This is a genomic window from Parendozoicomonas sp. 209JJ7-1 (assembly GCF_058147085.1).
In genome coordinates, this window is record NZ_JBYVJU010000011.1 from 57672 (window position 1) to 115342 (window position 57671).

At 52.9% G+C, this 57671-nt stretch carries 50 protein-coding genes (2 of these 50 cut by a window edge); 10 read left to right on the forward strand and 40 right to left on the reverse strand.

Annotated features, from left to right (window positions below; translation table 11 throughout):
• Window positions 1-139, forward strand: the end of a protein-coding gene (locus ACY2RQ_RS12225; RefSeq protein ID WP_490113259.1) for a class I adenylate-forming enzyme family protein. Its footprint begins 1409 nt before the window's first position; only the last 139 of its 1548 coding nucleotides appear in the window; its start codon lies off the left edge, out of view; its stop codon occupies window positions 137-139.
• A 212-nt stretch (window positions 140-351) separates the two neighbouring features.
• Window positions 352-1530, forward strand: coding sequence for a vWA domain-containing protein (locus ACY2RQ_RS12230; RefSeq protein WP_490113260.1), 1179 nt, complete (start codon window positions 352-354; stop codon window positions 1528-1530).
• A 55-nt stretch (window positions 1531-1585) separates the two neighbouring features.
• Here ACY2RQ_RS12230 and ACY2RQ_RS12235 read toward each other — a convergent pair whose 3' ends face one another.
• The 6 genes from ACY2RQ_RS12235 to ACY2RQ_RS12260 form a co-directional block, all read right to left on the reverse strand.
• Window positions 1586-2404: a hypothetical protein gene (locus tag ACY2RQ_RS12235; RefSeq protein ID WP_490113261.1), complete on the reverse strand. Its 819-nt coding sequence runs from the start codon at window positions 2402-2404 to the stop codon at window positions 1586-1588.
• A gap of 47 nt (window positions 2405-2451) precedes the next feature.
• Window positions 2452-3180 (reverse strand): Sir2 family NAD+-dependent deacetylase, encoded by a 729-nt coding sequence (cobB, locus tag ACY2RQ_RS12240; RefSeq protein ID WP_490113262.1) that lies wholly within the window; start codon window positions 3178-3180, stop codon window positions 2452-2454.
• A gap of 78 nt (window positions 3181-3258) precedes the next feature.
• Entirely contained in the window at window positions 3259-4338 is a 1080-nt protein-coding gene (locus ACY2RQ_RS12245; protein WP_490113263.1) for a hypothetical protein, read from the reverse strand.
• Window positions 4339-4340: 2 nt separating this feature from the next.
• Complete coding sequence (locus ACY2RQ_RS12250; RefSeq protein ID WP_490113264.1) at window positions 4341-4829, reverse strand: tetratricopeptide repeat protein; 489 nt, start codon at window positions 4827-4829, stop codon at window positions 4341-4343.
• A gap of 214 nt (window positions 4830-5043) precedes the next feature.
• Entirely contained in the window at window positions 5044-5598 is a 555-nt protein-coding gene (locus tag ACY2RQ_RS12255; protein WP_490113265.1) for a nitroreductase family protein, read from the reverse strand.
• A 213-nt stretch (window positions 5599-5811) separates the two neighbouring features.
• The gene (locus ACY2RQ_RS12260) at window positions 5812-6573 is read right to left on the reverse strand and encodes a hypothetical protein (RefSeq protein ID WP_490113266.1); all 762 of its coding nucleotides are present in this window, start codon (window positions 6571-6573) and stop codon (window positions 5812-5814) included.
• Window positions 6574-6795: 222 nt separating this feature from the next.
• Between ACY2RQ_RS12260 and ACY2RQ_RS12265 the strand changes: the two genes are divergently transcribed.
• Window positions 6796-8286, forward strand: coding sequence for an adenylate/guanylate cyclase domain-containing protein (locus ACY2RQ_RS12265; RefSeq protein ID WP_490113267.1), 1491 nt, complete (start codon window positions 6796-6798; stop codon window positions 8284-8286).
• Between the two features lie 6 nt (window positions 8287-8292).
• Here the strand turns inward: ACY2RQ_RS12265 and queF are convergent, their stop codons facing one another.
• The 3 genes from queF to ACY2RQ_RS12280 all read right to left on the reverse strand — a co-directional run bounded on the left by queF (window position 8293) and on the right by ACY2RQ_RS12280 (window position 10891).
• Window positions 8293-9120, reverse strand: a complete 828-nt coding sequence (queF, locus tag ACY2RQ_RS12270; protein WP_490113268.1) for an NADPH-dependent 7-cyano-7-deazaguanine reductase QueF — start codon at window positions 9118-9120, stop codon at window positions 8293-8295.
• A gap of 7 nt (window positions 9121-9127) precedes the next feature.
• On the reverse strand, window positions 9128-9904 hold the full coding sequence (locus ACY2RQ_RS12275) for an ABC transporter permease (protein WP_490113269.1): 777 nt from the start codon (window positions 9902-9904) through the stop codon (window positions 9128-9130).
• Window positions 9905-9973: 69 nt separating this feature from the next.
• Window positions 9974-10891: an ABC transporter ATP-binding protein gene (locus ACY2RQ_RS12280; protein ID WP_490113270.1), complete on the reverse strand. Its 918-nt coding sequence runs from the start codon at window positions 10889-10891 to the stop codon at window positions 9974-9976.
• A 198-nt stretch (window positions 10892-11089) separates the two neighbouring features.
• On the opposite strand from ACY2RQ_RS12280, the gene ACY2RQ_RS12285 reads away from it, so the two are divergent.
• Window positions 11090-11488, forward strand: coding sequence for a PA2817 family protein (locus ACY2RQ_RS12285; RefSeq protein ID WP_490113271.1), 399 nt, complete (start codon window positions 11090-11092; stop codon window positions 11486-11488).
• Between the two features lie 593 nt (window positions 11489-12081).
• Here the strand turns inward: ACY2RQ_RS12285 and tssH are convergent.
• The 10 genes from tssH to ACY2RQ_RS12335 form a co-directional block, all read right to left on the reverse strand.
• Window positions 12082-14706: a type VI secretion system ATPase TssH gene (tssH, locus tag ACY2RQ_RS12290; protein ID WP_490113272.1), complete on the reverse strand. Its 2625-nt coding sequence runs from the start codon at window positions 14704-14706 to the stop codon at window positions 12082-12084.
• A 354-nt stretch (window positions 14707-15060) separates the two neighbouring features.
• Window positions 15061-16050, reverse strand: a complete 990-nt coding sequence (locus ACY2RQ_RS12295) for a type VI secretion system baseplate subunit TssG (protein ID WP_490113273.1) — start codon at window positions 16048-16050, stop codon at window positions 15061-15063.
• Window positions 16014-17789: a type VI secretion system baseplate subunit TssF gene (gene tssF / locus ACY2RQ_RS12300; RefSeq protein ID WP_490113274.1), complete on the reverse strand. Its 1776-nt coding sequence runs from the start codon at window positions 17787-17789 to the stop codon at window positions 16014-16016. Before tssF ends, ACY2RQ_RS12295 begins: the two co-directional genes overlap by 37 nt.
• Window positions 17782-18207, reverse strand: a complete 426-nt coding sequence (locus tag ACY2RQ_RS12305; RefSeq protein WP_490113275.1) for a GPW/gp25 family protein — start codon at window positions 18205-18207, stop codon at window positions 17782-17784. Before ACY2RQ_RS12305 ends, tssF begins: the two co-directional genes overlap by 8 nt.
• Entirely contained in the window at window positions 18207-19523 is a 1317-nt protein-coding gene (locus ACY2RQ_RS12310) for a type VI secretion system contractile sheath domain-containing protein (RefSeq protein WP_490113276.1), read from the reverse strand. Before ACY2RQ_RS12310 ends, ACY2RQ_RS12305 begins: the two co-directional genes overlap by 1 nt.
• A 4-nt stretch (window positions 19524-19527) precedes the next feature.
• Window positions 19528-21012 carry a type VI secretion system contractile sheath large subunit gene (gene tssC / locus ACY2RQ_RS12315; protein ID WP_490113277.1) on the reverse strand — a complete coding sequence of 495 codons (1485 nt, stop codon included), beginning with the start codon at window positions 21010-21012 and terminating at the stop codon, window positions 19528-19530.
• Between the two features lie 2 nt (window positions 21013-21014).
• On the reverse strand, window positions 21015-21536 hold the full coding sequence (gene tssB, locus ACY2RQ_RS12320) for a type VI secretion system contractile sheath small subunit (protein WP_490113278.1): 522 nt from the start codon (window positions 21534-21536) through the stop codon (window positions 21015-21017).
• Window positions 21537-21565: 29 nt separating this feature from the next.
• Complete coding sequence (locus ACY2RQ_RS12325) at window positions 21566-22099, reverse strand: Hcp family type VI secretion system effector (protein ID WP_490113279.1); 534 nt, start codon at window positions 22097-22099, stop codon at window positions 21566-21568.
• A gap of 13 nt (window positions 22100-22112) precedes the next feature.
• A complete protein-coding gene (locus ACY2RQ_RS12330) occupies window positions 22113-23558 on the reverse strand; it encodes a type VI secretion system protein TssA (protein WP_490113280.1) in 1446 nt (481 codons plus the stop codon).
• 121 nt (window positions 23559-23679) lie between these two features.
• Complete coding sequence (locus tag ACY2RQ_RS12335) at window positions 23680-25212, reverse strand: tetratricopeptide repeat protein (protein WP_490113281.1); 1533 nt, start codon at window positions 25210-25212, stop codon at window positions 23680-23682.
• A gap of 51 nt (window positions 25213-25263) precedes the next feature.
• On the opposite strand from ACY2RQ_RS12335, the gene ACY2RQ_RS12340 reads away from it, so the two are divergent.
• On the forward strand, window positions 25264-27300 hold the full coding sequence (locus ACY2RQ_RS12340) for a type VI secretion system Vgr family protein (RefSeq protein WP_490113282.1): 2037 nt from the start codon (window positions 25264-25266) through the stop codon (window positions 27298-27300).
• Between the two features lies 1 nt (window position 27301).
• On the forward strand, window positions 27302-27901 hold the full coding sequence (locus tag ACY2RQ_RS12345; RefSeq protein WP_490113283.1) for a DUF6931 family protein: 600 nt from the start codon (window positions 27302-27304) through the stop codon (window positions 27899-27901).
• Here the strand turns inward: ACY2RQ_RS12345 and ACY2RQ_RS12350 are convergent.
• Genes ACY2RQ_RS12350 through ACY2RQ_RS12375 form a run of 6 tightly spaced genes read right to left on the reverse strand, consistent with a single transcriptional unit; the run spans window position 27876 to window position 35633 of the window.
• Complete coding sequence (locus ACY2RQ_RS12350; protein ID WP_490113284.1) at window positions 27876-28643, reverse strand: protein kinase domain-containing protein; 768 nt, start codon at window positions 28641-28643, stop codon at window positions 27876-27878. The two genes, ACY2RQ_RS12345 and ACY2RQ_RS12350, sit on opposite strands and share 26 nt — an antisense overlap.
• A complete protein-coding gene (locus ACY2RQ_RS12355; RefSeq protein ID WP_490113285.1) occupies window positions 28640-32128 on the reverse strand; it encodes a type VI secretion protein IcmF/TssM N-terminal domain-containing protein in 3489 nt (1162 codons plus the stop codon). Before ACY2RQ_RS12355 ends, ACY2RQ_RS12350 begins: the two co-directional genes overlap by 4 nt.
• Window positions 32125-32901: a type IVB secretion system protein IcmH/DotU gene (icmH, locus tag ACY2RQ_RS12360; RefSeq protein ID WP_490113286.1), complete on the reverse strand. Its 777-nt coding sequence runs from the start codon at window positions 32899-32901 to the stop codon at window positions 32125-32127. Before icmH ends, ACY2RQ_RS12355 begins: the two co-directional genes overlap by 4 nt.
• Complete coding sequence (tssK, locus tag ACY2RQ_RS12365; protein ID WP_490113287.1) at window positions 32901-34241, reverse strand: type VI secretion system baseplate subunit TssK; 1341 nt, start codon at window positions 34239-34241, stop codon at window positions 32901-32903. Before tssK ends, icmH begins: the two co-directional genes overlap by 1 nt.
• Entirely contained in the window at window positions 34241-34771 is a 531-nt protein-coding gene (tssJ, locus tag ACY2RQ_RS12370) for a type VI secretion system lipoprotein TssJ (RefSeq protein WP_490113288.1), read from the reverse strand. Before tssJ ends, tssK begins: the two co-directional genes overlap by 1 nt.
• A complete protein-coding gene (locus ACY2RQ_RS12375) occupies window positions 34758-35633 on the reverse strand; it encodes an FHA domain-containing protein (RefSeq protein WP_490113289.1) in 876 nt (291 codons plus the stop codon). Before ACY2RQ_RS12375 ends, tssJ begins: the two co-directional genes overlap by 14 nt.
• 189 nt (window positions 35634-35822) lie before the next feature.
• Here ACY2RQ_RS12375 and ACY2RQ_RS12380 point away from each other — a divergent pair, with 189 nt between their 5' ends.
• Window positions 35823-39323 (forward strand): PAS domain-containing protein, encoded by a 3501-nt coding sequence (locus ACY2RQ_RS12380; RefSeq protein WP_490113290.1) that lies wholly within the window; start codon window positions 35823-35825, stop codon window positions 39321-39323.
• Between the two features lie 45 nt (window positions 39324-39368).
• Here the strand turns inward: ACY2RQ_RS12380 and ACY2RQ_RS12385 are convergent, their stop codons facing one another.
• Complete coding sequence (locus ACY2RQ_RS12385) at window positions 39369-40175, reverse strand: SDR family oxidoreductase (RefSeq protein ID WP_490113291.1); 807 nt, start codon at window positions 40173-40175, stop codon at window positions 39369-39371.
• 130 nt (window positions 40176-40305) lie between these two features.
• Window positions 40306-41667 carry a class II 3-deoxy-7-phosphoheptulonate synthase gene (locus ACY2RQ_RS12390; protein ID WP_490113292.1) on the reverse strand — a complete coding sequence of 454 codons (1362 nt, stop codon included), beginning with the start codon at window positions 41665-41667 and terminating at the stop codon, window positions 40306-40308.
• Window positions 41668-42053: 386 nt separating this feature from the next.
• Between ACY2RQ_RS12390 and ACY2RQ_RS12395 the strand changes: the two genes are divergently transcribed.
• Window positions 42054-42314, forward strand: coding sequence for an ACT domain-containing protein (locus tag ACY2RQ_RS12395; RefSeq protein WP_490113293.1), 261 nt, complete (start codon window positions 42054-42056; stop codon window positions 42312-42314).
• A 122-nt stretch (window positions 42315-42436) separates the two neighbouring features.
• On the opposite strand, the gene ACY2RQ_RS12400 is transcribed toward ACY2RQ_RS12395, so the two are convergent.
• The 4 genes from ACY2RQ_RS12400 to ACY2RQ_RS12415 form a co-directional block, all read right to left on the reverse strand.
• Complete coding sequence (locus ACY2RQ_RS12400) at window positions 42437-42805, reverse strand: hypothetical protein (RefSeq protein ID WP_490113294.1); 369 nt, start codon at window positions 42803-42805, stop codon at window positions 42437-42439.
• Between the two features lie 131 nt (window positions 42806-42936).
• Window positions 42937-43422 carry a YbjN domain-containing protein gene (locus tag ACY2RQ_RS12405; RefSeq protein WP_490113295.1) on the reverse strand — a complete coding sequence of 162 codons (486 nt, stop codon included), beginning with the start codon at window positions 43420-43422 and terminating at the stop codon, window positions 42937-42939.
• Window positions 43423-43459: 37 nt separating this feature from the next.
• Window positions 43460-44302 carry a sulfurtransferase gene (locus ACY2RQ_RS12410; RefSeq protein ID WP_490113296.1) on the reverse strand — a complete coding sequence of 281 codons (843 nt, stop codon included), beginning with the start codon at window positions 44300-44302 and terminating at the stop codon, window positions 43460-43462.
• 46 nt (window positions 44303-44348) lie between these two features.
• A complete protein-coding gene (locus tag ACY2RQ_RS12415; RefSeq protein ID WP_490113297.1) occupies window positions 44349-44666 on the reverse strand; it encodes a hypothetical protein in 318 nt (105 codons plus the stop codon).
• A 135-nt stretch (window positions 44667-44801) separates the two neighbouring features.
• Between ACY2RQ_RS12415 and ACY2RQ_RS12420 the strand changes: the two genes are divergently transcribed.
• Entirely contained in the window at window positions 44802-45167 is a 366-nt protein-coding gene (locus tag ACY2RQ_RS12420) for a hypothetical protein (protein ID WP_490113298.1), read from the forward strand.
• A gap of 57 nt (window positions 45168-45224) precedes the next feature.
• Here the strand turns inward: ACY2RQ_RS12420 and ACY2RQ_RS12425 are convergent, their stop codons facing one another.
• Both ACY2RQ_RS12425 and purL read right to left on the reverse strand, forming a co-directional pair.
• Window positions 45225-45716 (reverse strand): outer membrane lipoprotein, encoded by a 492-nt coding sequence (locus tag ACY2RQ_RS12425; protein ID WP_490113299.1) that lies wholly within the window; start codon window positions 45714-45716, stop codon window positions 45225-45227.
• Window positions 45717-46138: 422 nt separating this feature from the next.
• A complete protein-coding gene (gene purL, locus ACY2RQ_RS12430; protein WP_490113300.1) occupies window positions 46139-50035 on the reverse strand; it encodes a phosphoribosylformylglycinamidine synthase in 3897 nt (1298 codons plus the stop codon).
• A gap of 175 nt (window positions 50036-50210) precedes the next feature.
• Between purL and ACY2RQ_RS12435 the strand changes: the two genes are divergently transcribed.
• A complete protein-coding gene (locus ACY2RQ_RS12435) occupies window positions 50211-51086 on the forward strand; it encodes a transglycosylase SLT domain-containing protein (RefSeq protein ID WP_490113301.1) in 876 nt (291 codons plus the stop codon).
• A 180-nt stretch (window positions 51087-51266) separates the two neighbouring features.
• On the opposite strand, the gene ACY2RQ_RS12440 is transcribed toward ACY2RQ_RS12435, so the two are convergent.
• From ACY2RQ_RS12440 to napA, 7 genes are all read right to left on the reverse strand, one after another.
• Window positions 51267-52067: a type IV pili methyl-accepting chemotaxis transducer N-terminal domain-containing protein gene (locus tag ACY2RQ_RS12440; protein ID WP_490113302.1), complete on the reverse strand. Its 801-nt coding sequence runs from the start codon at window positions 52065-52067 to the stop codon at window positions 51267-51269.
• Between the two features lie 120 nt (window positions 52068-52187).
• The gene (locus tag ACY2RQ_RS12445; RefSeq protein WP_490113303.1) at window positions 52188-52322 is read right to left on the reverse strand and encodes a TIGR02808 family protein; all 135 of its coding nucleotides are present in this window, start codon (window positions 52320-52322) and stop codon (window positions 52188-52190) included.
• Between the two features lie 21 nt (window positions 52323-52343).
• Window positions 52344-52934, reverse strand: coding sequence for a cytochrome c3 family protein (locus ACY2RQ_RS12450; protein WP_490113304.1), 591 nt, complete (start codon window positions 52932-52934; stop codon window positions 52344-52346).
• A gap of 12 nt (window positions 52935-52946) precedes the next feature.
• Window positions 52947-53420 (reverse strand): nitrate reductase cytochrome c-type subunit, encoded by a 474-nt coding sequence (locus ACY2RQ_RS12455; RefSeq protein ID WP_490113305.1) that lies wholly within the window; start codon window positions 53418-53420, stop codon window positions 52947-52949.
• A gap of 11 nt (window positions 53421-53431) precedes the next feature.
• Window positions 53432-54361 (reverse strand): quinol dehydrogenase ferredoxin subunit NapH, encoded by a 930-nt coding sequence (gene napH / locus ACY2RQ_RS12460; protein WP_490113306.1) that lies wholly within the window; start codon window positions 54359-54361, stop codon window positions 53432-53434.
• Window positions 54358-55119 (reverse strand): ferredoxin-type protein NapG, encoded by a 762-nt coding sequence (gene napG, locus ACY2RQ_RS12465; RefSeq protein ID WP_490113307.1) that lies wholly within the window; start codon window positions 55117-55119, stop codon window positions 54358-54360. The genes napH and napG overlap by 4 nt, the downstream gene beginning before the upstream one ends.
• Before the next feature lie 142 nt (window positions 55120-55261).
• Window positions 55262-57671, reverse strand: the 3' portion of a protein-coding gene (napA, locus tag ACY2RQ_RS12470; RefSeq protein WP_490113308.1) for a nitrate reductase catalytic subunit NapA. 131 nt of this gene lie beyond the right edge of the window; 2410 of the gene's 2541 nt are visible here — the last part of the coding sequence; its start codon lies off the right edge, out of view; the stop codon is at window positions 55262-55264.

Below are 57671 nucleotides of genomic sequence, written 5' to 3' on the forward strand. Positions count from 1 at the left end.
CTGCGAAAACCGCATTGCCCGGTTTAAAATCCCCAAATCTGTAGATATCTGGGATGAACTGCCCAAAGGAGCTACGGGTAAAATCCTGAAGCGAACCATTATTGACTATTACCGCAAAAAAGAAATAGCTGAGACCTGAATGTGAAGATTGCACATAAGTGAGTCGGTTCCGGGATTCCTGTTTCCAAAGGCCATGGATGGCCTGGGAGCGCCCCAGGGTATGGAAAACCCTGCGGCGCGGAAAACAGGAATCCCGGAGCCAGACGGCTTGTTATCCCCGGCCAGAGCATTGCATGCAGACTTTAACTTCCCTATTCTTCGTTCCATCGCTGCCATAAACGACAACAACAGATGCTGCTGAACTTCTTTGATACCCTGCGCCAGTACGGCGCTCCCGTCAGTATCCGGGAACATCTTGATCTTCTGGAAGCACTCCAGGGGCATCTGACGTTCGCCGACAGGGAAGAGTTTTATCACCTGGCCAAAGCCATCCTGATTAAGGACGAGCGCCACTTCGACAAATTCGACCGGGCCTTTGCCGCCTTTTTTGAAGGGGTAGATACTCTCGAAATGATGCCCGATGCCATGATCCCCGAAGAGTGGCTGCGCAAGGAATTTGAGCGTTACCTCACCGACGAGGAAAAAGCCAAGGTACTTGGCTTTGATAGCTTTGAAGAACTGATGAAACAGTTCAAGGAGCGCTTAAAGGAACAGCAGGAACGTCACCAGGGCGGTAACAAATGGATTGGCACCGGCGGCACGTCCCCCTTTGGCGCTTACGGCTTTAACCCTGAAGGTATTCGTATCGGTCAGGAAGGTGGCCGTAACCAGCGTGCGGTAAAAGTCTGGGACAAACGTGAATTCCGCAACCTGGACGACGATGTAGAGCTGGGTACCCGTAATATTAAAGTCGCCCTGCGTCGCCTGCGTAAATTTGCCCGGGAAGGGGCGGCGGAAGAATTGGATATTGACGACACCATCAATTCAACCGCCCGTTCCGGGGGCATGCTGGATATCAAGATGGTGCCCGAACGCCATAACAGCGTAAAAGTTCTGCTGTTTATAGATATTGGCGGCACTATGGATGCCCACGTAAAAGTCTGTGAAGAACTGTTCTCGGCGATTAAGACCGAGTTTAAACATCTTGAGTTCTTTTACATTCATAACTTTATTTATGAATCTGTCTGGAAAGATAACTACCGCCGCCATCAGGACCGTATCCAGACTATGGATATTCTCCACAAATATGGTGATGACTATAAAGTGATTTTTGTGGGAGACGCTTCCATGGCCCCCTACGAAGTGAGCCAGCCCGGCGGCAGCGTAGAGCACTGGAACGAAGAAGCCGGTTCCACCTGGATGCTGCGGTTTATGGAGAAGTACAAGCGACTGATCTGGCTGAACCCTTATCCGGAACAGCACTGGGAATACACGACATCAACCACCATGATCCAGGAACTGTTAGAAAACCGCATGTATCCCCTGAGCGTAAAAGGAATTGAAGACGGTATGCGTTACCTCAGCAAATAACTCTATAAAAAGTAGCTCTATAAAAAGTGGCGCTGTAAACAACCTGCCACCGGTTTCACGACTCAGCGGCAGGTTCTTCCTCTTTTATCTCCAGCACAGGCTGGTACTCCAGATGCACTCCTTCCCGTTCCACCAGTAAACCAATCAGATATTTCTGGCTGTTATACAGCACAGTTATTCTGGACTGATCGCCCATGCTCAGAGCAACTTTGTGCCCTTCCGGGTTCTCCTCAAGAGAAACTTTCCCAATCAAGGCCGGCTGATCCAGCAGCAGGAAAGGGCAACGGTAGCGTCTGTCGGAATTATCTGTCTCGCTTTGACTGCCTGTCTGACGATTAACATCATAAGCCAGCTGCAGAAGATCAATCATTCCACCATATTCGCTGACATTTACCAGGTCTTCCTGATTCCCTTCCTCTTGGCCATAGCGTTCGACATAAACCATATACAGTCCGCCATCATTCAGGTTCAGCTCTGAGGCCGGAAAATCATCGGGCACAGACTGCCCCTGGGGAAATGCACTTGAAACCTTTAACTCACTGCTATTGCTCGCAGCGGAATATTCCAGCGCCATGGTGCCCTGATACTCCTGCCCCCCTTTCTTTAAAACGAGTGAAAATTTTGAACTGTTCCCAGGAAGACCGGTTATATCGGATATATCTTTTCCTCCCCATTCATCGCCATACCCTGCCTGTCCCAGAAACCCCAGAATCACCCCGGCCAACACACCTGCGGCTGCCAATCTCATATTTGTTCTCCACTGTTTATCCAGAGGAGTCCATTCCCACACACCATGCCCTTGCCCGGATTCAGACAGGATAACTAACACAAGGTTCAGCAATACCAACAGACAGCCGGTCAGCCTGGCTGGCATTCCCGGTCAGTCTGGCTGACAGCGCAAAAGTGAAACAAAAGGTAACTTTAGAGAAGATTCTGAAAAAATTCAGGCACGATAGCCGTCGCAGGGCCCGTCCTGCAGTGGTCAAAGGCATCAGCATTGGCACTGGCCTCCAGGTTCAGTTCAACGGTTCTCGCCCCTGCGGCTCTGGCCTGCATAAAGAACCCTGCGGCGGGATAAACGTTGCCCGAAGTACCAATACTGATAAACAGATCACAGCGAGACAGGTGCCGGTCAATGACATCCATGGCCAAAGGCACTTCCCCAAACCAGACAATATGTGGCCTCAGCCCACCAGACTTCTGGCATTGACCACAGACCGAATCCTGGTTCATATCCCCGGTATGAACATCAACGGCATGACAGTGGAGACAGCGGGATTTACACAGCTCCCCGTGCATATGAATCAGGCTTCGGGATCCTGCCCGCTCATGGAGATCATCCACATTCTGGGTGACCAGAAGAAACTCACCGGAATAATTCTGCTCAAACTCCGCCAGAGTCTTATGGGCCAGATTAGGCTCCACACTCCCAAGCTGCTGGCGACGGGCATTGTAAAACCGGTGAACAAGGGCTGGATCACGGACAAAGCCCTCAGGGGTTGCAACATCTTCAATGGCATGGTCTTCCCAAAGGCCGTCGGATGCCCTGAAGGTACGGATACCAGATTCTGCCGACACACCCGCGCCGGTAAGCACGACAATGGATTGATAAGAAGAGCGTTGTTTTTTTGAAGAATGGAACATCGGCATATGTCTTATTGAGCCTGACGATGTCCCATCATATCCTATTAAGGAAAGTGAACGTTAAGGGAAGAAGAAGGGCAGGATTTATATCGGGTTCTGCATTTGGCTCTGCTGGTACTGCTGATCAGCACCACCGGAGAAAATCGCCTGCTTGGCGGCTTCAATATCCTCCTCAACCTTTCTCATCCCCTCTTTTTCTTCCTCCATCTGACGGGCCAGCTGCATAAGGAATTCGTTAAAATCACCGTCCGGATTATTGCGCATGGCCTTGGCCTGGGCCAGGTCATAGTCAGCAGAACTAATGGCATCATCAATATCATCCCCGCCCACATCCGTAATCTGCTGCTGAAGGGACTCAATACCATCAACAGACTCTGAACCAGCCACATGCCCCTGAATGGCATCACTCAGAATCTGTTTCTGCACCGCTTCCGGGGAAGCGTGCTCCCGTACCATTTCCGTCAGCTGCTCATGGAGCTCCGCAGAAATAATGCCACGCTCCTCCATAAAGTTCAGGCGGGCCAGATGTTTCTGAGGGTTCACGGGCTGATCTTTCAGGGCGCAGTGAATGCAATCCTCTTCATAATCCTTCTGGAAATTCTCCACCATGGCCAGACCGGGGCCATAGGCCTGCTCCATCACCTGCTGCCGGGCTTCCCCTGTTTTCTGTATGGCCACCTTGTCCATAGCCCCCGACGCGATTAATCCCGCGCCAACGGGGAAGAAAATAGCTCCCAGTACAATTTTCGCTGTTGCGCATTCATCCGCCTTCTGGTTGCTGGCCGGGTCGAGCTGATTTTCCAGTTCGCTGACGCGCTTCTCATTGGTATCCTGCACTTTCTGACGATTGGTCAGGGCGTTCTGCTCCTGGGTTTCCTGCATACGCTCATCAGACTCAGTCCTCAGACCATTTATCACTGCCTGCAGCTGATTCAGATCCATACCGGAAATCGCCCCTTCCGCCCCCGGCACCGGTGATGCCAAAGGTACTGCCCGACCTCCGGGTGTAGCGGGTTCTACGCCGGCACTGTAAAAGCTGATACCACCCGTTCCGGCATCCAGCATACCGCCACCGATCCGGCCGGGCTGCTTATCCATAACCTGCTGATGGTGATCGTCCCTGTGCAGCTGCTGAATGCCATTGTATCCGTTAACCTGAGTCATAATTACTCTCCCGTGGCCGGTGTCAGACGCTGCAGCATGTTATCTGCAATCTTTTTCAGGGGCTGGTAATGGCTGTTCCTGGCCGCCCTGGCCCGGAGTACCAGCAGAGCTTCCCTGGCCTTATCCGGCCTTCCAAGCTCTTCCCAGGCATGAGCCAGATTCAGGGCTGGCCCCGGATCGGCGAAGTCCATGGCCACGGCCTGCTGGAGCACCTGAACAGCTTGCTCTGCCTGGCCGGACTGCAGACAACAGGCACCAAATCCGGCAAGAAAGCGAGGGTTTTTGTGGTCCTGAAAACTCAGGTAAAGAAACAGGCTACGGGCCGTTTGATAATTTTCCGCCTGATAGTGGCTGAACGCCTGGGCGTAAATGCCTTCAAGCAGCTCCTGGGGTATGTTCTTGTGGGCGGCCATGGTGACCCCGTCCTGCATACCGGCCAGCAGGTGGTGATCTCCCCCCAGCGCCGCCAGCATATCCCTGAGTACGCTCATCTCTCTATCTCCCTTCAGAACCACAGTTATTCCTAAAGCATACTCAGGGGGATTGGACAGGCTTCCACCATTTGGAAATCGCAGTTACGGAGGCATATTCAGTGGGGCTATATAAAAAGAGAGATCAAGCAGAAATAATGGAGGAGAAGCCATTCTATTGACAGCACTCCCCTTATTTGAAAAATCAATCAGACAGAGCGATAGCTTTCAGCCCCTACCATTTGGACAGAAATTTTTTCGGATCATTTACCGGCAGCTCTTTAATTTTTCCCTGGGGCGTCCCCAGATAGATAAATCCGCAAAGCTTTTCGTGGCTCTCCAGGCCCAGCTCTCGGGCCAGCAGCGGCTCATAACTCGCTATACCGGTTCGCCACATGGCACCTATGCCCAGATAGTGGGCCGCATTAAGAATATTGCCCACAGCCGCACCCAGCGAGAGAAACTGTTCGCTCTCCGGCACCTTTTCATGTTCCACCGGGCACAGTATCGGCAATAAAAGGTCGGGGGCACGCAACGGGGCTTTGCGCAGGCGCTCCTGCTGAGCCTCGGTTAAATCTGGATCTCTTTCCAGGCCAGCCCTTGCCAGAATATTCCCCAGAGCCTGACGGCGGTCGCCGGTTATTCGGATAAAACGCCAGGGCTGGAGATGGGCATGATCGGGAGCCCGCAGGGCAGAGCGAATTAGAAGGTCATATTGCTCTTCATTCGGCCCCGGTTCAGTTAACAGTGGTACCGACACCCGAGACAATAACTGCTTTAGTCCGTTCACACTTCCCCCATTCTCGCGTATGTCATATTTGAGCTTAATAATAACGGCAGCGGCTGGAAACGAGAATGTATTGTTTGCAGTTGTCCGGGTAAACATCAACTCTCAGTCAGGAAACCGATAAGCTTAAGAACCGGAAGCCTGAGGCATCCTGTTGACCAGTATGGCTCAGGACAATTTTAACTTCCGCAGCGGGTGGGTTTAACGCCCACCTCTTTACCTGCAACAACTGTGGTTCCCTGCCCCTTTATTGTCATCACAAAATTCCGGATGACCTAACTGCGATGTAACACAACCTGGAACCATTCTGCTACCACGATTCACGAAACAGCAGCTATTGTTCCTGAAGCCCCAAATGGAGTTCACATGGTCGATACCGTTACAACACCCTTTGTCATAGCTTAAAGGCTCGAATAGATTATTCGCTGGAGACTCAAAGCAACAGGTATTGATGTCGCCATTATGGTTCACACCGCATAAATCAACATTGGTAGTACAGGCCAGGCATTGCCCGAGCTGAACCCGCCCCTCATAATTGCCATACCCGGAGGGAACGCAATCATGACAATCCCCTTTGTACCATTTCCCATTCTTGTCAACATGAATATCACATTGCGAATAGGTGTGATAAACACCATTAAGATTTCCAACTTTTATATAGACATATTTCACATCCGTCGACATCTCCCTTGAGTCACAGCGGTCAGCCCAGTTTGTATTTGTAAGAATAGTGCCTTCCTTGCACAAGGATATGCCCATTCCGACCTGCCCCATAGGTAATGGAAGCTGAGGATCAAAATAAAACTGCCCATAGCCGTCTTCTTTGCGCCCAATAACACCGTCTGGATACAGGGTATCGTTAGACTGTTGGGTGCAAACGGGCAGTAAAGAACCATAAGATTTCGATACCGGACTCATTGTCGGAGCATCGCAGGTGGGTAGAGAAGACGCTTTACCCGCGAACATAAACAGGAGCATAAAAGTGCCAGAGACAGCGGATATGTACTTGAAATAACCTGACATGATGAACGACTCTACATCTACAAGCTGGAAATCCCGCCAGAGTATAGCCTTTTATTCGTACACTGCCTTTTAAAGCAATCCCACACAGACTTTCCCCATTCTCACATATGTCATATTGGCGAAGAATAATGAAATTTCATCGGCCAAAAGCGGGAAAGCAGTCTGGCAGTTGCCAGGTTGACATCGACAGTCAGCCAGGAAACCGATAATCTTGACCGGAAACAATTATATGCTTGGTTTAAGCCTCCTATGGTGCAACCTTCCCAGACCAACACCTACTGTTCAGCATCAATCTCAGACAGAAAGCAACAGGAACGTCTGTGGCTCAGCTGTCGTTATCTGCCCTGGATAACAGCGGCGGTACTGGTTATAGCCGGACTCCTGAATAAACAGACAGAGGCCAGCAATATCTGGCTTGTCCCCCTGGCGCTGCTGTTCCCCTGGTTGAGCTTTGCCCTGCTGAAGCGCTTTCCTAATATAAAACCTGATCGTAAAACAATTGAAATGGGCCTCGACAGCTGGCTGCTGGGTGCCTTTCTTATTTATCTTCATCCCGGCCTGACAGTGATCGCCGGTTATATGATTATTATCCTGGTTGTCGCTATCAGCCTGAAAGGCGCCGCCTTCAGCCTGGTACAGACTTTCCTGTTTTTCAGCGGCTGTTTAATTGCCTGGGCAGCACATCCGGTCTCACCACTGGTTGCCTCTCCCGTAGAACTTTCTGCCATTATGTTTGCTGGCCTGCTGGCCTCCCTGATGACCACTGCCTGGCAAACCAGGAAGAGCAGGCAGAACCTGATCAACGACATGACAAGCGAACGGCAGGCTCTGCAGAAACAAATATGGAAAGCTAACATCATGGCCAAGTACCTTTCGCCCCAGGTACGGGAACTGATCAACAAAAACAGCCTCAAGCTGATGAATCCGGAAACCCGCCGTCGTCGCCTGACAGTGTTTTTCTCCGATATCGAAGGTTTTACCCAACTCAGCGATGAGCTGGAGCCGGATGTACTGGCCAGAATACTCAACCACTATCTGGATGAAATGTCCCAGATAGCCCTGCGCCACGGCGGTACTATCGACAAGTTTATAGGCGACAGCCTTATGGTGTTCTTCGGAGACCCGGTTTCCCTCGGTGACCGGGAAAATGCCCGGGCCGCCGTTGCTATGGCCATTGAGATGCGCCGTCACCTGAAATTTCTTCGCCGGCACTGGCGCAGTCTGGGTATCACCCACCCCCTGAATATCCGTATGGGCATCAGTACCGGTTACTGCAACGTGGGTAATTTCGGCACCAGGGACAGAAAGGACTACACCATTGTTGGCCGGGCGGTAAACCTCGCCAGTCGTCTGGAGGGTATGGCGGACTCCAACCAGATTATGATCACCGAAGAAACCCATTTTCTGGTGGAAGACCATATTCTCTGCAGCAAGGGAACGCCGCTGTCTGTGCGGGGCCTGCACCAGCCGGTCCAGGTGTTCCAGGTGATGGACTTTCGCCGGGATCTGGGAGCCCGCCAAACCTGGCTGGATGAGGAGGTACAGGGATTTTCCCTTTATATGGATACCACCCGGCTGGAATCCATTTCCCGCACCAGGGTGTTGAAAGCTCTGGATAAAGCCACCCGCCAGTTGAAAGAACGGGTGTTAAACAGCGAAGTCTATTGATGGAGCTTATTGCCTGGCCAGGCGGCGGTTGGTTTCTTCCCGGCCACTGTCACTGCGCCAGGGATTAATATCCAGCCCGCCCCTACGTACATAACGGGCGTACACTGTCAGTTGCCGGGCTCCACATAACCGTTTCATATCCATAAAAATGCGTTCCACACACTGTTCATGGAAATCCTGGTGCTGACGGAAAGAGCAGATATATTTCAGTAACCCTTCCCGATCAATTTTTGGGCCGGTGTAGTCAATAACCAGGGTGCCCCAGTCCGGCTGACCGGTCACAGGGCAGTTAGACTTCAACAAATGGGTATGCAGACACTCCGACACATGCTGGCTGTCGTCCGTTTTCAGAAATCCGGTTTCCAGCGTATAAGTATCGATAGCAATATCCAGATCATCAATACACTCCCCTTCAGCGGATTCCATACCCAGCTGTTCCAGTTCGGTCATGCTTTTCAGGTAAACCTTAACCGGCGCGCCAGCGGCTGCAGACAAATCCCGGGCCATGGTATCACGCACGACAGAGGTGCTGGAGAAATGGGACTGGTTAAAGGAGTTCAGGTACAGCTTGAACGACTTTGACTCAATAATATTGGGAGAATTACAGGGCAGCACAAAGACACCAGCCATGACCACCGGCTTGCCCTTTTCATTCAACCAGGACAGCTCAGGACTATTCCATATATCAATGCCGGTAAACGGCAGGTTGCCCTGGTCCAGTCCCAGGGCCTCCCATTTGGGGCCGCGGGGAATGGAAAACAGCAGGCTTGCGTCATACTGGCTGACGTATTCACTGTGCTGGCCCAGGGGGGAATCATTAACCGTATTACTCATACTTTAATCAGCTTCTCAGACCTCTACCTTTGTTCAACAGTTTCAACGACACCGTGAACAATACAACAACAGCCACCACCATAATGGTGAAGGCCACCGTCAGATCAACCACTCCACTGTAGCCCAACATGCCGTATCGGAAAGCATTCACCTGATAAAGAATCGGGTTTACCTGGGACACACCCTGCCAGAACTCTGGAAGCACCGATACGGAGTAAAACACACCACCCAGATAGGTCAGCGGGGTTAGGACGAAGGTAGGAATAATGGACACATCATCAAAACTTTTGGCAAACAGAGCATTGATAAACCCGCCCAGGGCAAACATCAGCGCGGTCAAAACCACCGCCAGCAGGGTAATACCCAGGCTATACACCTGGAAATTCACAAAGAACAGGGACAACAGAATCACAATACCCGCAGTCATCAAACCACGGGTCACGCCACCACCGATATAACCCAGCAGGATAATCCAGTTAGGTACCGGAGAGACAAGCAGCTCCTCCACACTCTTCTGGAACTTATTGCTGTAAAAGCTTGAAGATACATTGGAATAGCTGTTGGTAATCACAGACATCATCACCAGTCCGGGTACCACAAAGGTCATATAATCAAAGCCACCCATAGTGCCAATACGGCTGCCAATCACATTGCCGAAAATCACAAAGTACAGGGCCATGGTAATGGCCGGCGGCAGCAGGGTCTGGGGCCAGATACGGAGAAAACGCCTGACTTCCTTTATGTAAATCGTACAGAAAGCTATCCAGCTTTGTTGAATACCCATGATATTGTAAATAATCTCAGAAAATATTTTAAATGTGTTCTATCCGGCTTTGGGGAACCATCTGGTCAATCAACCCCGAGGACCAGTCATCCCTACAAACAGCTCTTCCAGTCGATTGGATTTATTCCGCATACTGACCACATCCACTTTGTAGTCACTGAGCTGGCGGAACAGCCCGTTCAAGCCCTGGATTTTCTTAACTTCCACTTCCAGGGTGTGGGCATCCACCTGGCGCACCTCATAACCGGCAAAGGTCGCAGATTCTGGCAACGGCTGACGCACGTCCAGAAAAAAACTTTCCCGGTCCTGCTTCAGCAGCAGTTCTTTCATGCTGGTGTTTTCAACAATATCCCCTTCATTGATAATGGCGATATTGCGGCACATCTGCTCCGCTTCTTCCAGATAGTGGGTGGTGAGAATCACCGTGGTGCCGGATTCGTTAATTTCCTGAACAAACTCCCACAGGCTACGACGCAGCTCAATGTCTACACCGGCAGTGGGTTCATCAAGGATCAACAGGCGGGGTTCATGGATCAGCGCCCGGGCAATCATCAGCCGGCGTTTCATACCACCGGACAGCATACGGGACGGGGTATCCTTTTTGTCCCACAGCCCCAGTTGTTCCAGGTATTTCTCGCTGCGCCGGCGGGCTTCCCGACCGGAAATACCGTAATACCCGGCCTGGGTAATCACAATATCCTGCACCTTCTCAAACTGGTTGAAGTTAAACTCCTGGGGCACAACACCGATCTGGCACTTGGCTTTAACCAGCTCTTTATCAATGTCATAGCCGAAAATATCCACATACCCTGAGGTTTTATTGACCAGAGATGACACCACACCAATAGTCGTAGATTTTCCAGCACCGTTCGGCCCCAACAGGGCAAAGAAATCCCCCTCGGTCACAGACAGGTCTATCCCCTTCAGCGCTTCGTGGCCATTGTCGTAAATCTTGCGAAGCTTGCGTATGGTCAGGGCGTTGCTCATTTCACTCCATCATAATCATTACTTGATCCGAAAGGGCGATCTTATAATATCTGGTTGTAAAAACAGACCATGATTTCCATTTGATTAAGGGAAGAACCAATATTCCCTTATCCCTGCCCTGCGGTATTTGATCATTCAACCCTTGACCTTGCCTGCCGGCTTCTCTAGGTTGTGATCATTTTTACGATGCCCTTTCAAATGTCTGAACAAACACCTGAGAAAGCAATGGACTTTTTCACTTTTCACCGCCAGATACTGGCAGAATTCTCCAGAAAACTGCCTGCCGCACTGGCGGAAGTGGTTCAGGAAGAACAACGGCAGGAACTGATTCATAACCTGACGGCGGCCTGTGAAGAGCTGGATGCCAACCCCGCCGGTGGCTGGCATCTGGGCCAGAACTGGCTGTTCAGTTTTATTGGCAACCACCCTCAGCTAACCCCAGTGGTTCCCCGGGATCTACTGTGGTTCTTTGGTGGGGATTGCCTGCATTTCCTGACCGATGAAGAGATCAGCAAATTCCAGCAGATAGAAGACAGGGTTTCTGAAAATCCGGACCTTAGCTGGACTAATTCCCGCCGCCAGATCCTCCATCATTAAAAAAGACACAAGACTTCAGCCGCTTATATCTTAATGACCGGCTGAAGACTATTCACGATTGACGACTTGCAGCCCATAATCCCGGTTCTTTTCGCTGAGCAGAAGATCAAGGGCAGTTGGCTTGTTTCGGATACCCCAACGGCCAGGTACAGACTCCGGGAGAACTACACTCTGCGGTACACTGCCCTGAGTCGGCCGGAAATTCATAGGCTCTATAACAGCTCACATCCCGCCTGATTTCTGCGCTTCTTATTTCCTTTTCGCACTGCTCATTGTGAGGGCCAGTATGTCCGGCGATCACCTGAACGCCGCTTCCCAGCAGAGAAATTCCCAGCATAATATTGTAGATCCCCTGTTTCATGTGTCATTTACCTCTATTTCACCGGAATAAACAAGGCACATGCCCTGACATGTTTCATGTATCGTAGTAGTGATAAAAATACAGGCACCTTTTTTCTTTCAGAAGCATCTGAATCCGACTTTAATATTCTGATTAATGAAACGGGGTTCCACTCGGGCAATGACTGCCATCAACAACACTCGGAACAAAAGCAAACGACCCCGCACACAAATCAGACTTTGTTAAGACTTTGTTAAACAATCTCAAGACTTATGCCCGAATCCTGATTCCAGTGCACAGTAATAGCTGTAATTTCCATTCGCTCCCCCATACGGGCAATGCAGGCAGAAGCCAGGGTTGGCAGCATTATCCGGTTAATGGCATGTTCAATAGCGCGGGCACCTATATTGGGATCATCACAGCGGTCAACCAGCCGCTCAAGCACCTCATCATCACATTCAAACCTCGCCCCATAATGCTCATGGACCCTGCGACTCAGTTTCTCCAGGGCCAGTGAACCTATGGACTTAAGCTGTTCCCTGGTCAGTGGATAGAAAGGAATGGTTTCGATACGTCCCAGAAACGCCGGTTTAAAATACTGCTCCAGTGTCGGACGAATGGTATTCAGCAATTCTCTGGTTTCAGGCCAGGCGGCTTCATTGTCAACATCGCAGGTTTCGGCAATGTCACTGGCGGCGGCATTGGAGGTAAGGATGATCAGAGTATTACGGAAATCCACCTCCCGCCCCTCACTGTCACTGACCCGCCCCTTATCAAAAATACGGTAGAAAATATCATGGACACCGGGATGAGCCTTCTCAAACTCATCCAGCATCAGAATGCAGTAAGGGTTGCGCCGTACGGCTTCAGTCAACACGCCACCTTCGCCATAGCCTACATAACCGGCCGGCGCTCCCAGCAGCATGGACACCTTATGCTCCTCCTTGAACTCCGACATATTGATGGTCACCATATCCTGCTCGCCGGTAAACAGAATATCCGCCAAAGCCAACCCGGTTTCTGTTTTTCCCGTACCACTGGGGCCACAGAAAAACAGTACACCAATAGGCCGGCTTGGATCAGTCAGCCCTGCCCTGGCCACCCGCAGACTTTCCGCTACAGCCTCCAAGGCATGTTTCTGCCCAATTACCCGTTTCGCCAGCCGTGATTCCAGGGTTCTCAAACGATTCATCTCATCGGAGACAATGTTCCCCAGGGGAATCCCTGTCCAGGACGAGAGCACATCGGCAATCACCTCTTCAGACACCTGAGTCGGCATAAGCCCTGATTCTCCCTGACATCTGGATAACTCTTCCCGGCAGGCCCGGTAACGGCTGCGGACGCTTTCATCCACAGCATCACGGCTTTCCCGAAACTGGGTATCAATGATCTGCTGCAGCTCTGTCAGTTCCTGAACCAGTGCCTGCTCTTTCTGCCACTGGGCATTCAGTGTTTCCAGTTGTCCATGTATATCTTTCAGACGACTCTGAATGTTTGGCAAATCTTCTCCGGTGCTGTCATTCACCAGCGCTTCCCGCTCCCTGGATGCTACTTCCTGCTTTAAACGACGTTGCTCCTGCTCCAGGGATTCCAGATGTTCCGGTCGCGCATGGCGGGCAAGAGCCACACGGGAACATGCTGTATCCAGTACACTGATGGCCTTATCAGGCAGACGTCGTGAAGGCAGATAACGCACGGTCAGGTTAACCGCACCAGCCATGGCCTCCTCCAGTATCCTGACATCATGGTGTTGTTCCAGTGAACTGGTCAGGCCACGGAGTATCTGTACACAATCATCTTCTGTCGGTTCGCTCACCCGGATTGTCTGGAAACGCCGGGCCAGGGCCTGGTCCTTTTCCATATACTGGTGATACTCAGCCCATGTCGTTGCCGCGACTGTACGGAACTCTCCCCTGGCCAGGGCCGGTTTCAGTAGGTTGGCGGCGTCATGTTGCCCGCTGGCCCCGCCCGCGCCAATGAGAGTGTGGGCCTCGTCGATAAATATAATGACCGGCTCTACCGATTGTTTTACTTCGCGGATGACATCCTTCAGTCGGTTCTCAAACTCTCCCTTAATGCTTGCCCCTGCCTGCAGCAAAGCCAGGTCCAGGGTTCGCAGCTGAATTCCTTTTAACCGGCCCGGCACCTCACCGGCCACTATGGCCTGGGCCAGTCCTTCGACAATAGCTGTTTTCCCTGTCCCCGGATCTCCCACCAGCAGAGGGTTGTTCTGGCGACGGCGACAGAGAATATCAATGGTCTTGCGAATTTCCCCATGGCGTCCGATAACGGGATCAAGCCTGCCCTCTTTAGCCTGGGCGGTCAGGTCAATGGTAAAATTATCCAGCGCCCCGCCTTCCTGTGGGCCACTAGCAGGAGCCTTTCCACTTTCCCCACTCATTTCATCAGCAGAGCTGGCGGACGCCTGTTTCTTCAGCCCTTCAAGAGAGATCTTCTCAAACTCAGATGAGAGGGTATCACTGCCTACTTTGCGGTTTTCTCTCTCCAGCTCCGCCAGCAGAAGGTCAAGAGAACCCACACGGGAACGGTTGAAATTCACCGAAGCCAGTAGCCAGGCATCTTCGGCCAGTCCCACAAGGGCGGGAGAAAGTCCTGGCTGACGGTCATTACCGGTACGAAATCCATCAATACGGGACTGCAAATCCTCATCCAGGCGGCCACGGTCAAGACGCATATCCGCAACCAATTGTTCCAGCTCGGGGTTACGGGCTGTCAGCAAGGCTTTAAACCAGTGTTCTATCTCCACATCATGGTGACCACGCCCCATGGCATCGCCAGCCGCCGTTTCCAGCGCCTTGCGGGTACCTGTATCCAAGCGGGCTATCAGTTTTTTCAGGTTCACCATGACCATAGACATACCTCACCATCCGTTCATAAATAAAGGAAGGTGTTACGTATAGCACCGGAATGGGTGATTCCCAGAAACAGACCGTCTTATTTTATTGAACAGACAGGTACCGCTGCTCAGAAAAGTGTGACATTCCAGCGTTGCAGCCTATTGCGATCTCCACCAGGCCTTTCACATAATTGGCGGGACAAGCTTGAGAAGCCCAGACAGTTTTGCCCGGTTCACCAAAGGTTCAAGGTATTGGCTTAAACAAAAATATCGGTGTGGACTCAACCAGTGATAAGCCTAGATGACTATGGCCAGATATCTTGTGTTCGAGAGAGGTACTGCAAAGGAATCAGCAAGAGACTAATCAGCAAGAAACTATCTGGCCCTTAGTTTTATCCGCACCATCCCTCCCCGGCAGCGCTCAGGTGCCAGGCACACCGACTGCCCCAGCTGGGATTCCGGCTGGCAGGCACTGAGAACCGGCTGCTGCAGAAAACATCTTCGGGCCATCACATAAACGGCCACCGGTGTACGACAGGCCAAATACAGACCAGCCATTTTTAACACCGCATCCCACATTTCACTGCTCTCCAGCACCTGCAGCAGCTGGTCACGACCAGAAGGCAGCAGAAGAACATCCACCCGCCAGCTATCCAAGTAACCACTGGTCCCCAGCACCAGGCCTTCCCCCAGACGGTTATTCTGCCCCCTGCTGCCTATTCTCACTCTGGTATCATTCGCGATTCTGTGCCGCCTTACCGACGCGGTACGTACCACAACCCGTACCTGGAAGTAGTCCGCCAGTACCATGCGCAGCCCTTCCAGATGCCTGTGGGCCGGAGCCAGCAGTCCCGCAAATCGAATACACTGCTGCCAACCGGACAACTGGCAAATACCCGCAGGCAGTAAGGCTTCAAACAGCTCATAGATAACCTTTCCCGGGGAGCCTGGGTCGGTAACCTCTGCCAGTGTAGCCAGGTCATATTTATACCGGGTGCGTACCAGCCGCCTCAGCCAGGGAGCCTCAAAAAGTCCGATAAACTCCCTCATTGCCTTATCACCGGTTTCCAGCTCAAGAGCCAGGGCCGCATCTTTCAGGTAATGGGGCAGTACTCCCTTCGCCCCGGTCAGGGATTCAATCACGCACTCGATATCCCAACCGGACGTCTGCCGCCGGACACTCAGCACTTCCTGCCCGCTGGTACGGGGAATAGCCCGCACCCGGAGATTAATATCCTGGGAACGGGCTGTATACCTTTTCATCTGCCGGATAATCCGCAGGGCCTGCTCCAGGGAAAAGAGTTCCGGATTTTCCTGCAGGCGGCGGATTACAGACCGGCCTGGCGTGCCTGATGCCGACGACACTGGGTAAGTACTCCGTGCTGCCCCTGGAGGGTAAAACTCAGCTGTAAAAAACTGTCAAAACCGGCATAGGCGGCTACCAACCGGTCCAAACTCTGAATAAACAGATACAAAGAGGACTCCTTCAGTGGCTCAGGATCAATCGTGATATGAATACGCATGCCTCTGGCCAAACAATGACGTCCGCCAATATAAACAGGCGCAGTCACGGGTTCACAGGTTAAAGAACGCAGAGACTCAATCCATGCTTCCCCATCGGGCGCCTGCCCCCGCATATGTAACCGTAACAACAAAATCAGGGTCTGTTCCGGATGTTTCTCCGACAACAGCCCCTCGAAGTTCATCTGTAACAATGACAGCAAAGACCAGACAGCTTTGTAATCCGCAGGGGGCTGGCGTCTGGCCGTAGGGCTGTCCATCAGCCGGGCAACACCATTCAGCTCAATATTATCAATACACTCCAGACGGGTACCCGCCGCCAGTGCCTTGGGCTGATTACCGTGGCTGCACAGGGTATCCACCAGAAACACCCGTCGCTCATTCACCGCCGGGTTGTAATTGATATCCGACAACGCCAGATAGGTATGCAGCTTTCCTCTGGTTTCCCTTCCTCCGACTTCCAACCAGTAAAGGCCGGTGATGCTGTCGTTAAAATTCAGTCCATAAAGAGGCGGGACAGGCTTCTGCTCCGGGTCAGTAATATCTGTTACCTGATTCACGCACCAGACCTCTGCGTCACTGCCGGAACGGGCCTCAGGGTTGACCCGCTCCCGCATACGGCTGTAATCCAGCAATATAGGCTCTGCCTGGCAGGGAAACAGGTTCACAACCGGCACACAGCCGGTACGAAAGCGTCCGGCACCCACGGACCGGGACAGCTCCGGTGGCGCATCCCTGAGCAGAAGATAAATATGCAGTTCACTACACTCAAGGCGTGCAATAGGTTCTTTCAGCCCTGTTAAGGTAAATCCCATAAACGGCTCCGGGTATGCCAGCACTTCCATCAACTGCTGATACCCGGCAAAACCCATTGAAGGCCTGGGCAAAAGAAACATATCCTCACCTATAGCCCTCAGTTTATCTGCAGGCAAAAAGAGGCCATCCTCCGGCAGTCCACCACTGATAACAATACCCGACAATTGTCCCATCACCAGATCAAACAACGACCGCCGTATAGAGGGATCACCATCTACATGGAAACTGATCGTACTCAGTTTCATCTCAGCCAGATTCAGATCAGGGTCAGATGCAGCAAGGCGCAGGTGCAAAAGCGCCGATGAGGAAACCTGGGGGGAAAAACTGAAAGGTGCCTGCTCAAGTTGCGCGTCATACACCTGCAGAGGGGAGAGTTGCAGATCCCAGGTCGTAGTAAACGTCAGGGGAGAGATGTCCGTATTCACTTCCAGGCGGGTACCAGCGGGTATCAATGCCTGCTGTTTCAAGGTTTTATCAGGCTCGATATGTACTGTAGCCATACAGGGCAGGCTGCGCAGATAGTGGGGAAACAATCGTCGCAGCAGGCTTTCCGCAAGTTGCGGGTAATTGTCGTCCAGTCTTTTTTCCAACCTGGCATTCAGGAAAGCGATACTCTCCAGCAATCGCTCCATATGGGGATCAGCGATATGCTCCCCGGCCAGCCCCAACCGAGACGCCGCCCCCGGATGGGTATCCGCAAACTGCCTGGCCCGCAGGCGCAGAGATTCCAGTTCCCGACTGTAATACTGCAACAGGGAATCAGTCACCGGTGGCCTCCCGAATATTGCAGTTACCGTCAGTCAGGCGAATATCCGTAGCGAAACCAACACATTCATGCTGATCAAGCAGTTGCACTGTTATCATCAATTTTAATGTGTTATCAGCGGCTTCTTCCCTTGTATCCGCACGCACCGTAACCGATGCCAGACGCTGGTCAAACGCCCTGATACGCTGGCCAAGATCTTCACAATAACTTTCCACCTGGCGGGCATTACGTAGCTGGTGCAGGTCGGCCACCCCAAAATTGAGGATTGACTGCCTCAGTAACGGAAGGTGTTCTATGTCATAACTGTCCGGCTGGCGGGAACCCAGCAACATTAAAATGGCCATCATCACCGAATTCCTCAGGGGATCACCGGAGATCTGAACAAACTCACCGGTAAACGCCTCCAGCAACCCCGTCATCACCTTTCCGCTAACGTATCTGAAGCTATATCTGTATACATCACAATCTCAGACTCCATACGATCATACTGGTACTGAGGCTTAAGACTGACCCGGCACCGGTAATAACCAAGGTAGCGGGATTCATATTCCAGCTGGACACTGGCTTTTTTCAGGGGAAAGCGAGCCATGATATTGGCCTCCCCGTAGTCCACCTCACTGACATATTTTTGCAACCAGCGGTTAAGATAGAGTTCACAGTCCCCCACACTATCAAAAGAACCTACGCGATCCCGCACCAACACTTTCAAATAGTGGGCGAACCGGCAACCGGTCAGGGTGCTTTGCAGCAGGCCGTGTATCTGGGCATCGGCACTGTTGCTGCAGGCCAGCACCGAATTATTATTATGGAAGGCCATAGTATCGGACAGATAGCGGGTACCTATTACCAGGAAACCGAGTTTATGATAGCTATTCTCCAGATATTCACTAAGGCGAATACTGGCCACCGCCCGGGAGAACAGATTCTCCTCACTGGCTCGATCTCCAGCAGATACACGCCCTCCACCGTCAATTTCTGCGTCACAGTTACGCAGGAAACCAAACCAGTGGCATCGGTCAAACTCCCGCATCACGATACAGGCAAAAGCCCAGCCGGCACCTATTTGCAGGGTATGGGCGGATACGCTGCAGGACCGATAACAAAAACCAATACAGCTATGCACCGGGCACTCGTACACCAGCAAGGGCCAGGCCACCCCCAGAAACGCGGATTCAGGCGTTTTACGCAGCAACTGCCAACTCTGGAAATCCTCACTGTTTAATACCCTCTCCAGCCTTTCCGCAGAAACCAGCAGGCGGTCATCATGACTGCCGAAGAACTGATCCTGAATAGATACAATCACCGGGCACAGAGCCATGGCTCCCGTTGCCGCCAGCATCTGCAGAGTAAACAGGTCATCACCGGCGGAGAGAATACCTCCCGGATCGGACGAGGGCATATAGTCTGCCAGCAACAGGCCAAAAGGCAGCCCTCCCGGCGTATTCAGTTCCCGCCGACCCAGGCGGTCATAAAGCCATGACCTCCCTATGTCCACGGAACGGTTCAAGTCATCAGTGAGCTCAAACCAGGTACAATGCATAATTTTCAGCAGCACCTGCCGGTGATCGACAGACAGATCCACCAGGGACCAGAGGGCAAACCAGCGCCCATACAAAGCCTTCAGCTCAGGATGGTCAAGAATCTCATCCAGCTGACGACTCAGAAGCTGGTCAATTTCCAGCACCAGCCTCTGGGCAATTACAGCAAATCTGTCGCATTTCGCTGTTCCGGCCATCACCCTACCCCGGAATTTCAGCCACCATTCTCAGGGATGCCGTCAACTCCTCCAACTGCAGCCATGGCCGCAAATAAGCGACGGCGGAATAACACCCGGGGCGCCCTGGCTGTTCAACAACATCAATGCGTGCCTCCCGCAGTGGATGGGTTGCCCGTGCCTCATCTCCCAAAGCATTGGCATTGACATACTGGCCAATCCAGGAGGTCAGATATTTCTGTACATCCTCCGGGGTTTTATGGGAACCAATCTGGTCCCGCCCTATAACTTTCAGATAGTGGGCAATGCGACTGCTGGCCATGATATAAGGTAACCTTGCCGAAATAGCAGCATTAGCGGTGGCGGAAGGGTCGGTATAAATTTTCGGCTTCTGGATAGTCTGTGCTCCCATAAATACGCCGAAGTTACTGTTCTTGTAATGCACCAGTGGCAGAAAGCCCAAATCACTCAGCTCTTTTTCCCGTTCATCGGTCAGATTGACTTCGGTCGGGCACTGCTGCACCTGATCACCGGCATCGGAGGTGTAGATAAAGTTGGGAAGGTTCTCCACTATCCCGCCATTCTCCTTGCCCCGCACAGCGGTACACCAGCCAAACTTAGTAAACGCCAGAGTCATATTCAGCCCCATTTCCCAGGCCGCGTTACTCCAGACAAAATCTTCCGGGCCTCCTGGTCGGGGTTTGCCGTCCCCGCCCAGTTCAAACTCCTCGAAATCAAAATCCCGTACAGGTGAAGTGCTCTGACCGTAGGGCATACGGGCCATCACCCGGGGCATGGTCATGCAGATATAGCGGGCATCGTCACTGTTGCGCAAGGCATTCCAGCTGGCATAGGCCGGAGCATCAAAACCAGCTGCCACAGGCCGACCTTCGCTGAACATCTGGAAATCACCGTATTCAAATACCCTGGGACTGGTGCCGGTAACCAGCGGTGAATGACTGGCGGCGCAGACTTCTCCCAGGTAACGCAGCAGGGCTACATCCTCCTCCCCGTGGCTGAAGTAATAATCGCCAATTATCACGCCATAGGGTTCCCCCCCCGCCGTGCCGAACTCATGCTGGTATACTTTGTTAAAGAACAGGCTGCGATCAATGGAAGGTGCATTTTCAAACTGCTCCAGCAACTCTTCACGGGAAATATCAAATACCCGGATTTTCAGATCCGGTCCCAGTTCCGACTCACGCACAAGCTTCTGCAGCCCCCGCCAGCTGCCCTCCAGCTCCCGGAATTCCCCAGCATGCATAATGGACGACAATTGACCAGAAATCGTCTTGTCGATGGCAGCTACCGCCTGCTCAATGGTTTTGGTCAGGTTCCGGTCCCAGACTAACGCTCCAGCCATGGCCTGCTTGGTCAACGCACCCAACAGCTCCCTGGTCGTATCCGGTGGGGTATAGCTTGTCACCGCAATGGCCTGCTCCAACAGGCTGCCTTTCTCACCGGCTTCGCCGGCCGCTTCCGAAGTCGCTGCTTTATCAATGTCAGCCATTATTATTTCTCTTCCTTGGTACCGTTTTCAACACCCAGCTCTTTGGAGAGGGATCCCAGTACTTCAGAATCCTGCAGGATTTCCTGCAGCATTTTTTCCAGGTCTTTGGAACGGTCAGCCTTGCTTAACAACACTTTCAGGTGATTACGTGTATCCAACAGCTTTCGCAATGGCTCAACCTGCTGAACAATATGTTCCGGCTCAAAGTCCTTGATGGAACGGAATTTGAGGTCGACCTGCAGGTCCGAATCTTCCTCTTTCTGGCTGAGTTTATTATCCACCTTCAGGGACAGTTCCGGGCCGATACGCCCCATAACTTCGTTGAAGTTATCCTTGTCTATCTGGGTAAACTCCCGCTCGTCCATGGGCTGGCGCTGGTCTTCTGGTTTATTGCCAACAAAATCCCCTATCACCCCCACAACAAACGGCAGTTCCCGTGTTTCTACGGCACCGTTGGTTTCCACATCATAGGTAATACTGACCCGGTTCTTGCGAACCCGCTTGTGCTGAGAACTCAGTGCCATGACGACATCCTCATGCTATGGAAAGGTATTTATTTCTTGCCGGAGATCACTTTTCCAGTAGGCAGGTCATAGGCGACCAGCCCACCGGCTTCAAGCTTGCCCCCCTCAGCCTCATGCCAGTGTTTCACCTTGATGGTGTTATAGGCGACCGCCAGGCTCTCGAAAGGAACTGCACCGTCGCTGCCACTGACGCTGTACGACACCAGACGGGCCTTCTCCAGTTTAATCTGCAGATAAACCTGAGAACCCTGTCCTGAACGGTCGGGCTTGGTGGAAATCAGATCTATGATTTTGCCTTCATCACCAGGCATATAAAGGCTGGACAACAGCTGCTCGGAAGCGCCGCACACCTCTTTGGCTACGGTCAGCTCATTCATAGCCACCATGCCCGAATCCTGATTCATACCATTGCCTATATCCATGCCCACTGAGCGCACGGCCCCCCATGAGAAACTCTTGATCGCGAACCAGCCCTGCTTCGACATATCGTCACCACCGGTGTACTCCGCGGTGGCCGCGCCCTTGATATCATCTGTCCCTACTCGCATATAAAGACTGGCCATAACAGCGGGCCTCCTATATCAGTTGCTGATTAAAAGTGTCTGTATCACCGGCAGGATTATCGGGGCGGTCATTGTCCTCACTCTCCTGCGACTTCTGGCCATTCTCTATGCCGTCGGATATATCGGGAACCTGTGGAACAGAAGAATCATTGCTGATGCCTGACGGTACATTCGCTGGCTCCATCATTTGCTGCCAGGTTGACATATCAGGTTCAGGAGATTGCTCCCTCACCGATGAGAACCCGTAAACAGGTTTCTGGGATGGAGCAAACCCGACGGAAGGCGGGTGCAGCAGACCGGTCAGGTCATCCACCCGTTCCAAAGCCTGCTGATGCCCGGCCAGCAGCTCCTTCATTAATTGAGGCAATGACATCTGCCCCCAGGTAACGGCTCTGTCCAACAGACAGGTTACCGGGCTGTGAGGCTCCGTCTGACGAAAATAGTCGGCCAGCTGCTGGAGCTGGCGGTAGGCATCTATGCGAGTACGGGCCGGAGCATCGGTCTGAAACCCCGTCTGCATCATGCCCTCGGAAGTAGACATCCCTGCACTTGTATTTGCAGCATCAGCCGAAACGGGGGATGAAGCAGCGGCTGAATTATCCTGTGGCTGTTCCTGCTGCTGTCCTTCTGTCTCTTCAGAGGAAGTATCCCCCCTCTCTGCATCCGATGGCCAAAAGGGTATCTGATCGGCACAAATAAAATCCAGCCAGCGAATCAGGGTTTTCACCAACTCATGGAAGGGCTTTATGCCCCTTGCTGGCCACTGGTTTCCACATAATTTCGTCAGTTGCTGTTCCAGGCTTTCTGTCAGTTGGCTGATGCCATACAACACCTGCACCTTGTCACGAAGCGCGTCAGCCTCCATGGCTATATCCGGCACCAGAAGGGCCTTGATGGAATCTGACTCCCCTCTGTGTTCTGCCCCCAGGCAGTCTGCCAATGTCGTACTTCCAACAAGCACGGCCATGCGGATAGGCAGTACCAGCAGCCCGGTATCCCCCCCTTCCCCGAACAGAGTCCTGAAGAAACTGACCCGACGGGCAACATCTACGTCAGAATTCTCTTCAATAACTGCCCCCGGATGACAGTCCGCCCAGTAGCGCTCAATAACCTGTGCCAGAACATCAAGGGCCGCCTTAAGGCTGTGCCAGGGCGCAGGAGAAAACAACTGGCATTCACACAGCCAAGAGAGCAGCTCCAAATCCTTGCTCTGCCGGATTGTCGCGTCTACCAGCTGTTCTGACAGAGTTTCCCAGTTCTGGCGATTGATTTTCTCAAGGTTTTCCCGTTCCTGGGCATCGGGTTCCTGCATCCACTGGCGGAAACTGGTGCGGGCAATATTGTACCTGTTGCGTAGGGGTCGAAAACTGCTGCGGTCAGCTCGTAAATCCTGCCCTGCTGAAAACTCATCGGAACAGGGTACCAGCACAGCTTCTATCTCTGATGACTGCAGAAACATAAGAGATTATGTGCCCACTCTGGCAATAGTTGTGAATGAATAACAGTTATGAATGAATAGATGTGAACAAATAACTGCGAATACAAAAACACCTAAACAGTTCACAGGCATACAGCATAGATCAGCCCCCTGTCTTTGCCAGAGGTTCCGCTATAGATGGAGGCTGTCGTTCAATATCAAGGAACGCGGAACCATTACGATAATGCTCAAAGAGGGACTGGGCCATTTTGCGGGCATTCTGCCTTTCAAGAACCGACATATGGGCAGCAAGATCATCACGAACCGTTGCCGCCTCAGGAACTCCCCAGGCTGCCACAGTCGCCGCATGGGCCCAGGCCGAGGGAAGATCACGGGGCACGCCCTGTCCTATGCCCTCAATAATGGATAAAGCATACAGACTGTACAGGTCTCCCTGATGGGCCGCTTCACTGAACAGTTTTTTCGCCCTGGGAAAGTTAACTGTACCCTGCTGGGGTCCCTGCCAGTAAAGAAACCCCTGCAGGCGAAGTGCATTCCTGTTGTTCTGCCGGACAGGCTCATCCAGGGCCATCATTGCCCGATGGGCATCAGGGGGCGCTCCCAGCCCGGTGAAATAACAGACTCCCAGGTTATACCTGGACAGGCCATCGCCTTTTTCCCGCCCCTGGGCAAACCAGTTGGCCGCTGACGTGTAGTCTTTCTGGTGCCAGCACACTATTCCCAGCTGGTTGAATGCTTCCGGAATACCTGCCCTTACAGCCAGCCTGAGCAGCTCCTCCTGTTTTTTGGGCCGGATTGCGATAAAAGCGGCCAGATACGCGGCCCAGGCACAGCCTGAGGCGGCCGCCTGCTGCCAGAACCTGCCAGCCTGTTCCGGCTTCGGATTAGCCCCCAGCCCGAACCAGTCCATGAGTCCAAGATTCACCAGGGCATTATTACGCTCGTTAACCGGCAGGTCCTTTAGCGCAATGGCTTTGAGATACCATTGCCGGGCGCTGTCTATATTCTGCACCAGTCCATTACCATCCCGGTAACGGCGGGCTATCACCATAACCGCTGTCGTATTTCCCTGGTCAGCGGCCAGGGTAAGAAGCTTCTCCAGGCGCACCGGGTTGGGCTTCTCTGTCCCATTTAACAACGACTGCGCCCGCTGCCAGGCGGCAAAACCACTGCCAGCATCAGCGGCCTTATCCAGCCAGGCCCGCCCCTGCCGGACATTCTCCGGCCAGAGCATGCCCTGCAACTGGCCTACACCTACAATAACCTGGGCCGTGTGATCTCCCCCACAGGCTCTCTGCTCAAGCCAATCCCGCCAGAATTCACTGAGGGTTCTTAGCCTGTTTGCAGAGGTTTCCGTGACTTTCCGGGATGATGTGAATGAACTTTCCTCAATCAGCGGTTCTTCCTGCAACCAGTTAATCCACTCCCGCCATGCCTGCCTGGGACTGGTTTTGCCCTGCAGGGAATAACCAGTGACTTCCGCAGCCGGATAAAGAAGAGGTACTTCTTTTAACTGCTTTTCCAGCAGAGGTTCCGGCATCACAACCTGGGATTTATGGGAGCAGCCACCCCCCCATAACATAGTGTTCACAAGCACGATAATGCCCACAAGCACGTTACCGGCCAGAAACCAGCTCCGACAGAGGAAAGAGAAAGGTTCAGGCAATCCCGTCATGCTCATCTATCCTTTTTACCCGTTACGACTCACAGACTCTGGACACCAGCTATGGCAGACACTGCGGGCCCCCTGGCATCGAATATACGACCTCTGACCGCCACCACTGGTGACGGTCAAAAATGGCTGCTCAGTCGTCTGGTAGTAGAAGAACATGTCTGCCAGCCATTCTCCATGGAAGCTGACCTTCTGTACGACCAGCCCAAAGCCCCGGATCTGCTCGGGCAGACAATGTCGGTCAACTATAGACCCGGGATTCAGGGCAGTCGTCAGCAGATTCGCTGTTTTCACGGAATTGTCACCGACATTGTCCTGCTCCATGGAAAGGAAGCGGATAACCTGCAGACCTGCCAGGTCACCCTGCGGCCATGGTTGCAGCTCCTTGATTTGAGGGAGAACTGTCGTATTTTCCAGAACCAGAGCAGCAAGGACATTATTACCGCCCTGCTTGGGGAGCACGGGCTCGGAGGCGACTGCCGCTTCACCAACAACGCGCCGCCCCCAACCCGCCCCTACTGTGTACAGTACAATGAAACCGATTACACTTTTATTGACCGGCTACTGCGGGAAGATGGCCTGCACTGGTATTTCCAGCACGACAGCAACAGCCATACCCTGGTCATAGGCGACAGCAACCACTCGTTTAACAAGTGTGCCGATGATATTGAGTATTACCGTACTGCCAGCGCTCTCGATACAGCCCTGGTGTACTGGCAACCCCACCTGCAGGTGCAGACCAGCACCCTGACCGTCGGCAGTTACCGGGATGACCAGGCCCACGTGATTAACTCCAGCACCATCAATAGCAAGCACAGCTGGCGCAGCAATCTGAAACTGGCCGCCTACCGCTACACCGGCCATGGCCGGGACAGGAACAGGACCACCAGCCAGGCCCGTCAATGGATGGAATCCCAGGACAGTCGTTACCTGCTGGTGAACGGTGGTTCTGCGGAACCGGGTTTCCAGGCCGGGGGCATGTTCCGACTGTCCCGACACCCGGACCAGAGTCAGATTCGTAACTACCTGCTGCTTTCTGTCAGTCACACAATATCCAGCACTGAGGGCCGACAGAGGCTGGAGTACAGCAACCGTTTTATCTGCCAGCCGGAAGACTGGCCCTATCGTCCTCGACCATCCCATCCGGTACGTATTCCCGGACTGCAGACCGCACGGGTTACCGGCCCGGATAACAGTGAAACCCATACAGACACCCATGGACGCATAAGAGTACGGTTTCACTGGGACAGGGAAGGCAACCCCGACGACCACTCCAGCTGCTGGCTGAGGGTTCTGCAGCCCCTGGCCGGGAACAGCTTCGGTTGCCACACCCTGCCCCGGGTGGGCCAGGAAGTTCTGGTGGGATTCCTTGATGGTGAAGCGGATCAGCCGGTGATTGTCGGCAGCCTCTATAACGGCAAGCTCACCATTCCCGACCCCAGCGCCGTAACCAGCGGACTGCTAAGCCGTACAACACCCACAGCCGGCAGCGACCACGCCAATGAACTGCGCCTGGACGACACCAAAGACAGCGAGCTGCTTTATCTCCAGGCCCAGAAAGATATGACCACCCTGGTACGCAATGACCGTTCCACAACTATAGAAGGCAAAGACAACCTGGAAGTAACAGGCGAAAGCAACTGGCATGGTAAGGACAAACTCTCCATCACCATCGACAAAACCCTTGACCAGACGGCCTCTGACAATTTGACCCTGACTACAAACGCCACTATGACCTGCAATGCAAGTCAGGAGATGGTCTGTAAAGCCGGCACAGATGGGAAGTTTGATGCTGGCACCAGCCTGAAACTGACAGCGCCACAAATCACTTTGGAGGGTCAGGCAGGTATTGAGCTGAAAGTGGGTGCCAGCAAAATTACCATTGGCCCAGCCAGTGTCGAGATAAACGCGCCCCAGGTTTCGGTAAAAGGCACAGCCACAGCGGAGATCGATGCCATGATGACCACTGTAAAAGGCACGGCAAAAGTAGAAGTCTCCGGAACCCTGGCCAATCTAAGAGGCAATGCCATAGTCCAGGTTTCCTGCCCGGCCATGGTACAGATCCAGGGTGGTCTGACGAAAATCAATTAGCATGCTGATGACTCTTCCCTATCCCAGGCTGCCCTATGCCACTGCCAAAGAAATTACCTGTCGCTATCGGCCATCCGATGTCATACAGAACAGGCTGACCGATCAAATATCACCCCAGACTTTAATAGCACAACTGCAACAGGAAAAGCTCTATAACGATCTGGTAATCTTTCTCGCCCACGGCCTTCCTCCAAGGGAGAGCATCAACTGGGCGTTGCTGTGTTGCCATGCCATTCTGGACAGTTTCAATGTTCAGGAAATCCAGGCCATTAATGTATCCCACCGTTGGTATCAGCAGCCAAGTGAAGAACACCGACGCCTTGCGGAAAAAGCCATAGAGAGCGCCGGGCTGCAAACGGCACCCGGCTGGGTGGCACAGGCAGTGTTCTGGTCTGGCGGCAGCATCACCCCGGTTGATACTCCCGTTGTTCCCCCGCCCCCCTGGATTTTCTGCCATGCAGTGGCAGGAGCTGTAAACCTGGCCGCCACCCTGCCCGATGGGGCAAGAGCCGATCAGCTCTATCCACTGTTTATCCGGTACGGGCTGGCTATTGCAAGAGGAGAGACGCCAGAACCTACCAGGCCAGAGCCTGGATCATAATATCCTGAATCCGAACGTCCCCGGGCTTCTCAATCAGCTCCCGAAAAAAACGCCACTGTCGTGGACTCAACCTGCCTGGACGGTTCAGCTTGCGAGCCCAGTGCCGGTATTCAGGTTTCCCCGGCGCGGGACTTGGCTGCTGGCCGGTCAGAAGCAGGCAGGCCAGCAACATCAGGCTATAGGCATCATCCGTCGTTGATACCCGACCCTCACCCGCCAACAGTGCCGGGCTGCTCCAGCCTGGTCGCACCTGCCGTCGCCAGGGATAACGCTGTCCAAGAGCCAGTGCTGCGCCAAAATCCAGCAGCCAGACCTGGACACCATTCACCTGCACATTCCCGGGACAGATATCCCCATGAATCCAGCCCTGCTGATGGCAGGCGTTGAGGATTCTTGCCAGCCGGGCCACCATCCAGCCAGCCCGGGACGGCGGACAGCGGAGCTGTTCCAGGCTCTGTCCCGGCAGCCATTCCAGCTGCAACCAGCACCGTTGTCTGTCTCGAAAGCATTGCCGCAGTCCCACCACCCCCTGCACGGACAGGGAGGCAAGCACTTTTGCCTCATGCTCAAAACAGTGGTTATCCACCGGTTCAGTGAACGGACCTTTAATAATGCAGAACCGCCCCGTCAATCCGTCCATGGCTTCCCGGGTGAAACGGCCCAGCACCCGACCGGTCAGCTCCAGGCGGTTAATGGCCAGCACGGGAAAGTCAAAGATATCGCAGGAAAGAGACTTACTCATTTAATCCGCTCCGGCAGCTGTAAAGCCCCCATGAGTTGCCCCGGAAGCTTCGGCGTCTGGGGACGCACCATAAATTCAGCCCGATACGCCTGCAGGTTAAAAACAAGGCGGAATCTGCCACTGCCCACTGGGGTTCCCTGCCCGGATTCCAGCCAGCGCAGCCAGCGCCAGGGTCCCCGCCAGTTTTCCTCCGCCAGCAGCAGGTCGCCGCTGAACAGGCTCATGGTCAGGGGAATATCCGGATGATTTCCGATCCAGGAGAATGTCTGCCAGCTGGAAGGGTCATGGCGACTGATGAGCACCCCACTGTCGCTGTCCAGGCGCAGTAAAGTGATCTGAGGATTCATAGTGACAGCCTTGATCGATAACTCCATTCCCAGACGATTCTGGCCAGAAAACAACAACTGCCGTATACCAGACACAACACTTAACTGTGTCCAGAGGGAAGACACCACCGGCAACGTATGCCCCAGCACCTGCCGGGGTACCAGCCGGGGGCTGCCATCCGCCGTCGTCTGTTGCTCAACAAACGGTTTTAAAAACTGAGAAACATACTGGTCAACCATCCCCCCGGTCGCGAAGAAACGTTCAACAGTGGTTGGCTCCGCATCCTGTCCCTGGCTGTTAAAGGGATAAAAGCTTTCCAGCTGATTTATCCAGAGCGGGGCCACATCCCTTTGCCACAGGGCATCCAGCCGGTCTGACGCACCATCCAGGAGCTCTTCAACGCAAATATCAAAAACCTTCTGCATCAATCGACGGGGCGTTTCCGGCAATGTGGCCACAACATCCACCGGCCAGGGCAGGCTTTTAATATTGCCTTCAGCATAGGATGCCAACAGTTTCAGGGCGTTAAGATCATAATCAGAGCCAGACAGAGATGAATGTACCCCGCCGTAAAACAACCCTATGCCCTTTTCCAGCCGACCCATAACCGAGCCGGTTTTATCATCCTCTCCAATTAGCCGGGCATAGTCCGCAAACCGGTGGGCCAGATCCTGCACCAGATCATCAGCACGAATGATGTCGCCCGTTGTTGCCAGGGCATTCTCTGCGGCAGTCCCTTTCAAAGCAGAACTGCCCAAGGCTTTGCCCGCTGCTCCGCCATGGGCTGACAATAATAAACCGGCCTCTGTCATCTCCCGAGGAACTGCAGACGTTTTATTCGAGTCTTTTTGAACCAACCGGGTATTGGCCACCACTACTTTTATCAGCTCTTCCAAAGGCGACTCGCCAGATGTCGCGAGTCCCATCAGCAAGCCGGTGAGCTGCCCGCTGGACGTTATCGGCCTCAGGGTCAGAGAAGCAAGGAACTCCTGCCAGAAACGGGTATAGCGAAGAAAGTAGACTTCCTGGATACTCCGGATAACAGCCAGCTTTTCCGCTTCGCTCACCGTCGGAAACTGGGGATGAAACAAAGCCTGGCGTACAGCCAGATAGACCTTCAGAGCAGGGTCATCGGTACGGATATCCATCTGCACCGCGGCTTTCGCAGTAAATAAAGAGGGAAAACCATCCTTGACCAGATTTTTATCCGGTTGGAAGGTGTTCAGTACATCTCGCCCGAACACATACGATAAGGGAACATTACTAAGCCCAAGCAGCCCGCTCATATTGATGATATAGACCGAACCGTCACCCAGGTTCTCCCAGTTATGGCGAAGGGCATCCATGAACCGACCATCCCTTTCCGCCATGGTGCCCGGGTAGGCAATCATGACCTCCAGCTCTGTCATGAAAGTTTTTTCCAGACTGGCATGTTTTTCCGTGAGGAGGTTACGAATCACCAGTTGCAATCCCGAACGGGTGGGAGCAATTCCCTTTTGACCGGTTAATACCAGATAGAGCTGCATGTAAGTTACCAGACGGTCCGGTCGTCCCTTGTCAGTATCCTCCAACACCCGGGTCGCCAGCCATTTCAGCAGTTGAGGACGCAAATTCTGTGAAAGCTGAGACAGCCACAGGTTCTCCAGGCTTTTACCCGGCCCGTGGTGAACAAACCAGGATGAGATATACCAGGGAACAGGCCGCTGGTAAGTGAACAGAATATTGTGAAAGCTGCCAAGCCACTGGATACTGTCAACCAGATTACCCGGCACAGGTTCACGAAGCTGTTTCAGGGCAGCGGTTGCTTCCTCCCCCCGTTCAGAGAGAAAACCCTGATTCACATACAGCCATACTCCCGTCAGCAGAATAAACGACAAGCATACGATAACCCAACAGCCTGAGGCCACCCGCCAGCGCCATACCCGGGCCTGGTTATTTCCGGCAAGCCCGGCCTCTGGCAAAAGGACTCCCGACACCAAACCGGAAGCAAACAGCTGAGCGGTATTAGCAATACCTTGTGAAGATATAACCCCCGCGAAGCCATAGTGCTGGCAAAGATGCTCACCCAGCAGGTCTTCGGAAGGAAAGTCCCCGCCCTTGCCTGTCAAGAAATACCCCCGAAATCTGGCCGCCCCCCCCAACAGTCCCGGATCAAACACCGCTGTCAGCATTTTCCCAAACCGGGTGCCCAGCAACTGCAACTGCCAGGACAACGCGACAATATCTACCCGGTGGCTGGTGTGTTTCTCGTCATTCAGGGCCAGGGTTGTGCGTGCTTCGACCTTCTCCCGTAGGTCCGCCCAGGTTTTCTCATACCACCTTTCATCGTATCCGTCTGCCGCCCCCGACATAAGGGAGCCGAAGCACTGCCCGGATTCTCCCGGCATAGCCATATGAAAAGCGCCGGCAAAACCGGCCAGGCGATCGCACTGAGTTAAAAGCAGGTACACCGGCAGAGTCTGGCCGACAATCTGGGTAATGTCCCGCAGGCAGCGGCGAAGATGACTGGCCTGGCTATCCCTGTCATCCTCACTGACAGCGGTCAGCAGGGTGACCGGAAGGGTAACAATCATCCCGTTCAGGCAGCGTCGAGGACGCTCTTTAAACAGACGACGTATGATGTATTCCCACCTTTCATCACCGGCGCTCCCACCACTCTGGTCATAGAGCTGTCCCCAGAGTTTGACCGCCAGCAGATATTCACTGTACCAGACTTCCAGGAAATCGCTGGCCTGCTCCAGCTCAAGGGTCTGCATTTTGACCAGGCCAAAGGATTTTAAAAGCTGGGTTTTTCCGGCCTCTTCGGGACCAATCATCAAATACAGAGGCAGACAGTAGGGGTCACCATGCACCCGGTTCTGCAAAAGTCTGAACGCCGAGGTAATGGCGGCACACACCAGTGTTTCCTGACGATGCTTTGACTGCTGTTGCTGTTGCTTGTGGTATTTAGCGTCTTTTTCTTCTGCCGAAATCTCCTTGCCCTTCCCTTTGCGCTTGTGCCAGAAACGAACAATCTGGGTTACCACCGCAACAACAATCATCACCCCCAGAAACAGGGATACCGACCACCAGCCAAACTGCTTTAACAGCAACCAGCCAATACTGGCCAGGCCCACTCCGCCACTGACAATAATCAGTATCAGCTGTAGCGGGTTCATAAATTCCTGCTCCTGATCAGGCCCTCAAACTGTTTCTGCTGACTGACCGACTGCTGCTCGTAACGGTAACAGTCATAGAAAAACACCACAGCAAAGACCAGGGCCGTAACCAGAGTGACCCAGCCCAAACGGAAGCGTATAAGTCTGGCCCGTTCCCGCATCACCGGCATCTGCCGACACTCCAGCGGGCGTCCGGGAGCCACTCTCTGAAGGATGCGGAACAGTTCGTAACAGATGCTCTGCCGCTGTCCGGGCTGGTCATGGTAACGGCCACAGAAACCCAGCTGCATAAGAATATATTGCAGTTCCAGGAACCCGGCCAGGGCTTCCGGCTGTTGCCTGGCCTGGTTTAGCAACTGGTAGAACAGATCCCCGCCATTACGCAGGCCATAAAGGCGGCTAAGCAAAGTATCGTTGGCCCAGTCCGAACGGCGCCCCCATTCTGTTTTCAAAACCGCTTCATCAATGGCTGCGCAGAAGACCAGTCCACTTTTTTCCAGTATCCAGGGGGAACAGGCCAGAAATCCCCCTTCACTGCGCAGGCGCATCAACTGTTCCTGAATCTGCTGCCGTACACGACCAGGATCTTCCGGTGGATGCATACGGGGCAAAAATGCGATCAGCGCCAACAGATCAGCCCCCAGTCTCAACAACACATTGTGGCAGGCTCCGGTCTCAAGGCCCGGGCTACTGGCACCGCCGGATGCATTCGGTACCACTCGGGTCTGCTGCCCCCTTCCTTCAACGGTCACGGTCTGGTCATCATTCAGCATCAGAGACTTTCTCCAGTGCGAATGACATAGAGGACCAGCTCGATATCAGGAAGACGTTCATCCACATGTATCATCAGCTGGTCACCGCCGGAGAGCATTTCCTGCCAAAGGATATCGCTGCGATCAACCTCGAAGTAAATCATATCCGGTTGGGTCTGTAGCTCCGCCGGGGCCACCGGCAGCTGTTCCAGGCGAATACCGGGAAGAGCGCTGCACACCAGGGTCTCAATACGACGGCTGCCACTCATTTTGCTGGCATTGATAAACCTCTGCGAAGTCACCATCACCCCGAGACTGGATTGCACTCCCAGGATAATGCGTCCTGACTGCAGACGTTCCGACCCTGGGTCTTCCAGGACCAGAAGGCGACGCTCGGCAAACTGTTCCGTATCCCATTGAATCAAAAGAACCCTTTCGTCCACTACATTACTGAGCACCCGTCGTAAACTACGGAACAGCGTCATCAGGGCCGGTCCCGGATTACCGTGGTCGTAAGCCGGTAACTCAGGCAGTGGTTCCGGAATCAGGGCCAGCAGATCCCCAAAACACATGGTCAGTTCCCGGAACATATCATCACTGGACAGAGACAACCCTGAGTCCATCCCCCTGAACCAGGGCAGCCAGCGGTTCAGTGTCTGCAGCCAGAGCAGATCCAGAATCCGCATCTGCCGACTCTGAGCCTGCACTCCGGCCTGCAGGCGCTGACAGGCCTGCCGTGAACGCTGGGTCATCACTGCTGTCAATTCAGACAGCTGAGCTATCACTACCGGGGAAGCCGCTATATCCAGGCATGGGGGAATAAAATACGGCCCGGTCACCAGAGAACCGTCATTGTGCAGTTCCATCACTTCCAGAAGCGGCAACAAGGTGTAACAGCTCAGGTCTCCCCCTTCGAGCTGCAGTGAAATATTCAGCTGACTCTGTTCAACCCTGACAAGGTCATTATCTTCGGCACACTCATCCACAACATCTTCGCTAAAACTTGTGTAACGCATAGTCGGTGGTGCGTCCCGGACAATATTGATCTGTCCGGGGCGATACAGAGGCAGTGCCAGATAGACTTTTTTGTGAACTGTGCCCTGCGGAATCTGCAGGTTCAGCTCCTGCTCCCTCAAAAATGGCGTACCGTCAGGAAAAATCCCCTGGACTGACATCACCCGGACGCAACCTGTACGCAGGCGGTCCTGGTCAATATCCAGTTTCCTTAGCCCTGAACGCTCGCCGAAAGAACTGTGTATCCAGTTGCGCACATGGCCATGGAGGTAACGGTCATGCTGCTGGAAATGCTGGGGAGTGATAAACATACCTTCCAGCCAGACAGTATTATTCTCTGTAACCATCAATTGCCCCGAACCAGAACAACGCGTAAACCCTCAACACGCAACTGCACATCCGTGGACTTGTCCAGAGGCAGCCAGGCCTGGGGACTACCCTCCTGAAAACGACTGAAACCAGCTAATACCACAAGACACCCGGTACCTTTCACCAAAGGCAGGTTGACCTGCAATCCCTGCCCGGGATAGAGCGTCGGCAGCTCCTGCACCGAGAGTAACCGGGCACCGAGAAAATGGTCTGCCTTCTGGTAGAGGTCAAGGAAACGGTAGTTTTGCAGAAGATCGCAGTTTGAAACCTGGTACAATCTGAGTACAACAGGGCAAGGCCGATCATAAACGTCAGGGTTTACATAGTCGGCGACCCGGACAGAAAGGTTAATAACACCAGTCAGGGGAGGCCGCTGTTCCTCTGGTTTACCAGAGACGCCTCCCCTCTCCATCGAACAGCCGCTGCTAAACAGCAGCCCCAGAGATAAAAACAGCGTGGCCGCTTCTAGCAGGAAACCTTGCATGGAATCCACGCTATAAACCATCATGGTGAAAATTATCCGAACGCAGAAACCACTCACGCAAACGCATATGCAGTTCCCCGCTGCGCTCCAGCTGGCGATGATAGCTTTTATATAGACTCCACCAGGACTGTCGGTGTAAACCTTTTCTTCGCCAGGGCATAAGCTTGTGCTGCAGGTAATCCGGACTGAATTCCCGCAGTACTTCATCGGCCAGGGCATCAACACCCACCAGACCCTGCATCCTGACACCACCATAAGCGGAGATAATCGCACCAGGCACACCGTCCGAAGGCAGGAGGAACTCATCTGCATTTATACCGTTATTTACGGCACTGGCGGCATTGTCTGCGGACCACAGGGAACCGGAAAGATTTTCACTGGCTACAGTATCGGTCAGCAGCGGCGGATCTGCAGGCAGGCTGCCCCTGTCTCCGGCTCTAAAGGGGGTTGGAGATTCTAATGATGTGGAAATCTGAGTGTCTGCTGTGTTTTGTGTGTCTGCTGTGTTTGGTAAAGAAGATCGCGAAAACCCTTGTAAGTGCGTTTGAGAAGACGCCTGGGAAACACTCTGGGGCAGACTGACCATCAACCGATACTCCCCGAGGATTAGGATATCACCATCTTTCAAGTGTCTTTTCCCTGTTGCGCCATGACACATTTGTTCATCGTTAAGGTGTATGCCGTTACGACTCAGATCCTCAATCAGCCATACGTGATCTTTGGACTGCAGGCGGGCATGCTTCCGGGACAATAAACGTTCTCTGTCTTGTAAATAGACAGCGCAGTCCTGGTCACGACCAATCAGCCCCCCCTCATCGGGAACAACCAGAATCTGATCCCCGGGTATCTCCCCCGGAGGCCATGTCATTACCGTTAACGACAACACGAATAATTACTCCGCTATAACATCTACCCAAAAGCCATCACAAAAACCCGCTAACTATTGTTCACACGCAGAGTTTTGCAAGCTTCGCCTCTGTAATGCATTTATGTTCGCTCAGAAAACCATAACGATCTCTTCATAACGCCTATGCTGTATACGGTTTTTCTCTCCCAGAACATCACCCGGAACAGTATGGCCAATACAGGTCCTCCCACAGGGCATTTTTCACCGCAGGCACCGGCAGGCGACATATCTTCAGAGGTCATCCGGAAGATTGCAGATAATATTCCGGGGTTCATTTGTCGCTTTTATTTTTATCCCGACGGGCGTTCCGGGTTTGAATATGCCAGTCAGGGAGTTGAGGATACTTTTGGCTGTACCAGTGAGGAGCTGTGCAGTAACAATGATCTAGCCTGGGATATAATGCATCCGGACGACAAAAAAACTGTGTATGAAAGAATGATGTTTCATATCAGAAAAGCCCAACCCTGGAATATACGGTGGCGTATTATTCACCAAAACCGTCCGCATAATGAAATCCACTGGATAGAAGCTGAAAGCCGCATACCTGTTCGCCACAAGAACGGCAGCCTTACCTGGGACGGTATTATCCGGGATGTTACCCGGGAATATGCCGAACCCAATCAGGCGCAGGGGCAAATCCCGAGAGTCCCCGAAGATATCTCTTTCCAGAAAATGATTGATGCTGTACCGGGCATTGTCTTTAAAACACGACATTACCCGGATAAGAAAATCGAGTTTGTTTATATTTCGGAAGGCGTTGTTGATTTTCTGGGTATAACCAAAGACGCCATCATGAAAGACAGTGACTTAATGTGGACCCAGTTTCACCCGGACGATATAGCAGCCCTGCAGGAAAGTATTATTCGTACAGTGACCCAGCGGATTGAGTGGGAACACAGCTGGCGGGTCAGACCGAGGGCCGGGCGCCAGTTCTGGCTAAGAGGCCGGGGCCGTCATTTATCAGAACTGGAAGACGGAAGCATTATCCGGGTGGGAGTATGTATGGACATAACCCGGGACATAACCCAGGAGAAAGTACTGAAAAACGAACTGGACCATAAGAATCATGCCTTAAAGAACAGTGAAAAAGCGTTTCGGGATATGACCGATTTCATACCGGGCATTATGCTGCAGACCCGCTACCAGCCCAACGGCCATATTGAGTTTCTGTATATATCCAAAGGCATTGAAAAAATCCTCGAACTCTCCCCCAAAGCCATGATCAATGATCATGAACTGTTCTGGTCCCTGTGTCACCCCAATGACCGGCGGGCATTGAAGAGAACCATTGACCAGTCGGTTCCCGCCTGCCAGGACTGGACGGCCAGCTGGCGCATGTACACACCTTCCGGGCAACTACGCTGGATCAAGGGTCGCAGCCGTCACTTCCGGGTACTTCCTGATGGCAGTTTTTTGAGGGTCCAGGTATGGACCGATATCACCACCGAACAGATCCTGAAAAACAAGCAGGAAAAGCTGGAAGATGATGTCCAGGAAGCCCGCCAGCAGTTAATCGATATCAACAATGTCATTCCTTGTTGTGTTTATTTGGTTCGGAAAGGGGCCGATGGCTCCTGGCAATACCCGTTTATGAGCGCCGCCGGAGAAAGCCTGTTTGAGCGCCCCCTGAAGGCCCTGCAGAAGAACAGCAGGCTGCTGATCGAATACTCCCACCCTGACGACCAGAAAATACTGGAGCAGAAGCTCAGAAATTCTTTCCGGTTTAACGGACTGCTGCATGTTGTCTGGCGCATAATCACCCCGTCGGGGCAGATCAAATGGGTCAGGGCGGACTCCCGCCCTTTTCGAATAGAAAAGGACGGCTCCATGTTAAGGGCCGGTTTTTTTATTGATGTCACCCGGGAAAAATTGCTGGAAAAAGAGCTGAACGAAACATCAAAGCAGATGCGTCAGATTATTAATACCATTCCGGGTGGGGTTTACCAGCTGAGCCTCTCCCATACGGGAGATTTCAAGGAGATGCTGTTCGCCAGCACACGACTGTGGAACAGTTTTCACATGCCTGAAGACACCCTCGTCAGTGACGGCTACAAAATGTTCGACGGTGTTCCGGAGGAAGACCAGCACGCCTATGGCGAAGTAATGATGAAAGCCCTGGAAACCATGTCCCCTTTCCATGCCCGGTTCCGTTATATCTATCCGGACACAGGGGAGACCACTTACTTTGAGGAATACTCCCTGCCCCATACCGTGGCGGACAGCGATGATATTCTCCTGACCGGCATCTCCTTAAATGTGGCCGATGTAGTAGCCCTGGAAGAAGCCATGCGGGAAGAAAAAATCCGGGCAGAAGAAGCCAGTAACGCCAAGAGCACCTTTCTGGCCAATGTCAGTCATGAAATGCGTACACCCCTCAATGGCATACTGGGTTACGCCCAGCTCCTTAACCATGAACTGACCCTGACCGGACAGGCTGCCCACAACCTTGCTTCCCTCAAGCAATGCAGCGATCATCTGCTGGATGTGATTAACAAGGTACTGGATATCGCCAAGATCGAAAGCGGCCGCCTGGATCTTGACCGTAAGCCCATGAGTTTTCCCCACCTGCTGGAGGAGGTCACTTCGGTGATTACCCCTCTGGCAGATAACAAAGGGCTGGCATTTCATGTGTCCATAAGCCCGAAACTTCCAGGCTATATTCAGGAGGATGTGACCCGCCTGCAGCAGATTTTGATCAACCTTCTGAACAATGCCGTAAAATTCACCCCTGAGGGTGAAGTCTCGCTGAATGTCACCCTGGCCGATGAGAAGCTGCAGTTTGCAGTGAGGGATACTGGAGATGGCATTCCTGAGGACAAGATTGACAGGATATTTCTTCCTTTTGAAAGGCTGGACAGCCACCATGGGGAAGAAGGCACCGGGCTGGGCTTGTCGATTACCCAGCGCATGGTGGAAGCAATGGGAGGAACAATCAGCCTGGAAAGCCAGGAAGGTTCCGGCAGCTGTTTCACCGTTCTGCTCCCCTTTCAGGAAACGGAAGCATTGGGTGAACCAGAAGAAACCTCCGACTTTGTACTGCCCATCCTTGATATAACACCAGCACCTCACCTGATGATTGTGGATGACAGGGAATCCAACCGGGATGTTATGCAACAGTGGCTGACTTTGGCCGGTTTTCACATCACCCTTGCGGGCAATGGCCAGGAAGCCCTGGACAGCCTCCGCAAACAACCCTGCGACCTGATCCTCACTGACCTGCGCATGCCGGTTATGACTGGTCAGGAGATGGTGGGTATTATTAAAGCCGATTCGCAACTGCAGCATATTCCCTGCATTGCCATTTCCGCCAGCGTCTTTCCGGAACAAATGCGCAAGGTACTGGCATCCGGCTTCCAGGCTTTCCTGCCCAAACCCTGCGACCTGCCTTTGCTGTTCCAGACAATATTCCAGACCCTGGGCATTCATACTGCCAGCAACAGCCTTACACCGCAGGCTTCACGAAAGACCATCAGCCAGCGGCCACTGCCTGACAACGAGAGAACCATTATCCAGGACATGCTGGATATGGGTGATATTGAAGGCTTACAGGAGCGGATTGCACTGCTGGGAAAACAGCCGGAGCAGGTACTGATCGCGTCCCGGCTCTCGGCCTGTCTGGACGAACTGGATATGGAAGGTTTTTATAAGCTGCTATTACAGGAGCCATAGCTGGAGGCATAAATAAAACAGTAGCAGAGCAAGGGACACGAACCGTTATTCGTAAACCATTTTCTTAGTCATACCACCATCAACCACTATATCCTGCCCGGTTATAAACCCGGCTTTTGGAGACAGCAGATATTCCACAATACCGGCAATATCATCGGTACAACCTGCACGACCGGTGGGATGTTGTTTGTGACAGATTTCGGTGAGGTGAACGGGGCGGGCTGTATCCGCATCCGTGCCGTTATTTTCAGGGAGAGGAAAATCGATCCACCCGGGACTGACTGAGTTCACCCGCACCTGCCCGGATAAGGTGATAGCTAAAGCATGAGTCAGGGAAATCAATCCTCCCTTGCTTGTAGCATAAGCCTCGCACTGGGGTTCAGACTGCAGCCAGCGGGTGGAAGCGATATTCACCATCGCTCCTTTGCTTTGACGCAGTAATTCTATGGATTCCCGGCACACCAGAAAAGTGCCGGTCAGGTTTACATCCAGATAGTGTTGCCAGTCTTCCAGGGCGAGGTATTCAAAGGGACCGCTATAAGGTTCCGCCACCGCAGCATTGTTGACCACTCCATACAGGCAACCAAACCAGTTGCCGATGCGGGCCAGCGCTCTGCGCACCTGGGCTTCATCGCTGATATCGGCACGGATAAACCGGATATCCCCCTGCCCGGCCAGCTTTCTTACCAGGGTTTCTCCCTCCTCCCTGAGGCAGTCCAGTACCACCACACGATAGCCGACAGACAACAGATAAGTGGCAATGCCTTTCCCTATACCCCGGGCAGCGCCCGTAACCAGCACCACCGGCGCACTTTCCACCGGCGCACTTTGATAGAAAGAAGATTCCGACATTCACGAACCCTCGAATCAGAGTCTATGCAGTCAAGCACAGGGTAAGACGAGTAGCCATAAAAACCGCAATTTCTTTAATCTGAATCAGAAATAACCGTCAACTGTCATGTTCTCCAATCACTCCAGAGAATTACTCCTCCTGCAGGTCTTTACGACACTGTTTCAGTGTTTCAGCGATCAGAAAGGCCATCTCCAGAGACTGGTTGGCATTCATCCGGGGATCACAGTGGGTACGATAGCGGTCTTTCAGGGTCTCTTCCGTTACCTTATGAGTACCACCAATGCACTCGGTAACATTCTGTCCTGTCATTTCAAAGTGTACGCCACCAGCATAGGTGCCTTCCGCTCTATGCACTGCGAAGAAGCTGCGCACTTCCCTGAGAATGCTGTCCACATCACGGGTTTTGTAATTGCCAGCGGTTATTGTGTTACCGTGCATGGGGTCGGAACTCCATACAACCTTCCGCCCTTCCCGCTCAACAGCCCGAATCAACCTGGGCATACCCTCTTCCACACTATCTGCCCCCATACGCACGATAATGGTGGCACGACCAGAAATATTATCCGGGTTAATAATATCCAGCAGGCGGATAAGGTCATCCGGGTCCATAGTCGGGCCGGCCTTGATACCCACTGGATTATGGATACCTCGCATAAATTCCACATGGGCCCCTTCCGGCTGGCGGGTACGATCGCCAATCCAGAGCATATGGGCGGAACAGTCATACCAGTCGTTGGTCAGGCTGTCCCGACGGGTCAACGCCTGTTCATAGGGCAGCAGCAGGGCTTCATGGGAGGTGTAAAAGCTGGTCTCCCGGATAGCGGCACTGTTCTCAGCGGTGATGCCACAGGCTCTTATAAAGGCCAGGGTTTCATCAATTCTGTCCGCCATCTGCTGATAGTACTCAGCTTCCGGGGTGGTTTTAGCAAAATTCAGGTTCCAGGCGTGCACCTGCTCCAGAGAGGCCAGGCCACCCTGGGCGAAGGCCCGCAGCAGATTCAGGGTGGAAGACGCCTGGTGATACACCGCCAGCATACGCTCAGGATCAGGAGTACGGGCCTCGGAGGTAAACTCGTTACTGTTGACGATATCGCCACGATAGGTCGGTAGCTCAATACCTTCACGGGTTTCTGTGGGCTTGGAACGGGGTTTGGCAAACTGGCCCGCCAGACGGCCAACCTTCACAACAGGACAGCTGGCACCAAATGTCAGTACTACCGCCATTTGCATCAAAACCTTAAAGGTATCGCGAATATTGACAGCGCTGAACTCGGCAAAACTCTCAGCACAATCGCCACCCTGGAGTAAAAAGGCGCGGCCTTCGGCGACACTGGCCAGCTGGCTGGTCAGAGCTCTGACTTCCCCTGCAAACACCAGAGGTGGCAGTTTTTTCAGGCGCTCTTCTACATTTGCAAGACTGCCTGCATCCGGGTATTCCGGCATCTGCAGAGCAGTGTAATTTTTCCAGCTATCTGGTGTCCACAGGGACATCGGTACATACCCCCTCTGTAATAACAACTTGTACTCTGTATGCCCGGCAACCTTAACACCTAAGTGTTACCAACACACCACAAACACAGCACATAAGCAGGCTTTACTGTCTATATTGGCAGAACCCTTAACATTTTGGGTGATTCACTTGTGAAGTGCTGGCAGATTGCATATGATTCGCCAATCAAAAACAGGATATATTTGCGAAATTTATGCTTTCCACCAAAGAAACCACCAATAAGATTATGACCGGTATGATGATTATCATGCGCCGGGGGGTGGTTGCGGTCTAAAGCCTGAAGCCGAAACAAAAACCCCCGCACCGAAAGGTCCGGGGGTTTTTTAATAACTAGAGATTATATTTCTACATATCAGGAGCCAGAGAGATGAACCACTACCGGCTGAAGCTCATAGCCACAAATACCCCCGGATGCCTGGAGCGCGTTCTGAATAACAGCCGTACCGGGGGTTTCGATGTAGACAGCTTCTCCGCATCCCTGTGTACCAGCCGCAATCAGTATGATATTGACCTGCAGGTATCCGGCGGCAATGCCCAGAACACCCTGATAATGTCACTTCTGCAAGAAAGCGATGTACGCTCACTGACTCCCTGCCGGAAGTCAACGATGGTGAAAGTATCAGTGTAAAGAGGTCTTATGCCATCATTCAGTCTTCACCCTGGAACAGGAACCTCACCTGCTGAAATTCCTGAAGCAGCTGTCGTACTGTTTCCAGGATTGTACCAGATTCTCTTAGTCTCCTGCTTCAATCACAGAGGAACATGATTGGCTTTATTCATCAGAATTAAAGCCTGATAATTAAACTTCTGACAATCTGCATGGTAATAAAGGTAGAAACCCTCATACATACAGTCGCTGCAGACAATTTTGGCATACTCATTAAAAGCCTCTCCCTGACCAAGACGGGCCTGTGTACAGGCATTCTCCTGAATACAGTCCCCGCAGTTTGCTACACAGGAAATCTTGTAAACATTGTCAGGATCTTTCAGATCATCCCATCGTGAACAGGATCGAGGGCATTCATGCTTGCACCTCTGTTCCTCACCAGCCTGGATACGACCTGAAAAAACCATAACCAGACAGAGAGGCAGGAAAAACACAGAAAAGTAAAAACGCATTTGGCCTTAACTCCAGGTAGAGTGCGGAAGTTTAGGCATATCTGACAAAGGCTGCGTCAAAGAAATCTGGAAAATCTTACTTCAGAATTCAACGGCTAACTCCCCGCCGGAAGTCAGCGATGGCAGAAGCGTCAGTGCAAGGAAGATTTGATGCCATCTTCCAGCTCAACCGGCATCATCCGATCTTCGCCCTGGAACAGGTACTGCATCTGCTGACATTCCTGCAGCAGCTGTTGTACGGTTTCCAGGCTTACGCCAAAGAATTCGTTAAACTGCGCCACAGTCATACCCTGGGTCGACAGAATGCAGGATGATGCCACCAGCATAGGTGTACCGTCATCAGGCGTACTCAGAAACAGTTTCAGGGTAGGAAAGGACATATTGAGCCGCATCAGGTCGGCAACAACCGGCAGAACACCCGCATTGCGAATATCCAGCTCCGTTGTAAACATCACACCCCAGGGTTCAACAAAAAGACGGCTGTCGAGTACACCGTCCTGGCTCTGCAGAGCAGATACATGAAGACCACTGCACTGGTCACAGATATAGGTCTCATAATTGCCGTCACTCAACCACTTTTCCAGAAGAGCAGTATCCGGCACCAGCAAGTCGTGCATGAAAGGTCACTCTAAAAATATTTACAAAGGCGCGACTTTACTTGAATTCATCGCCTGTCGCTACAGGTCGTTCGGGGTCAGTAATCCATTCACTCCAGGAACCGGGGTACAGGCGGCCCAGCGGTAACCCGGCCAGTTTCATCGCCAGCAGCAGCTGACAGGCAGATATACCTGAACCGCAGTAGCAGACAATATCCTTCGACTCCCAGGCCGCAAACAGTAAACGCAGCTGCTCTGGGGGTAAAAATTGCTCTGCCTCATCCACTACCCGGGAACAGGGCAGACACTGAGCACCGGGAATATGGCCGGCCACCGGGTCGATAGGCTCAATCTCGCCCCGAAAACGCTCCGCCGATCGGGCATCAAGCACAATGCCACCATTATTTACAAAGTCAGGCAGCTCATCGGCTTCCATAAGAACCGAACCCTGGACTAGCGGCATAAAAGACGAAGAGCGTGTTTCCGGAGCTTCAAAACTCTCAGGCAACCCGACTTCCCGCCAGGCTTTGATACCTCCCCGCAGAACATGAATATTGGACATGTCCAGCCACACCGCCAGCATCCACCACATACGGGGAGCCAGAAAATGACTGCCGTCGTCGTACAGCACCACGCGGCTGTTTTCTTCCACGCCCCAACTCTGCAGAAGCTGAATAAAGTCATCGGGGTTCGGCAGAGGGTGGCGACCGGTCTGGCCGGGAACCACTTCACCGGCCAGATGGTCGCTGATACTGGCATAGATCGCACCGGGGATATGGCCCTGGTTATAAAGATTCAGGCCCTCGGAGGCATCCTGCAGGCTGTAACGGACATCAAAAACCCTTAGCCGAGGCTCGCCCATCCACTGCTTCAGTTGCTGAGCCTCAATCAGTATATCCATGCTGTTCCCCCGTCTTCGCGTCAAGAAGATAAAGCCCTTAACACCCTCAGCCTTCCGGCTGCTGAATCACCTGGTCATCCACAATAACTTTGCCCGCCAGCACCTCATCCACGCTGACATCATCGGAAACTGTCGGCTGCCGGACAATAATACGGGTGACATCACCGGCCAGGTCATCCTGATCACTATTGGAAGTATTACTATTGAATTCGTCATAAACAGGGATTTCAGGCTGCTCCAGTTCAGGCACTTCCAGTATCTGGACAACAGGATCTTCTTCCCCCTCCATCAGCCACATTACGCTAGCGGCCAGAAACAACACTCCGGCAACAATACCGAGAGCAAGCCGTGTTTCCTTAACCATTAGAACTCCTGCATCTGGTTATATTGCGAAGCATGAGTGTAAAGGCTGGAGAGAGCAACCAGCAAGGGTGGGAAACCGCCAGCCTGTAATGTACTACCCTACCTGTGCGTTTCCTGCCTCCCAAAAGGCTTCATTATGAAATATCAACTTCCCACTATGCTTTTAGCATTACTCATTACTCCCTTTACAGAAGCCGCAGACTGGCGTTATTTCAGCACTCTGAATATCCAGAACAACACCGATGAAACCGTTACCATCTTTTATGACGGCAGGCAACAGGCCGCCGGTATGTCTACGCTGACGGCCAGTTCAAGGCAAAAAACGAGAATAAACCCAAGTGATTCCAGGGTGCTTGGGCTTTTTGTTCCTGCTGACACCGGGGGTTTGCCCAACTCCAGTTTCCGTCTCTATGCCCTAAGCAAAACCACCCGACCAGACCACACCCCTGGCAGAACTTTTAGAGACTCAGCTACTTTCCTAAAGACGGCCTTGGCTTTATAAAAAGAAAAACCTCCCAGATAATTCTGAAAGGCTCTCTTGTATAAACTGATAGATGAATTAACGGCCAGTATGTACAACCCGACTGGTGTTATTACCCTGAACCATCACCTTAACCCGGTCACCAACCCTGAAGCTGTTTCCAGGCTCGACCTGCTGTACAACCGAAATATGATTTCCATTATCCAGGTGAACGGTAATATTCACCCCGGTACTTTCCGTCAGTTTGCGCTCGGCCATATTACCCAGCAGACCACCAGCCACCGCACCGGCAATCGCACCCACGGTCCGGCCTGAACCACCACCAATATGGGAGCCGGCAATACCACCAGTGGCCGCACCGGCCAGGCTGCCGACATTGGACCTGGAGCCTTCCAGTTTTACCTGCTCAACTTCAACAATCTCACCAAAGTACACAGTCTGCAGGCTTCTTGCCTCTGCGCGCTCATAGTTGCTGCCGGTCATATCGGTCATACAACCGCCCAACAGAAGAAAAACAGGAAAAACAATCAATAACGGAAGCTGGGACAGCTTGAATGGGGTCGCTTTCATAAACGGTAATCTCCTTTTCTCTGTTCAGGCACTATCCAACCTTGGACGCCATGTTTTCAGTGTAGGTTCAATTTTTCCCTTCCCCGGTGGCTAACAACACTGTTATTTGTAGTTTGTTACAGCCTTTTTACTCAAATTCCGGTAACTCGTTACCCGCGGCTATTCCAACCCTTTTCTCAAACTCCGTATAATTCGGTGCTAATAATTTCATTGTAAAAACACCGTCAAAAATCAGGCTGTAAACACACCATGGATGAACACTTAAAGAAAAGGGAAGCATTTCTACTGACACTCTCACTCAGTTGCCTTGCCATCACCACCATGCTGCTGGCCACCAGTATCTGAAACAGAAAAAACAAACACCCCATAAAAATAATCCCGGCAAGCCCGGGATTATTTTTATTACGGTAAATTACAAACCATTAACCGACCCAAACCCGTGCATTACGGAACATGGTCATCCAGGGAGCGTCTTCCTTCCACTCATCGGGATGCCAGGAGTTCTGCACAGCACGGAAGACCCGTTCGGGGTGAGGCATCATAATGGTTACACGACCATCGGCGCTGGTCAGGCCGGTAATACCTTCCGGAGAACCATTGGGGTTAAACGGATAACGCTCTGTCGTACTACCACGGTTATCCACGTAACGCAGGGCCACCTGCTCACTCACCTTTGCGGCACCATCAACAGCGGTAAATTCTGCCTGACCTTCACCATGGGCAACAGCCACAGGAATCCGGGCTTTTTCCATACCCTGCAGAAAGACGGAACGGCTCTTCTGCACTTCCACCATGGCCACCCGGGCTTCAAACTGCTCGGAACGGTTACGGACAAAACGCGGCCAGTTTTCTGTGCCGGGAATCAGCTCATGGAGTGTGGACATCATCTGACAACCATTACATACCCCCAGAGCAAAGGTATCCCGACGCTGGAAGAATTCGCCAAAACCATCACGCACCTGATTATTAAACAGAATGCTTTTGGCCCAGCCTTCCCCGGCACCCAGAACGTCACCGTAGGAGAAGCCACCACAGGCCACCAGCCCGCGGAACTCGTCCAGTGAACGACGACCGACCATCAGGTCGCTCATATGTACGTCAACGGATTCAAATCCTGCACGATCAAAGGCAGCAGCCATTTCCACATGACCGTTCACGCCCTGCTCCCGCAGAATAGCCACTTTTGGTCGTACGCCGGTGGCAATCATGGGAGCGGCAATATCCTTGTTGATATCCCAGTGAACCGTGGCATGCAGACCGGGGTCTTTATCGTCGAACAGGTTATCGAATTCGTGACGGGCACACTCTTCGTTATCCCGCAGGGCCTGAATGCGATAGCTGGTTTCCGCCCACATACGCTGGTAACGGATACGGTTGCTTTCCAGTACTGGCTTATCCTTAAAGGAGAAGGTAATGGCCTGATTGGGAGCCTGTTCACCGATGGTGTGCACACAACCGGACAGACCAAAGCTGGCCAGGCAATCCTTAACGGCACCCTTATCCTGCTTGCGCACCTGAATCACCGCCCCCAGCTCTTCGTTAAACAGAGCCGCTGCCAGTTGATCTTTGGAATCAACAAACTTGCTCAGGTTGATGCTGATACCGGTATGACCGGCAAACGCCATTTCCACCAGGGTGGTAAACAGGCCACCGTCGGAACGGTCATGGTAAGCAAGAATCTTCTCTTCGCTCAACAGTTGCTGAATCCCCTGGAAGAAGGCATTGAGATCCTGTGGCGTATCCAGGTCTGCAGGCTCAGAGCCAATCTGGCTGTACACCTGGGCCAGCGCAGAACCACCCAAACGGTTTTTGCCACGACCCAGATCGATCAACAGAAGATCAGTGTCGCCTTTGTCGGTACGCAGCTGGGGAGTGACACCCTGACGGACATCAGACACCGGCGCAAAAGCGGTAATTACCAACGACAGCGGAGAGGTAACAGCTTTATCTTCGCCCTCATCCTGCCAGGTAGTGCGCATAGACATAGAGTCCTTACCCACGGGAATGGTAATGCCCAGCTCCGGACACAGCTCCATACCCACCGCTTTTACAGTGTCGTACAGTCGCTCGTCTTCACCCGCGTGTCCGGCCGCCGCCATCCAGTTTGCGGACAGGCGAATATCGGAGATTTTCTCGATACGGGCACTGGCGATATTGGTAATGGATTCACCCACCGCCATACGACCGGAGGCCGGTGCATCCAACAGAGCAACGGGAGTTCGCTCACCCATGGACATGGCTTCACCGGTGGTGGCATTAAAGCCACTGGTAGTGACCGCGCAGTCCGCCACCGGCACCTGCCAGGGGCCGACCATCTGGTCACGGACCACCTGACCGGTAATGGTACGATCACCGATGGTAATCAGGAAGCTCTTGCTGGCCACAGTAGGCAGTTTCAGAACACGCTCAGCCGCTTCGGACAAATCCAGCCCAGAGGCATCAAAAGATTCCGCCTCAAAGCTCTTACGCTCAACACTGCGGTGCATCTTGGGGGGCTTGCCCAGCAGCACATCCAGAGGCATATCCACCGGGTTGTTGTCGAAGTGTTTGTCGGTCACCAGAAGGTGAGCCTGTTCCGTGGCTTCACCCACTACAGCATAGGGGCAACGCTCACGGGCACAGATGGCTTCAAAGGTTTCCAGATCTTCCGGTGTCACCGCCAGCACGTAGCGTTCCTGGGATTCATTACACCAGAGAGCCAGGGGACTCATACCGGGTTCGTCGTTCAGCACCTTGCGCAGTTCGAACTGACCACCACGGCCACCGTCACTGATCAACTCCGGCAGAGCGTTGGAGAGACCACCGGCACCCACATCGTGGATAAACAGCATGGGGTTCTTGTCACCCAGTTGCCAGCACTGGTCGATTACTTCCTGACAGCGACGCTCCATTTCCGGGTTATCCCGCTGAACAGAGGCGAAATCCAGGTCTTCCTGACCGGAGCTGGAGGACATAGAGGAAGCCGCGCCACCACCCAGGCCAATCTGCATGGCCGGGCCACCCAGCACAATCAGCCTGGAACCAGCGGGGTACTCGCCCTTCTCAATATGCTGCTCACGGATATTGCCCATACCACCGGCAATCATAATGGGCTTGTGATAACCACGGACTTCACGGCCAGCGGGGCCATTGGCTTCTTCTTCAAAGGTACGGAAATAACCGCACAGAGCCGGACGACCAAATTCATTATTAAAGCTGGCACCGCCCAGAGGGCCGTCAATCATAATATCCAGGGCGGATACAATACGATCGGGCTTTCCATAATTCCCCTCCCAGGGCTGGGTAAAGCCAGGGATTTTCAGGTTGGAGACGGTAAAGCCGGTCAGACCAGCTTTGGGCTTGCCGCCCCGGCCAGTCGCACCTTCATCACGAATCTCACCACCGGAGCCGGTGGAGGCACCGGGCCAGGGGGCTATAGCTGTCGGGTGGTTATGGGTCTCCACCTTCATCAGAATATGGATATCCTCATGGGTGTAGCCATAGCTGCGGCTGTCGGCATCGGGGAAAAAGCGGTCTCCCTTCCAGCCTTTAATGACCGAGGCATTGTCCTTGTAGGCGGACAGCACACCCTCGGAGTTCATCTCATGGGTGTTGCGGATCATAGCAAACAGGGATTTCTCCTGGGCTTCACCGTCGATATCCCAGGAGGCGTTGAAAATCTTGTGACGACAATGCTCAGAGTTGGCCTGAGCAAACATCATCAGCTCAACATCGCTGGGGTCACGTTCCAGTTTGCGGAAGCTGTCCAGCAGATAGTCAATCTCATCATCGGCCAGGGCCAGGCCCAGAGTCTGGTTGGCCTCCTCAAGAGCACTGCGACCTTCGTCCAGTACCGGCACACGCTCAAGGGGAGCGGGTTCAGCTTCCGCGAACAGCTGTTTTGCCTGTTCCGGGGTGGTGAGCACGGTTTCGGTCATGCGATCGTGGAGCAGTTCTACGACCTTGGCCACATTGTCTTCGCTGAGGGGTTGGTTACTCTCTACGTAGTAAGCGATACCCCTCTCCAGCCGGTGAACACCAGCCAGCCCACAGTTATGGGCGATATCGGTGGCTTTACTGGCCCAGGGTGAGATGGTGCCAAAGCGCGGGGTAACCAGGAATAGCTGTCCGGACGCCTGCTGGCTGACCCGGCGGGGCCCGTACTGCAGGAGCCGCCCAAGCACAGATTTATGGGACTCAGACAAAGGCTCATGCAGGTCAGCAAAATGCAGGAATTCCGCATATACGGCACTGACGACGGGAACTTGCTGTTTCAGACTGCCAAGCAGTCTGGTCAAACGAAATGGGGAGAGAGCGGGACTGCCGCGTAAAATCTCCATGGTTTGCATGGTCCTTGAATTCAGGTCAGGTTGGCGAGCAGGGCGTATAATACCGGGATCAACGTAAGCGCTCCAGCAGAACCCCTGTCGGGAACAGGACAGAGACAACATATCGGCAACAAAAAAGTAGGGAGATCGGGTTTCAGCCTGTATTTTTACTGCACCAGGAGCGCATATGACCAAACGCACCCATCAACCTGCCTTTTATACCTTTTATGCTTTTCTGGCCCTAACCTTACTGCTGATCATTATTTTCCAATTGCCGCAAACTTCATACCGTGCTGAAAGCACACTGAAAATCTGTGTTCCACCTTTCTGCACCAGCTACCAGAGTCAAGGCAGCAGCCACCTGACCCTGCTGGAGCTGGAATATTATCTTAATAATTCACAAACTGTTGATGCCCCACAGAAACAGATACCTGCCAGGGTGCCTTTAACCGCAGGAGAACTGATCAGCCTGAAGCGCCACATGAAAAGAAGACTGGGTAATTACCAGGAACTGTTCAAAAAAGTCGCCAGCGAGTACAGCATGGACTGGCACCTGGTGGCCGCCATCAGCTACCAGGAATCTCACTGGCATCCGAAAGCCAAATCCCCCACTGGAGTGCGTGGCATGATGATGCTTACCCAGCCCACCGCCCGGGAGATGGGGGTGCGTAACCGTCTGAATGCGGAACAAAGTGTAAGGGGTGGAGTAAGGTATCTTGAACAGCTAAAGCGCAGGCTGCCGGAATCTATCCATGAGCCCGATCGCACCTGGCTGGCACTGGCCGCTTACAATATCGGCATGGGTCACTTGCACGACGCCCGTAGTCTGACCAGGAATAACGGAGAAAACCCGGATAAATGGGAAAGCCTGCGAAACTATCTGCCTAAACTGGAAGAACCCCGCTGGCATTCACAGGTGCGTCACGGCTATGCCCGTGGTTCAGAGCCGGTGCAGTATGTGGAGAATATTCAGCGCTATTACCAACATATTATGGATAGCCGCAACCATGATATTCCATCCATGGCCCGCACCGGCAAGACTGAAACGACGACAACCCTGTGATTTCCAGGGGCCTGTCTGGCTAATGAACCATCAGCCCGAATATTTCATGAAGCAAGGCGGGTTACACCCAATCACTTGATATAATTGGGTCCGCCAAGAAAATGCTTCGGAAAAAATACCAGAGCCGACTTCAATAGTGGCCAATTTTTTAAATACCCCCTGGATGGAAAGTTTTTCAGTTTATCCAGCTTTTTGATTAATCACACTCACATAACTTGCTGTCAGGCGATCCATTTTCTGCAGAATAGATTCTGTGGTGACAGAAATAATAGTGGGTACGTAACGACCAGACTTATCAAGGGTCAGACCGGCTCTGGAGAAAAGCCACTGGCTCTCTATCTTTTTTATCTGCCGATTCATATCGCCCGTGTTGATACCTGCTTTTTTTAACTCGCCCAGAGCGGTATCAAATTCAGCTACGGTCTTTTTCATGCTTTGCTTCAGCCCAGGAGCTTCCACGCCCCAGGCTTCAGCCATATAAAGCTTGGCAATGCGTTGGCTGATCATACGCTGACGCCCCGAGATATTTACCAGGCGAGCCCCCCGAGAACCGGTATAGGCCTCAATCTCCTTCACCAGATTTTCGCTCGCCGCCAGCAAACGGTTGCTTTGTTCGAGTATTAACTGCGCCTTTTGTTTTGTCGGAGCCTTCAACAGCTGCATACGGTAAGTCTCCCATATCGCCCCAACGTCATTGACAGCTTTATCAATCTGGGGTGTTGGAGAGAATAACTGTAAGTTCAGAAAGTTCTCTTCAAATCGAGCAATGCTGTCATCAAGTTGTTTTTCTGCTTTAACTGCATCAATCTGCATCCCCAGCATTAACCAGGCTTTGGCCATTCTCTGGCTCAACATTCTTTGACGACCGGCCTCATTCACAGCATCGGCATTAGACAGCTTTACCTGTACAGCAGCTGAAGAGACGAGAACAATGAAGGAAAAAAAGTATACAAACGCATGGCGAAAAGACATTAGTTTCATTGGAACAATCAATTTTGATAATTTTTTGCAGGCGCATTGTTCAGTAACAATGGCTGAATTTCCCAATCTATTCAGCCATTGTCGCTATTTGACTAAGCGTGTTAAGCAACTGGCACACCGTCAATTGCTGTTTTTACCTGTAACATCCAGTAGAAAACAGGCAATAACGGCTGTCACCGCAAAACCTCCCAGGAAAATCATCGGCATGGCGGAATATCCAAGGACATTCCAGATCAGTGATTCCAGTGCACTCATAACACTTGTCTCCCTTCGCAATTATTCCCAGCCTTCGACATTGCTCATATCAGGCAGCTCGTGAGCGATACCCTTATGACAGTCGATACAGGTCTGACCATTTTTAGTAGCCTGGTTATGAATTTTCATTGCCCGGCTGGACTGTTCCGAGAAATCCATAAACTCGAAGTTATGGCAGTTACGGCATTCCTGAGAGTCGTTAGCCTTCATTCGTGCCCACTCCCGGGTCGCCATTTCCAGACGGTGATCCAGGAATTTCTCCCGAGTATCGATGGTGCCGGCGATCTTGCCATACACCTCTTTGCTGGCCTGAATCTTACGCACAATCTTCGGACCCCACTCTTTCGGCACGTGGCAGTCAGAGCAGATAGCCCGCACACCGGAGCGGTTGTTGTAGTGGATCGTGGTCTTGTACTCTTCGTACACATTATCCCGCATCTCATGACAGCCGATACAAAACTCTTCCTTGTTGGTCATCTCCATACCGGTGTGGAAACCACCCCAGAAGATAATCCCGGCGGCAAAGCCAAACACCAGCAGCAGTCCCAATGATACCGCAGCCGGAAGCTTCAGCATTTTCCAGTAACGTTTAATAAAAAATTCCTTAGCCATGATTCCCTCCGCTTAATTGTCCAAGGCTTCAACAGGCTTGAAGTTGTTTTTCAACAGAGGCTTGGCATCCGCCTGGGGCACATGGCACTGCAGGCAGAAGTAACGACCGGGAACCACATCAGCCAGCTGGTTACCGTCACGGTCGTAGAAGTGAGTGACACTGATACGGGTCGCGCCCCACTTCTTAGCGTTCTTCCAGCTGTGACAGCTCAGGCACTTGTTAACGTTCTTGTCCACTTGATAGCCACGGATATCGTGGGGGATCAGTGGCGGCTGCTGAACAAAGGCACGATCCATAGTGCCGTCCTGATCGATGTTCTTCTTCAGCGGGACGGCAGGCGCTTCCATGCTCAGGTCACCATCGCGCACGGTGCTGCTACCGGCAGGCGCAGCGTTCGCCAGAGAGACGATGCAGCTCATGCTGATGGCAAAGACGGCAGCAAGGTATTTGAGCGTGCGGGAAGTCTTTAAAAATTGTGTACTCATGGCTGATTCACTCACTTGGCCAATGATCGTTGTTTGCCTTGCTCACCGTCAGATGAGCCAGGCATTGAGGCTTGTTTTTTAAAAAACTGGTATTCAAAAACCTGCTGGGCACAGACATCTATGCAGCGGCCGCAGCGGGTACAATCCTGGGTGTTTAACAGTGGTCCCTCGCCCTTGGCGGGCTTCAGGGCAAAAGGAAGAATCTGTGGTTCCGGGCAGACGGCATAGCAGTCCATGCAGTCATCACACTGCTCCCGTCGTGTGGCGTTAACCTTCACCGGGCTGATCCGGCCAGCCAGCCCATAAAAGGCTCCCAGCGGGCAGAGATGACCGCACCAGGCCCGCTGGCTGACAAACAGATCCAGCAGGAAGATGGCAATCACCAGCAGCCAGCCGGCCCCCATGCCAAACAGCAGCCCCCGGTACACCAGGGCGATGGGATTGACGAATTCCCATACCAGAACCCCGGTGATAGCCGGCAGCACCAGCACCAGAGCCAGCAGCCAGAAGCGTGCATTGCGAGTCAACCGGTAGCTGGAACGGATGTTAAAGCAACGTCGCAGAGTGCTGGCCAGATCCGTGACCGGATTTACCGGGCAGACCCAGCTGCAGAACACCCGTCCACCCAGCAACAGGTAGAAGCCGCCTACAAGCAGAGCACCCAGTACAGCTATCAGCTCCGGCAGATGTTGTGCCGCCAGAACCTGAAGCAGCAGTAACGGATCGGTCATGGGCACTGTGTCCAGCAACCGGCTGGACGACAGATTGCCATCAATAATCCGAATACCTGCAACAGGTGCCAGCAGGAACAGGCCCAGCACACTGACCTGTGACAGACGACGAAGCAACAGGAACCGGTGAGCCTTCCACCAGCCCAGGCTTTCCGTGGCTTCTTTACCGGGCACTCTTTTACCAAGAACAGGGTCACGTTTGCTGGTCATAGCTTGGTTCCCTCCGGCAGTCTGTCTGGCAGGTTGAGCAGATCGGGCACCAGAGCTTCACCGGCTTTGGCCTCCTCTTCCCAGCCCAGTCGGTAGTGCTGGCCCAGTTCACCCATGGCCAGTTTCGTCGGCAGCACCTTGATGGCAGCCACCTCCAGTACACAGGCTTCTTCACACTTGCCGCAGCCGGTGCAGACATCCGGGTTTACAAACGGCTCAAAGACCGTATGCACCCGGGTCCGCTCGTTGCGGGTGCGTTTGAGGGTGATGGCTTCATCGATCAGCGGGCAGATGCGGTAGCAGACTTCACAGCGCAGCCCCTGCAGGCTCAGGCAGTTTACCCGGTCAATTAGCACCGCCACGCCCATACGGGCGTCGTTGATCTCGGTGAGACCGGGATCAAGGGCACCACTGGGACAGGCTTTGACACAGGGAATGTCTTCGCACATCTCGCAGGGAATGCTACGGGCATTGAAGTACGGGGTACCGCTGGCTACCGGGTCTTCCGGCTTGGCCAGTTTCAGGGTGTCCCAGGGGCAGTCCCGCACACACAGACCGCAGCGCAGGCAAGCCGACAGAAAGTCTTCTTCCGGCAGTGCACCGGGTGGCCGCAGTACCTGGGCAGCATGGACTTTCGACTTTTCGGCAATAAATGTCAGCCCCAACCCAAGCAGGCCGGTGGCGCAGGCCGCCTGGGCGGTTTCGGTGAGAAACCGCCGGCGGGAGATCGCTTTACCCTTGTCGTTTTTCCTGTCCATAACCCAGCCCTGAGCTTAACCACGCCGAACTTTGGATAACTTTGTCCCCAACAGGCCATCCATGGCCTGAGTCGCTCTCAGGCCCTCCTGGCCTTTGACAAAGTCATCCAAGCCTCTGCTATCACAGATTCGAGAACATCCTTTAAACCGGAACCACCTTGACAGCGCACTTCTTGTAATCCGTCTCTTTGGAGAGTGGATCAGTGGCATCCAGGGTCAGTTTGTTCACCAGTTGGCCGGCATCGAAGAACGGCATAAACACCAGGCCCTTGGGCGGACGGTTACGGCCACGGGTCTCGATTCGGCTGCGGACTTCACCACGGCGGGAGATAATCTTCGCCTCCATACCACGACGCAGACCGCGGGCCTTAGCATCATCCGGATGCATAAAGATCACCGCATCGGGGAAGGCGCGGTACAGCTCAGGTACACGACGGGTCATGGTGCCAGTGTGCCAATGCTCGAGCACACGGCCAGTCGACAACCACAAGTCATATTCTTCATCTGGAGACTCGCCCGGGGCTTCATAAGGAAGGGCAAACAACCATGCCTTACCATCCTTTTTGCCGTAGAAGTTGATGTCATCGCCGGTTTTCACGTAGGGGTCATAGCCTTCACGGAAACGCCAAAGTGTTTCTTTTTCATCAACTACCGGCCAGCGCAGACCACGGGCCTTGTGGTACATATCGAAGGGGGCCAGATCATGAGCTTTGCCTCGGCCAAAGGTGGCGTATTCCTCAAACAGGCCTTTCTGGGCGTAGAAACCAAAATAATCACCTTCCTGATTCATCCGCCCCTTAAAGTCTGTCATTGGGAACTTATCGACCTGACCATTTCTGAACAGCACATCGAACAGGGTTTTTCCTTTGTACTCAGGTGATTTGGCCAGCAGCTCGTCGGACCAGACATCTTCCACCTTAAAACGCTTGGAGAACTCCATCAGCTGCCACAGATCGGAACGGGCTTCACCCTGGGGTTCCACCTGCTGGTACCAGAACTGGGTACGACGCTCGGCGTTACCGTAGGCACCCTCTTTCTCAACCCACATGGCGGTTGGCAGCACCAGGTCAGCAGCCTGTGCTGTTACTGTCGGGTATGGATCAGAAACAACAATAAAGTTGTCCGGGTTACGGTAACCGGGCAGACCTTCCTCATTCATGTTTGGTGCTGCCTGCATATTGTTGTTACACATGACCCAGTAAGCGTTCAGCTTGCCGTCTTTCAACATGCGATTCTGCAGAACAGCGTGGTAACCGACCTTCGCTGGTACAGTGCCTTCCGGTAGTTTCCAGATTTTTTCAGCGTAATCACGGTGCTTCTTCTTCTTGACCACCATATCTGCTGGCAGACGATGACAGAAAGTGCCTACTTCACGGGCAGTACCACAGGCAGACGGTTGTCCGGTCAGTGAGAATGGACCATTGCCAGGTTCAGAGATTTTTCCTGTCAGCAGGTGAATGTTGTAAACAATATTGTTCATCCAGACACCACGGGTGTGCTGATTCATGCCCATTGTCCACAGCGACATCACCTTGCGGTTTGGATCTGCGTAGAGCTTTGCCAGTTCAGTGAGTTGCTCGACAGGAACTCCGGAGAGTTCGGATGCTTTTTCAACGGTATATTCGCTGACAAATTTTGCAAAAGCATCAAAATCGATTTCTGTAGACTGGCCACTTCCAGGATTTTTGGCTTTTTGTTCCAGGGGATGCTCTGGGCGCAGGCCATAACCAATATCAGTGGCCCCTTGACGGAAGCGAGTGTGTTTTTTAATAAACTCTTTATTTACTGCATCATTCTGGATCAGGTAATTACATATAAAGTTACCAACTGCCAGGTCAGCCTGCGGAGTGAAAATAATTGGCAGGTCAGCCAGTTCAAAAGAACGGTGTTTGTAGGTAGACAGTACAGCTACCTTAACATGATCGTTAGACAGGGTACGGTCAGTAATGCGGGACCACAGAATCGGGTGCATCTCCGCCATATTGGAACCCCAGAGCACAAACACATCGGCATGCTCAAAGTCGTCGTAGCAGCCCATGGGCTCATCAATACCGAAGGTCCGCATAAAGCCGCCTACGGCAGAAGCCATACAGTGACGTGCATTAGGGTCAATATGGTTGGAGCGGAAACCAGCCTTCATCAGCTTGGAAGCGGCATAACCTTCCCAGACCGTCCACTGACCGGAACCGAACATGCCGACAGGAGGCATCTCGTCAGAGTTGCGGGTATCTTTAAGTGCGGCCTTCCACTTCTCGGCCATAATATCGAAGGCCTGATCCCAGGTAATGGGAGTGAACTCGCCATTCTTGTCGTACTTGCCGTTCTTCATTCGTAGCAGCGGCTGGGTCAGACGGTCCTCGCCGTACATAATCTTGCCGAGGAAGTAACCCTTGATGCAGTTCAGGCCCTTGTTGACTGGGGCTTTCGGATCACCCTGGGTAGCGACAATCCGTCCGTTCTTGGTGCCCACCAGTACAGAACAGCCGGTACCACAGAATCGGCAGGGGGCTTTATCCCAGTGAATCTCGGTCTCTTTGCTGCTGGTAATCAGG

Coding starts and splice junctions, on each gene's coding strand:
- purL (WP_490113300.1), bottom strand. CDS start 50,035: ATGGAGATTTTACGCGGCAGTCCCGCTCTCTCCCCATTTCGTTTGACC.
- ACY2RQ_RS12325 (WP_490113279.1), bottom strand. CDS start 22,099: ATGGCCAGTCTTTATATGCGAGTAGGGACAGATGATATCAAGGGCGCG.
- ACY2RQ_RS12425 (WP_490113299.1), bottom strand. CDS start 45,716: ATGAAAGCGACCCCATTCAAGCTGTCCCAGCTTCCGTTATTGATTGTT.
- ACY2RQ_RS12280 (WP_490113270.1), bottom strand. CDS start 10,891: ATGAGCAACGCCCTGACCATACGCAAGCTTCGCAAGATTTACGACAAT.
- ACY2RQ_RS12340 (WP_490113282.1), top strand. CDS start 25,264: ATGGCAGACACTGCGGGCCCCCTGGCATCGAATATACGACCTCTGACC.
- cobB (WP_490113262.1), bottom strand. CDS start 3,180: ATGCCGATGTTCCATTCTTCAAAAAAACAACGCTCTTCTTATCAATCC.
- ACY2RQ_RS12330 (WP_490113280.1), bottom strand. CDS start 23,558: ATGTTTCTGCAGTCATCAGAGATAGAAGCTGTGCTGGTACCCTGTTCC.
- tssC (WP_490113277.1), bottom strand. CDS start 21,012: ATGGCTGACATTGATAAAGCAGCGACTTCGGAAGCGGCCGGCGAAGCC.
- ACY2RQ_RS12310 (WP_490113276.1), bottom strand. CDS start 19,523: ATGGCCGGAACAGCGAAATGCGACAGATTTGCTGTAATTGCCCAGAGG.
- ACY2RQ_RS12380 (WP_490113290.1), top strand. CDS start 35,823: ATGGCCAATACAGGTCCTCCCACAGGGCATTTTTCACCGCAGGCACCG.
- ACY2RQ_RS12420 (WP_490113298.1), top strand. CDS start 44,802: ATGAAATATCAACTTCCCACTATGCTTTTAGCATTACTCATTACTCCC.
- ACY2RQ_RS12445 (WP_490113303.1), bottom strand. CDS start 52,322: ATGAGTGCACTGGAATCACTGATCTGGAATGTCCTTGGATATTCCGCC.
- ACY2RQ_RS12275 (WP_490113269.1), bottom strand. CDS start 9,904: ATGGGTATTCAACAAAGCTGGATAGCTTTCTGTACGATTTACATAAAG.
- ACY2RQ_RS12335 (WP_490113281.1), bottom strand. CDS start 25,212: ATGACGGGATTGCCTGAACCTTTCTCTTTCCTCTGTCGGAGCTGGTTT.
- tssK (WP_490113287.1), bottom strand. CDS start 34,241: ATGGTTACAGAGAATAATACTGTCTGGCTGGAAGGTATGTTTATCACT.
- tssH (WP_490113272.1), bottom strand. CDS start 14,706: ATGTCTATGGTCATGGTGAACCTGAAAAAACTGATAGCCCGCTTGGAT.
- ACY2RQ_RS12385 (WP_490113291.1), bottom strand. CDS start 40,175: ATGTCGGAATCTTCTTTCTATCAAAGTGCGCCGGTGGAAAGTGCGCCG.
- ACY2RQ_RS12235 (WP_490113261.1), bottom strand. CDS start 2,404: ATGCCAGCCAGGCTGACCGGCTGTCTGTTGGTATTGCTGAACCTTGTG.
- ACY2RQ_RS12395 (WP_490113293.1), top strand. CDS start 42,054: ATGAACCACTACCGGCTGAAGCTCATAGCCACAAATACCCCCGGATGC.
- tssB (WP_490113278.1), bottom strand. CDS start 21,536: ATGGCACTGAGTTCTCAGCACAAGCGGGTTCGCAAGAACCGGGTCAGT.
- ACY2RQ_RS12355 (WP_490113285.1), bottom strand. CDS start 32,128: ATGAACCCGCTACAGCTGATACTGATTATTGTCAGTGGCGGAGTGGGC.
- ACY2RQ_RS12410 (WP_490113296.1), bottom strand. CDS start 44,302: ATGGATATACTGATTGAGGCTCAGCAACTGAAGCAGTGGATGGGCGAG.
- ACY2RQ_RS12260 (WP_490113266.1), bottom strand. CDS start 6,573: ATGCTCCTGTTTATGTTCGCGGGTAAAGCGTCTTCTCTACCCACCTGC.
- ACY2RQ_RS12350 (WP_490113284.1), bottom strand. CDS start 28,643: ATGAGTAAGTCTCTTTCCTGCGATATCTTTGACTTTCCCGTGCTGGCC.
- ACY2RQ_RS12450 (WP_490113304.1), bottom strand. CDS start 52,934: ATGGCTAAGGAATTTTTTATTAAACGTTACTGGAAAATGCTGAAGCTT.
- ACY2RQ_RS12435 (WP_490113301.1), top strand. CDS start 50,211: ATGACCAAACGCACCCATCAACCTGCCTTTTATACCTTTTATGCTTTT.
- napH (WP_490113306.1), bottom strand. CDS start 54,361: ATGACCAGCAAACGTGACCCTGTTCTTGGTAAAAGAGTGCCCGGTAAA.
- ACY2RQ_RS12415 (WP_490113297.1), bottom strand. CDS start 44,666: ATGGTTAAGGAAACACGGCTTGCTCTCGGTATTGTTGCCGGAGTGTTG.
- queF (WP_490113268.1), bottom strand. CDS start 9,120: ATGAGTAATACGGTTAATGATTCCCCCCTGGGCCAGCACAGTGAATAC.
- ACY2RQ_RS12250 (WP_490113264.1), bottom strand. CDS start 4,829: ATGAGCGTACTCAGGGATATGCTGGCGGCGCTGGGGGGAGATCACCAC.
- ACY2RQ_RS12455 (WP_490113305.1), bottom strand. CDS start 53,420: ATGAGTACACAATTTTTAAAGACTTCCCGCACGCTCAAATACCTTGCT.
- ACY2RQ_RS12345 (WP_490113283.1), top strand. CDS start 27,302: ATGCTGATGACTCTTCCCTATCCCAGGCTGCCCTATGCCACTGCCAAA.
- icmH (WP_490113286.1), bottom strand. CDS start 32,901: ATGCTGAATGATGACCAGACCGTGACCGTTGAAGGAAGGGGGCAGCAG.
- tssJ (WP_490113288.1), bottom strand. CDS start 34,771: ATGATGGTTTATAGCGTGGATTCCATGCAAGGTTTCCTGCTAGAAGCG.
- ACY2RQ_RS12400 (WP_490113294.1), bottom strand. CDS start 42,805: ATGCGTTTTTACTTTTCTGTGTTTTTCCTGCCTCTCTGTCTGGTTATG.
- ACY2RQ_RS12285 (WP_490113271.1), top strand. CDS start 11,090: ATGTCTGAACAAACACCTGAGAAAGCAATGGACTTTTTCACTTTTCAC.
- ACY2RQ_RS12405 (WP_490113295.1), bottom strand. CDS start 43,422: ATGCACGACTTGCTGGTGCCGGATACTGCTCTTCTGGAAAAGTGGTTG.
- ACY2RQ_RS12305 (WP_490113275.1), bottom strand. CDS start 18,207: ATGACGGGGTTGCTGGAGGCGTTTACCGGTGAGTTTGTTCAGATCTCC.
- ACY2RQ_RS12245 (WP_490113263.1), bottom strand. CDS start 4,338: ATGACTCAGGTTAACGGATACAATGGCATTCAGCAGCTGCACAGGGAC.
- ACY2RQ_RS12230 (WP_490113260.1), top strand. CDS start 352: ATGCTGCTGAACTTCTTTGATACCCTGCGCCAGTACGGCGCTCCCGTC.
- napG (WP_490113307.1), bottom strand. CDS start 55,119: ATGGACAGGAAAAACGACAAGGGTAAAGCGATCTCCCGCCGGCGGTTT.
- ACY2RQ_RS12440 (WP_490113302.1), bottom strand. CDS start 52,067: ATGAAACTAATGTCTTTTCGCCATGCGTTTGTATACTTTTTTTCCTTC.
- ACY2RQ_RS12390 (WP_490113292.1), bottom strand. CDS start 41,667: ATGTCCCTGTGGACACCAGATAGCTGGAAAAATTACACTGCTCTGCAG.